Below are 44,452 nucleotides of genomic sequence, written 5' to 3' on the forward strand. Positions count from 1 at the left end.
CTCTACGAGAGCGGCGACATCAGGCAGAACCCGACCAATCTGGCGCCGGTCGGCACCGGCCCGTTCAAATTCGTCAAATACGAGCGCGGGCAATACATCATTGCCGACCGCAATCCGGATTACTGGCGGCCGAACGCGCCCTATCTCGACCGCATCGTCTGGAAGGTGATCACCGACCGCGCCGCCGCGGCCGCCCAGATGGAGGCCGGCGAGCTGCACTACAGCCCGTTCTCGGGACTGACGATCTCGGACATGGCACGGCTCGGCAAGGACAAGCGCTTCATCGTCCAGACCAAGGGCAATGAGGGCAACGCGCGCACCAACACCATCGAGTTCAACTTTCGCCGCAAGGAACTGTCCGACATCCGCGTCCGCCGCGCCATCGCGCATGCGATCAACGTGCCGTTCTTCATCGACAATTTTTTGGGCGATTTCGCCAAGCTCGGCACCGGCCCGATCCCCTCGACCTCGACCGACTTCTACCCCGGGCCGAACACGCCGCAATACGCTTACGACAAGGCCAAGGCGATCGCGCTGCTGGACGAGGCCGGCTTCAAGGCCTCCGGCGGCAACCGCTTTGCGCTGAAACTGCTGCCGGCGCCGTGGGGCGAGGACATCTCGCTGTGGTCGACCTTCATCCAGCAGTCGCTCGGCGAAGTCGGCATCCAGGTCGATATCGTGCGCAACGACGGCGGCGGCTTCCTCAAGCAGGTCTATGACGACCACGCCTTCGATCTCGCCACCGGCTGGCATCAGTATCGCAACGACCCCGCAGTCTCGACCACGGTGTGGTACCGCTCCGGCCAGCCCAAGGGCGCGCCGTGGACCAACCAGTGGGGCTGGGAGGACAAGACCGTCGACAAGACCATCGACGATGCCGCGACCGAGGTCGATCCCGCCAAGCGCAAGGCGCTCTATGCCGATTTCGTCAAGGAGGTGAACACCGAGCTGCCGGTCTGGATGCCGATCGAGCAGATCTTCGTCACCGTGATCACCGCCAAGGCCCGCAACCATTCCAACACGCCGCGCTGGGGCTCGGCGAGCTGGCACGATCTTTGGCTGAGCGCATGAGGCGGCGCGCCTTGCTTCTCCCTCGCCCCGCTCTTGCGGGGTCGAGACGAGCGAAGCTCGCTCTTAGAGGGCTGGGGTGAGGGCTCTCTCCACCAATATTGCTCTATCGATGGACCTGTACCCCCTCACCCGGACTGCTACGCAGTCCGACCTCTCCCCGCAAGCGGGGCGAGGTAAGAAGAGGCCGGTGTCCACTTCGTCTGAACACGCTATAGATAACCGATGCGTATCCTGAGCCTTGCGGGGCGGCGGCTGGCCGCCTCGATCCCGACCCTGTTCCTGATCCTGATCGGCGTGTTCCTGCTGTTGCAGCTCGCGCCCGGCGACACCGTCGATGCGCTGATGGCGCAGATGGGCGGTGGCGATGCCGCGACCGCACAACAGCTGCGCAAGTTCTACGGGCTCGACCTCTCGGTTCCGGCGCAGCTCGGCAACTATCTGTGGCACCTGGTGCGGCTCGACCTCGGCTTCTCCTCGATCTACGGCAAGCCGGTGGCGACCGTGATCCTGGAGCGGCTGCCACCGACCATCCTGCTGATGACCGCATCGCTGTCGTTCGCATTCTTCTTTGGGCTCGTGTTCGGCGTGATCGCCGCGCGCGGCGTCAACCGCTGGCCGGACACCTTGATCTCGACGCTTGGCCTGGTCTTCTACGCCACCCCTTCGTTCTGGTTCGGGCTGATGGCGATCGTGGTGTTCTCGGTCTATCTGCAATGGCTGCCGTCCGGCGGTTTCCAGGACATCGGAACGGTGCAGACCGGCATCCGGGGCGTGCTCGATATCGCCGCGCACCTGGTGCTGCCGACGCTGACGCTCGGGCTGATCTTCCTTGCGATCTATCTGCGCATCATGCGGGCCTCGATGCTCGAGGTCCTGAACCTCGATTTCGTCCGCACCGCCCGCGCCAAGGGCCTGGACGAGACCCATGTCATCACCCGCCACGTGCTGCGCAACGCGCTGCTGCCGATGGTGACGCTGATCGGCTTGCAGGCCGGCACCATGCTCGGCGGCTCGGTCGTGGTCGAGAGCGTGTTCTCGCTGCCCGGCCTCGGCCGCCTCGCCTATGAATCGGTGGTGCAGCGCGACCTCAACACCCTGCTTGGCATCGTGTTCGTGTCCGCCCTGCTCGTCATCGTCGTCAACTTTGTCGTCGACCTGCTCTACGCGCGGCTCGACCCGCGCATCGCGGCGGAGGGCTGACGATGGACACGGTGAAACGCTACTTCCGCAGCCCGGCCGCAGTGATCGGCCTGATCCTGCTGCTGCTGGTGATCGCGATGGCTGTTAGCGCCGGCTTCTTCTATCCGCGCGATCCACTCGCGCTGGCGGGCCGGCCACTGGTCTGGCCGTTCTCCAATCCGCGCTTCCTGCTCGGCACCGACAATTCCGGCCGCGACATTGCCGCCCAGATCTTCTACGGCGCACGGATCTCGCTCCTGATCGGCGGCGTCGCCACCGTGATCGCGATCCTGATCGGCATCCTGGTCGGCGCCTTCGCCGGCTATTATGGCGGCTGGGTCGACAATGTGCTGATGCGGATCACCGAAGCGTTCCAGACCCTGCCGAACTTCGTGCTGCTGTTGGTTCTGGTCGCAGTGTTCGGCTCGACCTTGACCACGGTGACCATCGCGGTCGGCGTGGTGTCGTGGCCGGCACCGGCGCGGCTGACCCGCGCCGAGTTCCTGTCGCTGCGCAACCGCGAATTCGTCCAGGCGGGCAAGACGCTCGGCATGAAGGACCTCCAGCTCATCCTCGGCGAGATCCTGCCGAACGCGCTGCCGCCCGTGATCGTCTATGCCAGTGTGGTGATGGCGGTCGCGATCCTCTTGGAGAGTGCGCTCGCGTTCCTGAGGCTCTCCGACCCCAACGTCGCCTCCTGGGGCAATTTGATCGGGCTCGGCCGCGACGTGCTCCGGGTGCAGTGGTACGTCTCGGCGATCCCCGGCATTGCGATCCTCGTCACCGTGCTCGCGGTGTCGCTGGTCGGCCAGGGCCTGAACGATGCGCTCAATCCGAGGCTGAAGAGCCGATGAGCGAGACTGTCCTTTCGCTCGACGCTCTGACCGTGCGCCTGCCCAAAGGCGCCGACCGGCCGCATGCGCTGTCCGACGTTTCCCTGTCGGTCGCCTCCAACGAGATCCTCTGCGTGGTCGGCGAATCCGGCTCCGGCAAATCGATGATGGCGAACGCCATCATGCGGCTGCTGCCGAACGAGGTTGGGATCGAACGGGGCCGGATGATGTTCGACGGCCGCGACCTCTGCGCCGCCGATCCGGCCGAAATGCGCGAGGTGCGCGGCGCCGGGATTGCGATGATCTTCCAGGAGCCGATGACGGCGCTCAATCCGCTGCGCACCATCGGCGACCAGATCGGCGAGATGTTTGCGATCCACACCGGCCTGCCGAAGGCCGAGATCAATGCGCGCGTGCTGGCCCTGCTCGAGGACGTTCGCATCCCCGATCCCAAGGCCGCTGCAAAAGCCTATCCGCACGAGCTCTCCGGCGGCCAGCGCCAGCGCGCCATGATCGCAATGGCATTGGCGCTGGACCCGAAGCTCCTGATCGCCGATGAGCCGACCACCGCGCTCGACGTCACGACGCAGGCGCAGATCCTGAAGCTGATCCGCGATTTGCAGCAGCGCAAAAAGACGGCTGTGCTGTTCATCACCCATGATTTCGGCGTGGTCGCCGAGATCGCCGACCGCGTCGTGGTGATGCAGCACGGCGCGATCGTCGAGCAAGGCGCGGCCGACACGGTGCTGAACGACCCGCAGCACGCCTACACCAGGCAACTGATCGCGGCGGTCCCGCCGCTGACTGCGCCGCCGCCGCGCATCCTTTCCGGCAAGGATATTCTGACCATCGACGGCGTCTCAAAAACCTATCGCACCGGCGGCTTCCTCGGCCGCGGCGCGCGAGTGACGGAGGCGGTCAAGAACGTCTCGCTGCGCCTGCCGCGTGGCGCGACGCTCGGCATCGTCGGCGAATCCGGTTCGGGCAAATCGACGCTCGCGCGCTGCATCGTGCGGCTGATCGACCCCGACAGCGGATCGATCGTGCTCAGCGGTAAGGACTGGGCGAAGCTCGGCCGCGAGGAGATCAGGCGCGAGACCCGCCACATCCAGATGGTGTTTCAGGATCCGTTCGCCTCGCTCAACCCGCGCCGCAAGGCGGCCGAACTCGTGGCGCAGGGACCGATCGTGCACGGCACCGAGCGCACCACCGCGATCGCGGAAGCGCGACAACTGTTCGAACTGGTCGGCCTCGACCCGTCAGCCGGCGATCGCTTTCCGCACGAATTCTCCGGTGGCCAGCGCCAGCGCATTGGCCTGGCGCGTGCGCTGGCGCTGAAACCCGATGTGCTGGTCGCGGACGAGCCGGTCTCGGCGCTCGACGTCTCGGTGCAGGCGCAAGTCCTCAAGTTGCTCGCCGGGCTGCGCCAGCAGCTCGGCCTCTCCATCATCTTCATCACACACGATCTGCGCGTCGCCGCGCAGATCTGCGATCTCGTGGCCGTGATGAAGGATGGCGCCGTGGTCGAGCAAGGGCTGACCGCCGAGGTGTTCGGCAGGCCGCAGCATCCCTATACGCAGGCGCTATTGTCGGCGATCCCCGGCGGCGACTTCACGCGCAAGCGCGATGCCTTGATCGCCTGATCAAGCCATAGTGCGTGGTGCGTCGTTGGTCCGCGTTCACCGTGGGCGGCGCGAGGCGAGCAAATGCTCCGCCCAGCGCAGCAACTCGAAGCGATCGCCCCTGACCAGTTCCTGGGCATCGCGGCGCCGATAGAGCACCAGCATCCAGGGCGCGAGCTTGCGCAGCAATCCGTGCGCCATGTACTGCACCGGCTCGGTGAACGGCAGCGCCAGCTCGCTTTCCGGCACGCCCTGCACTGCCTTTGCCAGTTCGCGGCCGAGCGGGATCGTCAGCGCGACGGCGCGGCCGTTGCAGCCGGTCCAGCCATAGGCGTTCGGGCCCAGCCGATGCATGCGCGGCAGGAAGTCCGCCGTCACTCCGACATAGCCGTTCCAGACATAGTCGAAGGAGACGTCGCCGATCTGCGGCCACAGGCGCTGCAACCGCTCGGTGACCCGCGCCTTCAACCGTCCGGTCTTGTCGCCCGGGCCGAGCACGGCGCCGCCGGTGACGAGGCGATTGCGGGCGTCGTAACGCGCGAAATACAGCTCGCCATGGGTGTCCGACATCGCCGGCCGGCCGGGAATGATGGTCTTGCGGACATTGTCCGACAGCGGCTGCGTCGCCATCTGCCACGACAGCACCGGCATCACCTCCGTCGCGATCTCAGGCACCAGCGTTTTCGCGAACTCGCCGCTATAGGCATTGGTCGCCACCACCAGCGCGCGGCCGGAGATCTCCCCCTTTTCGGTCTTCACCACCCAACGATCGCCGCGGCGCTCGAAACTGAGCGCAGGCGAACGGGCGTAGATCCTCGCGCCGAGGCCGAGCACGGTGCGCGCCAGGCCCCGCGCCAGCGCCAGCGGATTGACGTGACCACCGGTCCTGTTCCAGAAGCCGCCGTACCATGCATCCGAGCCGAGCATGTCCCTGGTCTGGTCGCGCGACAGCAATTCGACCGGCGCGCCGAATTTCGACCATTGCTGCACCCGCCGCTCTGCAATCTTGATCCGGCCCGCCGAATGCACTGGCTGCACCCAGCCGGCCTGCTCCTGCTCGGCCTCGATGTTGTAACGCTTGACGACGTCAAACAGCATTGCCGCGCTGTCGCGCAGCATCACCACGAAGCGCTCGCCGGCCGCGCCGTGCCTCTTGATGATGTCGTCGGGATCGGGACGCGACAGCGTCGGGATCACCTGGCCGTTGTTACGGCCCGAGGCGCCCCAGCCCGGCTCGGCGGCCTCGACGATTGCGACGTCGACATTGGCCTCGCGCAGATGCAGTGCGGTCGACAGACCGGTGAAGCCGCCGCCGATGATGACGACATCGGCCTGCTGCGCGCCGGTCAATTCGGGACAGTCAGGGCCGGGAGGCGTCACTGCTGCCCAGAGCGAATTGGGCCAGCGCACGGCATTGCTGCTCATCATGATCCTTTCTTGCGGGGGCCTGCGCGTTCTGGTTAGCTTTACTCTACTCTCTCATTCCAGCCGGGAAGACAAGAAGTGGCACTCAAGAACGTCATCGGAATCGATCACGCCGTGGTCATGGTGAAAGACCTCGACAAGGCCGCCGAGAATTACAAGCGGCTCGGCTTCACCGTGTCGCCGCGCGGCACCCACAGCGCGCATATGGGATCGGGCAATTACACCATCATGTTCGACCCCGACTACATGGAATTGCTCGGCGTGCTGACGCCGACCGAACACAATGCTCCGGCGCGCGCCTTCCTCGAGAAGCGCGGCGAAGGCATCGAACGCATCGCGTTCACCGCCGTCGATTCCACCGCCGGCGCCGAGGAGATCCGCGCCCGCGGCTATCCGCCGATCGGGCCGACCGATTTCGAGCGCCCGGTGACCTTGCCGAACGGCACCGTCTCCGCCGCGAAATTCCGCACCTTCCAGTGGCCGACCGCCGAGGCGCCCGGCGGCGTCCGGATCTTCGCCTGCCAGCACAAGACCCGCGAGACGGTGTGGATCCCCGAATTGATGACGCACGCCAATGGGGCAAAACGCCTCAAGCAGGCGCTGATCATCTCGCCCGATCCGGCAGCCGACGCCGCGCATCTCTCCAGGATGATCGATATCGCCGTCAGAAGCGATCCCGACGGTGCGGTTGCGGTGCCGTCCGGCGGCGATCGCGCCGATTTCGTGTTCCTGACCAGGGATCAGCTCGGCAAGCGCTATCCCGGCGTGTCGCTGGATGGCCTGTCCGAGCGCGGCGGCGCCGGCCTCGTGATCGCGGCCGACCTTGGCGCAACCGAGAAGGCGCTCGGCACGACCGGCGTCAAGAGCGGCAGCGGCATCACCGTGCCGCCGGCCGCTGCGAACGGCACCCTGCTCGCCTTCGTCAAGGCATAGCCGCCATACCATGCGCGGCGCAACGATATGCAGCGGCGCCGCGCATGTGGGGGCTAGGCACGCAAAGTTGAGACGCTAGTATCTCTCCCAAACAAGAACCGTCCAGGGAGAGAAACATGTCGCATCACCTGATCTCGCGCCGGCAGATGCTGGCCGGCACCGCCGCCGCCGGAGCGGTTGGATTGACCGGATTTCCGGCCCGCGCAGAGGTCAACTGGAAGAAATATTCCGGCACCACGCTCGAAGTCAGCCTCGCCAAGGGTCCGCGCGGCGACAATCTGCAAAAATACATCAAGGAATTCACCGAGCTCACCGGCATCAAGGTCGAGTCCGAGCAGGTCCCCGAGCAGCAGCAGCGCCAGAAATGCGTGATCGAGCTGTCGTCGGGCAAGCCGAGCTTCGACGTCGTGCACCTGAGCTATCACGTGCAGAAGCGGCAATTCGAGAAAGCTGGCTGGCTCGCCGATCTGTCGGGCTATCTCAAGGATCCGAGCATGACGCTGCCGGACCTCGTCGAGAGCGATTTCTCGGCCGCCGGCCTGCAATATGCGCGCAACGACAAGGGCCAGATGCTGTCGCTGCCGTGGTCGGTCGACTATTTCATCCTCTACTACAACAAGGAGTTGTTCCAGAAGAAGGGCGTTGAGGTCCCGAAAACGCTGGAGGAGATGGCGGTCGCCGCAGAGAAGCTGACCGATCCGAAGGAAGGCATCTACGGCTTCGTCGGCCGCGGCCTGCGCAACGCCAACATGGCGATGTGGACCAACTTCTATCTGAACTATGGCGGCGAATTCCTCGATGCCAAGGGCAACATCCTGACCGACGGCCCCGAGGCGATCGAGGCCACCAAGCTCTATCAGCGGCTGCTGACGAAATGCGCACCTCCCGGCGTCGCCGGCTTCAACTGGATGGAATCGATGGCCTCGTTCACGCAAGGCCGCGCGGCGATGTGGATCGATGCCGACGGCTGGGCGCCGCCGCTGGAGGACCCCGCCGCCTCGCGCGTCGTCGGCAAGGTCGGCTACACACTGGTGCCCGCGGGCCCCAAGGGCAAATTCTCGTCGACCTATGGCGACGGCATCGGCATTCCCGCGGCGAGCAAGAACAAAGAGGCCGCCTATTTGCTCTGCCAATGGGTGGTCTCGCGGGGACAAGGCGCCCGCCTGCTGCAGGCCGGCGGCGGCGTGCCGTTCCGCAACTCCGTCGTCGACGACCCCGAGGTCGCCAAGGGCGTGAAGACCAAGGAATGGCTGCAGTCGGTGGTCGATTCCGCCAAGATCTCGAAGCTCGGCCTGCCCGTCATCATCCCGGTCGCCGAATTCCGCGACATCGTCGGTGCGGCGCTGACCGCGACGTTGTCGGGCGCCGATCCCGCCACCGAGCTGAAGAAGGCGCACGAGCAATTCCGCCCCATCCTGGAGCGTAGTGAAAAAGCGTGAGCGTGGTGACACAAGCTTCGCCGGCGGCGGCCGAGAACAACGCCGCGCCGGCGCGTGAATGGCGTCCGCCGTCCTACTGGCCATTCGTGATCCCGGCGCTCGTCGTGGTGCTGGCCGTGATCATCTTTCCGTGGGTGTTCACGATCTGGATGAGCCTGCAGGAATGGAAGGTCGGCTCGCCCACGGTCTTCGTCGGGCTCGCCAACTATTTGCGGCTGCCGACCGACCCGCGCTTCGTCGAGGCGGTCGGACACACGCTGTCCTACACCGCGCTGTCGGTGGTGCTGCCGCTGGTGTTCGGCACGCTGGCGGCGGTGGTGTTTCACCAGAAATTCGCCGCGCGCGGCTTCCTGCGCGGCATCTTCATCATGCCGATGATGGCAACCCCGGTGGCGATCGCGCTGGTGTGGACCATGATGTTCCACCCGCAACTTGGCGTGCTGAACTATCTGCTGTCGCTGGTCGGCCTGCCGCCGCAGCTCTGGGTGTTCAACCCGACGACGGTGATCCCATCGCTGGTGCTGGTCGAGACCTGGCAATGGACGCCGCTGGTGATGCTGATCGTGCTCGGCGGCCTCGCCGCGATCCCGACCGAGCCTTACGAGAGCGCGCAGATCGACGGCGCCAATTTCTGGCAGGTGTTCCGCTTCATCACGCTGCCTTTGATCATGCCGTTCCTGTTCATCGCCGGGATGATCCGCATGATCGACGCGGTGAAAAGCTTCGACATCATCTTCGCGATCACGCAAGGCGGGCCGGGCTCGGCGTCGGAGACCATCAACGTCTATCTCTACAGCGTCGCCTTCGTCTATTACGACCTCGGCTACGGTTCGGCGATCGCGGTGGTGTTCTTCCTCCTGATCGTGGCGCTGGCGGGGCTGTTGCTCTACCTGCGCAAGCGCCTGCTGTGGACGTCGGCACTCGGAGACGGCGCATGAACCCGCGCTATATTCTGGGCCGGATCGGGCTGTGGCTGTCGGTATTCGTCATCGTCTCGCCGGCGATCCTGTTCTTCCTCTGGATGGGCTCGCTGTCGCTGAAATTCGAGATCGACAACGCCTCCTATCCGCCGGTGTTCATCCCCGAGCATTTCGCCTGGAAGAACTATGCCGACGTGTTCGCCTCCAACCGCTTCCTGACCTATTTCAGCAACAGCCTGATCGTCACCGGCTGCGCCACGGGGCTTGCGATGCTGGTCGGCGTGCCCGCCGGCTACGGCATTGCGCGGATGGCCGCGCATAAATCGGCGATCGTGATCCTGATCGCGCGCATCACCCCGGGCCTGTCGTATCTGATCCCGCTGTTCCTGCTGTTCCAGTGGCTCGGCCTGCTCGGCACGCTGGTACCGCAGATCATCATCCATCTCGTGGTCACGGTGCCGATCGTGATCTGGATCATGATCGGCTATTTCGAGACCACGCCGCTGGAGCTGGAAGAGGCCGCGCTGATCGACGGCGCGACGCGCTGGCAGGTGTTCCGCCATGTCGCGCTGCCGATCGCGAGGCCCGGGCTCGCGGTCGCCTTCATCCTCGCGGTGATCTTCTCCTGGAACAACTTTGTGTTCGGCATCGTGCTGGCCGGGCGCGAGACGCGCACGCTGCCGGTCGCGGTCTACAACATGATCTCGTTCGACCAGCTGAGCTGGGGCCCGCTCGCCGCCGCCGCGCTGATCGTGACCGCACCGGTGCTGCTGCTCACCGTGCTGGCACAGCGGCAGATCGTCGCCGGGCTGACGGCAGGCGCGGTGAAAGGCGGCTAGGGCAAGTTGTTGGGCCGTCGCAGGGGACCGCGGTCAAAATATCGAAAACAACCCCATGCAAAGTAGCCGGCAGCCGGCGTTCGACCAAGCAACTTGACACGTCGGGCAACTCAGGCATACATTTCTAATATTCAGAAATCATGCAGCAGACCGGGATTACCCCTCCCAAGGGAGCGGTGAACTTCTGCCGAGCCTTGTAGCCCGGATGAAGCGCAGCGTAATCCCGACATCAGCTGTGTCGTATATCTCAGACCTCAAAATCACTGTCGCGCAAAGAAATCCGCGTCTCCTGTGCCAAATCAATCAATGACGAGCAAAACAGGGCAAGCGCGCCTATGAACAGCAACGCAACTCCATATTCGTGCGGTATCCTGTAATACGCACTCCCAAATGCGACGATGATGATAAGTCCGGTGAAAATTGCGGAGATGACCGCACAAATTAAGGCCCGGTTCAGTAAGGCCGCTCGACGTTTGAGACGCGATAGATCGGCTTTCAAATAGGCCTTGGAGGCATTGTCATCCGGGATGGCGTGCAGAAACTGCGCCCTGTCGACCACGCGGTTTATCCTCCCACTCAGCACCGAAATGAAGTTCGCAACGGCGCCAAGTAGGAAAGCCGGAGCTGCAACAGTCGCAATGATACTGCTGAGCTGGTCAATGGAAGGTGTCACCGGCAGCATTTTTGAACTGCTCTAGCTGCTTGTGACCTTCCGTACAGGTGGCGGTTTCCATGTTCCGTTGATGATCGATGGCGACTTTTCGTTCGGCCAATACATGCGCAGCATTAGGACAAACTTGCCTGCAGGCGCAGGAAGCCAGTTGCTCTCCTTGTCGGAACCCGGACTATCCTTTTGGATGTAGAGATCCACCGAACCGTCCGGATTGGGTTCGAGGTTCTGGCGAGCACTGATGGACTGGCGGTTGATCGAATTTGGGACGAAGAAGTAATTCTCGTCATACATCGTGAGCGACCAAAAGCCTCCGACCGGGGGAAGCCGCCCTTTCGGGAAGTGCATGATGTACTTGTTGCTGCCAACATAATCCTTGCCGTCGGCGTCCTTCTGCGATGTTGGATAGCACGCATCCTGAATGCGGTTGGCACCAAGCCCGATTGCCGCGATAAGAGCGCGGTTGAGATAATTAGTGCCATAGATGCCTGCTTCGCCATCGAACGCCCAGCCATTGTCGTTTCTGATCGCCTTGTTGACCTTGAACTGGAGCATGATCCGATCAAAGGCGACCTGTGGGACGCGCTTGGCAAACGCAGCATCGAACTTGCTCGCGTCAAAATCCTTGCCGGGGATAAGGCCGATCTTCGCGAACTTGGCGATCTCGGCAGCGTCAGCGGGCGCTGGCGGATTGCGCTTCATGAGTTGCGCAAGAAGGGTAAAATAGCCAGCGGCGTCCAGACGATTGACCTGATCGCGAACTGCCGTCTTCATATCGATTGAAGTATCGACCTTGCCTGCCGGCGGCGCATACGCTTTGCCATAAGCGCTGAGCGGGACGAGCTTGAACTCATCCTGTGCTGCATGCACGGCCGCGTAATCCTCTGGCGTGCCAGTGCAATAGATGCGACCCAAAATCCAGACGATACTCGTCGGTGACTTGTATTCCTTGACACCAGCGGGCAGCGTTCCCTTCCAGCCCGGTCCGGTGATCGCGTAGTTCTGTGCTTTCGTGCCGGTCGTGCGCTTGCCCGGCACCTGAAAGACATTGGTCCAGCCATCCAGCATCGGAAACAGGAAGTAGCGGTCCTTCATGTCTGGCATGCTCAAGACCCAAGGTTCGTCGCCCACGTCGATCCAGGCGGTTGTGTAGAGCGTATCGGCATTGGGCGCTGTGACGTCCTTGAAGCTGGCATCCGGGTACTTACGGAGCTTGATGAGTTGCCCCATCGGCCCGCGTGTGCCCTCTACTGACGCAACATTTGTCATGACCCGGCGGGTCATCTCCATTGTCACGAGAGCATAGCCATAAATGTATGCATCTTGGGCAAGCCAGAAGTCTTCGCCGCCCTCCAACGCCCTGACCACTGGGCCATCAAACTCGGCGCGAGCTGCGCGCGAAAGTGCAATAGTCGAGATTGCGGTGCCGATCCCCGCAAGCGCTTGGCGACGGTCTATAGACATGCTGGACCTTCCCTGCCTCCTTCAGAGAGGAACAGGGCGGGGTCCATTCACCTTGATCTATATCAAGAAGGCAGAAGGTCTGCTCTGGGTCAAAAGCCGCCGGCAGCGGCCGAGCCTAGGGACTACCGGTTCTCTTCGGAGTGCCAAAGCTCCCAGGGGTCATCCAGACCGTCATCTATGGGATCAGCGGACATCTGGGCCAACGTCATTCGGCAACTTCTGCTTCCTGAACGTCCCCTTGCCTTCCTCCGCCGTCAGATCGTCGAGCTGCTCGGTACCGGCCTGGCGATACGCCGTGATGCCGATTGAACAGCTTCGAAAACGCCGCCGCGGTCTCGTAACCGACCCGGCTTGCAATTCGTGCGATCGGCTCGTCGCTGGTTTCGAGCAGGAACGCCGCCTCTGCCATCCGGCGTTCGACGACATAACGATGCATGGACTGGCCGACGAGCTTGGTGAAACGGGCCGAAAAAGCCGAGCGGCCGAGCCCAACGCGCTGGCCGAGGTCGCTCAGAGCCCAGGGCCGCTCCGGGCTTTCGTGGATCAGCTTGAGTGCGGGCCCGATGTGCGGGTCCGATATCGCCCCGAGCCACCCGCCTTCTCCGGGACCGAGAGACTTGATCCAGTTTCGCAATACCTCGACGAAGAGCACTTCCGTAAGTCGTGAGAGCGCGACGCGTTGGCCGGGACGCTCCTGCGCGGACTCGCTGACCATGCGACGCAGGATCGCTTCAAGCCACTCACCGTCCGCCGTTGGCTTCAGCAGGAGCACGGGCGGAAGTAGCTCCAGCACGCTGCCGAACAGCGGCCGTGAGACCGTGAAATTGCCGCAGATCATGGTCGAGAGCGGCTTTGCACGACTGCCGTGACGAACGACGCCAAGACGCGGAGACGATCGATCGATATCAACAATCTGCAAAGGCTTGGCCCGGCGATCCGAATAAAACACATGGGGCTCGCCGCGAGTAATCACGACAAAATCGCCCTCCGTCATCTGGATTTCCTGTCCCTGTCCGAGCGCAAGGGTCGCCGAGCCGCGGCTGAGATAGTGAAACAGGGCGTAGGGGCGCGCCGGCAACTCCAGATTCCAGGGATGGCCGAGCTCGAAGTGAAAGAGCAGCGTCCCGCCGAGACGAACGCGATCGAGCACCTGGGCCAGTATGTCCATGCGGGCGAGATTAGACCGGCGGACGATCCGACACAACATACGGACGATCGATCTCTATCGTCCGAAAGGCCGGCGGAATAGGTCACGTCGCGGCGGGCCGACGTCACGTACGGCAACCATTTCGCCGATGGCAGATGGAAGAACCGCGACCTTGCTGGAAACGCCTGTCCATTCCTCCGGACCGTGTTCGTCCGTTACGCCAACAGGAACAATCAATGCGCAATATCTTCCTCTCAGCCGCCACCGTACTTCTGGCCGGAACGACGTTGGTCGGCTCCGTCCATTCCGCCGAGCTGCCCAAGGGAGCAGCCCACAACATCGTGCTCGTGCACGGCGCTTTCGTGGACCAGACGAGCTGGCAGCCCGTTGCCGATATTCTCACGAAGAAAGGCTACAACGTCACGCTCGTCGAAAATCCGCTCACTTCCCTTACCGCTGACGTCGATGCCACCAAGCAGGCGCTCGCGAAACAGGACGGCAAGACCGTCCTCGTCGGCCATTCGTGGGGTGGCATGGTCATCACGCAGGCCGGTAACGATCCCAAGGTGTCGGCGCTCGTTTACGTCTCCGCTTTCGCGCCGGAGGTCGGTGAATCCCTCGCGTCGCTGGCAAAGGCCGGCCCGCCGACCGAAGGCGGCAACGCGATCCATCCCGATGCGAAGGGCAATTTGTACATCGATCCCAAGGTGTTTCCGTCAGCCGTCGCGGCCGACCTTCCTCCGGAAATTGCTGCGCACCTGGCCAACACGCAGCTTCCGTTGAACCACGTTGCGTTCGAAGCCCCGGTCGACGTTGCAGCCTGGCACGACAAGCCGACGTTCTATGTCATCAGCACCAAGGACAAAGTCCTTGCGCTCGCGGCCCAGAAGTCGTTCGCAGCCAGGATGAAGGCTCAGACGACGGAAGTCGCCGGCAGCCATGCCTCGCTCGTCGTGCATGCGAAGCAAGTTGCCGAGGTCATCGAAAAGGCAGCGCTCATGAAGTGACGGTACCGCTCCCGGCGCGTTCGCGCCGGGAGCGCGCACGCTCGCTCAAAGAATGCAGAACGTATCGAACGGAAATTCCTGCATGTACAAGACGATTCTTGTCACTCTCATTGCCTCGGCTCTTGCCACCGGAACTGTCGCGGCTGCTCCCGCCGTCAGGAAAGAGCCGCTGGATGCTGCGACCCTCGGCGCGATAAAATCGAAGTTTGGCAGGCTGATGGAATTGGCCAACAACCACGATTTCAAGGCGCTGCATGCGATGTTCTGGCAATCGCCCTCAACCCTGCTGGTGGCCAAGAGCGCGATCCCGTCCGAGGGGAACTGGGCCGGGTTTTGGGGCAACGAGGCGGTTGATCAGAAGCTGCATGATATCGGCAGCTCCGGTCCGGTCGTACTCGAGCCAGATTATTCGAAGCTCAGGGTTGTCGGCCTGACGCACGACGTCGCCGAGTCCTACGTGCCGATGAACATCACGGTCTCTTATGCGGGCCAAGATGGAGCAGCCAAGCCGTTTCTCATGATCATCAATTGGCTTCGCGTCGGAAAGGACTGGAAGATCGCTTCCGAAATCATTCTGCCGGTGCCGCCCGCACCCGCCGCGAAGGGTTAGGCACTTCGATCCGGCCAGGGCTACGCGTTGATGAGTCCGCGCCCCAATCTCATCTTGCCCTAGCCAGCGAGCGCTTCCAACACCGCGGCTGAATCCGTGACCCAACCGAAGATGCCGCCCTGGGCCTTGATCATCTTCAGGCCCATCTCGTGGAATTCCGGGAAGTAGGACGCGCAGCCGTCTGATATCACGATGCAGCGATAGCCGCGGTCGTTGGCCTCGCGCACCGTGGTGTTGACGCAGACTTCGGTGGTGACGCCGCACACCAGCAGGTTCTCGACGCCGTATTTCTGCAAGACGTCGCCGAATTCGGTGGCGTAGAACGCGCCCTTGCCGGGCTTGTCGATCACGATCTCGCTCTCGAGCGGATAGAGCTCGGGGATGATGTCATGCCCCGCCTCGCCGCGGATCAGGATCCGTCCCATCGGCCCGGGATCGCCGATCCGCAATGACGGCGCACCGCGCTCGACTTTCGCCGGCGGCGCGTCGGAGAGGTCGGGCAGATGGCCCTCGCGGGTATGGACCACGAGCAAGCCCGCGTCGCGGACCGCAGCGAGGACGGCGGCGATCGGCTTTACGGCGCGGGCAAGCCGGCTGACGTCATTGCCGAGCGTCTCGCCGAAACCGCCGGGCTCCATGAAATCGCGCTGCATGTCGATGATGACGAGCGCGGTCTTGCTCCAGTCGAGCTTGATCGGCGCCGGCTCGGCCGCGATTGTCCCGCTTGAATTCGCCATGACGCACGCCTCGAATGCGAGAAGACCCGCACCTGATTAAGCAAACCGCGTGCCATTGCGCAATGACGCGGCTCGCACCGCCTCACCACACACGGCATTTGTGCAGCCACCGATCTTGCTGGCATGATCGTTGCTAGCTGGGAGCCCGAGCGAAACCACGACGATGGTTCACGAAATGACGCAACGCGTCTGAAAGAACGGGAGGACAGGCATGAATGGACTTGGCGGTCTCAACAAGTCACCCAACGGCGTCGTGATCGGACTGGTGCAGCTGCAGCTGCCCGTGGTGGCGACCAAGGCCGATCTGGCACGGCAGACCGAGCGCATCGTCTGGATGGTCGGCAAGGCGCGGCGCAATCTCGCCACCATGGACCTGGTCGTATTCCCCGAATATTCGCTGCATGGCTTGTCGATGGATACCAATCCGGAGATCATGTGCCGGCTCGACGGGCCCGAAGTCGTGGCCTTCAAGAAGGCCTGCGTCGACAACAAGATCTGGGGCTGCTTCTCCATCATGGAGTTCAACCCGCACGGCAATCCCTACAATTCAGGGCTGATCATCGACGATCACGGCGAGATCAAGCTCTATTACCGCAAATTCCATCCGTGGATTCCGGTCGAGCCGTGGGAGCCCGGCGATGTCGGCATTCCCGTGATCGACGGACCGAAAGGCGCGAAGATCGCGCTGATCATCTGTCACGACGGCATGTTCCCGGAAATGGCGCGCGAATGCGCCTACAAGGGCGCGGAGATCATGATCCGCACCGCAGGCTACACCGCGCCGATCCGCGACAGCTGGCGCTTCACCAACCAGGCCAACGCGTTCCAGAACCTGATGGTGACCGCCAACGTCTGCATGTGCGGCTCGGACGGGTCGTTCGACTCGATGGGCGAAGGCATGATCGTCAATTTCGACGGCAGCATCATCGCGCACGGCACCACGGGACGGGCCGACGAGATCATCACCGCCGAAGTGCGACCCGATCTCGTGCGCGAGGCGCGGATCAACTGGGGTGTCGAGAACAACATTTATCAGCTCTGGCACCGCGGCTATGTCGCGGTGAAGGGCGGCGCGATGGATTGCCCCTACACCTTCATGCAGGACATGGTGTCCGGCCGCTTCCGCCTGCCGTGGGAGGATCAGGTCAAGATCACCGACGGCACGTCCTGCGGCTTTCCCGCGCCGACACGGATGTTCGGCAAGACCGCGAAGGCCGCCGAGTAGCCACGCCACCCCTCGCGGCTACTTGAAGAAGTGCACGAGGCCGATGCTCAGGCCCAGCAGCAGCATCAGCGACAGCGTGACCGCGGCCGTCACCCGGCCGCCGACGGTCGAGAGCACGCGCACATCGACGCCGAGCCCAAGTGCGGCCATCGAGACGACGGTGAGGATCGCCGCCGTCCTGGTCACCGGCGCGATCGCGATATCGGGCACGAGCTGGAACGAGCGCAGCGCGGCCAGCACCAGGAAGCCGATGATGAACCACGGCACCAGCTTGAACGGGCTGATCGAGGCAGCCTTTGCAGTCCCTTGCTCGGCCGTTCCCGTCTTGGTGCTTGCCTTGCGCCGCCGCGCCACGAACAGCGAGAGGCCGACCACGATCGGGCCCAGCATCAGGACGCGCACCAGCTTCACCAGCGTACCGATCTGGGTCGAGACGATGCCGGCGGGCACGGTCGCTGCCAGCACCTGCGGCACGGCATAGACCGTCAGCCCGGCGAGGATGCCGTATTGCGTCGCCGTCAGCTTCAAGAGCGGGATCAGCAGCGGCAGGCCGAGCACCATCAGCACGCCGAGAATCGCGGTGAACGAGATCGACGAGGCGATGTCGTCGCCATCGGCCTCGATCACGGGTGCCACCGCTGCAATCGCAGAATTGCCGCAGATCGAATTGCCGCAGGCGATCAGGATCGCGAGCTTGGCCTTGAGCCCGAGCAGGCGGGCGAGGCCATAGCTCACCGCCAGCATGATCACGACGGTCGCGGCAATGGCGCCGATCAGGAGCCAGCCCGAGGCCAGGATCGCGGCGAAGCTGATGGACGCGCCGAGCAGCATCACGGCAACTTCGAGCAGCTGCTTGGCGCTGAAGGCAATGCCCGAGCGCCAGCGTTCCGCGGGCTCCCAGGCGGTGCGGACCGCCATCCCGAGCAGGATCGCGACGACCAGGGCCTCGATATAGGGGTGGTCGAAAACCCGCTCTTCGGCGGCCTGGATGCCGAGCGAGATGATCGTGACCACCCCGCAGAGCAGAATGCCCGGAATGAGCAGGAAAATGCGCTTCAGCGCGCCCTGCTTCTGCCCTTGGTCTTGTTGTTGTTGTGGCACGAAATCCTCTTTTCGGAGAAGATTTTATGCGCCCGGGCGCGCCTCTTGGCTAATATCTTTTCGAACTGCCCCGATAGAGAGAAGTTATGTCCCTCAACCTGCATCTGCTCCGCCTGTTCGCGGCCGTGGCGAAGACCGGAAGCTTCTCCCGCGCCGCCGATCTCCTGCACATCAGCCAGCCGGCGATCTCCAAGGGCGTGCGGGATTTCGAGCTGCAGGTCGGCTGCCGGTTGCTCGACCGCACGCCGAAGGGGGTGCGGCCGACCCGGGAGGGCGCGGCGCTGGCCCGCCATGCCGAGACGCTGTTCGCGGCCGAGCGTGCCGCCGAGGACGAATTGCAGGCGCTGCGCAACCTCGACAGCGGCTCGCTGCGCATCGGCGCCAGCACGACGATCGCGACCTACATGATCCCGGAATATCTCGGCGTGTTCCACCGCGCGTTTCCCGGCATCGACCTGCATGTCGTGAGCGCCAATACCTCTGACATCGCCGCGCTGATGCTGGGGCATGAGATCGAGATCGCCCTGGTCGAGGGGCCGGTCGAGGACGAGAACCTGACCAGCGCAGCCTGGCGCACCGACGTGATGGTGCTGATCGCGGGTCCGGATCACCGCTTCGCGGCCGCTGCCGGAGCGATCGACGTCCGCCTGCTGAACGACGAGATCCTGATCGTGCGCGAGCCCGGGTCCGGCACGCGCGAAGTGGTCGCGCAGGCGCTGGCCGCCCGCCGGGTCGAGCCGCAGCGGACGCTCGAGATCGGCAGCACCGAGGCGATCAAGCAAGCGGTGGCGGCCGGGGTCGGCGTCGCCATCGTGTCGATCGCGACGATCGACGATCAGGTCAAGCTCGGAAAACTCAAGGTGATCCCGATCAAGGGGGTCCATATCGAGCGCACGCTCTGGCAATTGAAATCGCCCGGCCGGCTGGACGTGCCGGCTGCAGTCGCGTTCGAGGGGATCATTCGGGAGACCCGGGGCGTGAAGGCGGCGCAGCGCACACCGGCAGCTAAAGCGCGGCGAACAGACCCTGCACCCACGCAACGGCATGCTCGAAGCTGAACACGCCGGGCTCGAAATAGACCGCGCGCGCCAGCACGATGCCGACCACCAGCACCCAGAACACGCTGGTGCCCGCGGTCTTCAGCCATTTCGACACGCCTTCGCTCGCGGCCGAAGAATCGACCGCGGGAACCGGCTCGCCGAAGGGATCGAATGCGGATTGGCTCATCGTCTTGACCATCTGGAATGTCAGCACAATGTCGCAACGGCGGGGGCGGAAGCAAGGGTAGTTGAATGCCTTTTGCGCCGGTTCCTTGGAAGGACGTTTTCCAGCCCGAATGCCGGGGAGTATTTCCTTCTGAGCGCCTAAAGCGCGAGGCGCTTTAGGTCTTTGTTTGGGCATGATCTTTTCGGAAAACCGCTTCGCACTTTTCCGGATCATGCTGATCAGGCATCAACCATCGGTCCCGCGCTGCGGCGCCAGACGCGGCAGTTCGATCCGCACGCTCGTCCCCATGCCCGGAGCACTATCCAGATGGAGCTCGCCGCCCAACCGGTTCGTGACGATGTTGTGAACGATGTGGAGGCCGAGCCCGATACGGCCGATGTCGCGGCGCGTGGTGAAGAATGGATCGAAGGCCTGCCGCAGCACATCGCGGCTCATCCCGCAGCCATCGTCGGCGAACAGGATTTCCACCTGGTCCTGACCTGACGCGCGCAGCCGGATCGTGATAGTGCCGCCCTTGCCGTCCGGAAAGGCATGCGCGACCGAATTGACGAACAAATTGGTCAGCGCCTGACCGTAGGGACCGGGATAGCTGTTCATCGCAAGACCGGACGGGCAATCGACCTCAAGCGCCAGATTGTTCTTCGGCAACGCCGGACGCAGGTTCGAGAGCACCTGCTCGGTCACCTCGCCGAGATCGAACTGGCTGCGGTCGAAATAGCTGCGATCGACGGCGACCTGCTTGAACGATTGCACTAGATCCGCGGCGCGCTTGAGGTTGCCGACCAGCAGCGACGAGGCGCTCTCGACAACCTCGATGAAATCGCTGAGGCTGGAACGCTTCAGCTTGCCGCGCGCGGCCTCGGCAGCGAAGTCGGCGCATTTCTGCTCCAGCACCGAGGCGACCGTGAGGCTGGTGCCGACCGGACTGTTGATCTCATGTGCGACGCCGGCCACCAGCCGGCCCAGCGCTGCGAGCTTTTCTGCCTCGATCAGCGAGGCCTGGGTCTCCTGCAGATGATGCAGGGCCTTCTCGGCCGCATCCCGCGCGGCGCGGATCTCGCGTTCGCTGCGCTTGCGGTCGGTGATCTCTTCGGCCGCGACGTTGACCCCGACGATACTGCCGTTCGGCTCGCGCTGCGGGTGCCAATGCGTGATCCAGCATCGCTCGTCATTGTGGCCCGGGCGCTGGCCGTACACCTCCACATCGGTGACGGGTTCTCCGGTCTCCATGATCGAACGGACGATGCCCTCGACCGCGGTGGCGAGTGCGGGCACGCAATCATGCACCGTGCGTCCGAGATGACCTTCGACCGAGATGCCGCAGATTTCGGTGAGCCGCTGGTTGATCTGGAGGTAACGGCAGTCGGGAGAAAGGTAGGCAAGACCGATCGGTGCAGTGTCATAGATCAGCTGCAGCGCCGGTTGTTTTGGGAACTGAACGTCCTGGACGACGGACGAGCGCATGTCCTTCCCCCCGTTCGGACAAGTCTAGCGCTTCATGGCCGGGCCGCAAGTAGCCCCAACCTATGCAGAAAAGGCCAATCGAATCTGTCCGGATTCGGCACGGACGGACGACGGCGGAGCCAGGACTGGTGCCATGTGGACCGTCAGGCGCGGCAGCTTCAGCTATTCACTGCACCGTGCGGACGAAAACTCTCGATGAAGCGCAGCAGCACCCGCGCGCCGGTGTCGGCGTCGGCGAGCTCGACATGCTCGGCCGGATTGTGGCTGATCCCGCCGCGGCAGCGCACGAAGATCATGCCGATATCGGCGACGTCGACCATCGCCATGCCGTCATGCCCGGCCCCGCTCGGCAGTTCGAACACGGCGTGGCCCTCGGCCGCAACCGCCTCAGCGATTTGCGTCTTCAGCCACGGCGCGCAGGGCACGCTGCGGTTCTCGTGGGTAACGTCGATCTGCAAGGCGAGTTCGCGGCGCTTTGCGATCGCCTCGATCTGCCGCACGATGTCGGCGACGGCGCGCTTGCGATTCATGTCGCTCTGCGAACGGATGTCCATCGTGAAGGACACCTTGCCGGGGATGACGTTGGTGGCGCCGGGCATGGCGCTGATATAGCCGACGGTGCCGACCAGGCCGGCTTCATCGCTCCTGCAGAATTGCTCGATCGCGACGATGCATTCGGCGGCGCCGGTCAGGGCGTCGCGCCGCAACTTCATCGGCACGGTGCCGGCATGGCCGGCGACGCCGGTGAGATTGGCGGCAAGCCGCGTTGCACCGGAAATCGCGCTGACGACGCCGACCGGCAGCGCCTTCTGTTCCAGCACCGGGCCCTGCTCGATATGCAGCTCGACATAGCCGAGCAGCTCGCGGCGGGCGCGCGCCGCCTTGCCGATATGATCGGGGTCGAGCCCGAAGGCGACCAGCGCATCGCGCATCGAGGCGCCGGCGCGATCACGCGTGTTGAGCACGCTCTCGTCGAATGTGCCGGCCACCGCGCGGCTGCCGAGCAGGGTCGACGCAAAGCGCACGCCCTCCTCGTCGGCAAAGCCCACGATCTCGATCGCGAATGGCAGCCGCTTGCCGCGCCGGTTCAGATCGGCGACGCAGGCGATCGCGGTGATGACGCCGAGCGGGCCGTCCCATCTGCCGGCGTCGCGGACGGTGTCGTAATGCGAGCCGAGCATCAGCGCCGGCAGGCCCGGCCGCTCGCCCTCGTAGCGGCCGCAGACATTGCCGATGGCATCGAGATGCGCGCTCATGCCGGCCTCGCGCATCCAGGACAGGATGAGATCGGCCGCCTTGCGATGCTCATCGGTGAGGAAGACGCGCGCCAGATGCTCCGGCGTCTCCGAGATCGCCGCGAGCTGATCGATCCGCGCCACAATCTCGTCGCCAAGGGAGGACGATTTCGCGGACGGTTTCTTCTCGCTCATGCTGTTTCCCATCAGTCCCCCGGCGCCCGAGCCCGCTTCACTCGTAGCAGGCCGGGTCCAATTGACCAGCCGGCAAATCACGCCTTGGTCGCCGCCCCCCGACCGGGCTCGCGCCGGCCGTCCGGCGGTTAGCGACTGCTTAACCGCATTGCATACAACTCAGATTGATCGCTCATAAAATAGGCAATAAGGCCATGGTCGGCCTCCGCTCCCTGCCATTCCGACAATCATTCACATTCATATTCAGATACTTACGGAATGGTGATCGCCAAACGTGCTCTGGCACGAAGCTTGCGACACTCCGTCAAGCGCCGCCGTTACGGCGGCTGCGACAAGGACAGGCGGGCCGGACCCGCCGGAGGGAGCAGGCGATGGATTTTGGCAGGATTTCAAGAAGGCATTTATTGCAGGGAAGCGCGGCATTGGCGCTCGGCAGCACGCTCGGCGCTCGCGGCGCGGCGGCAGCGGAAACCACGGTCGGGTTCATCTATGTCGGGTCCCGCGACGACTACGGCTACAACCAGGCCCACGCCCAGGGCGCGGCGGCGGTGAAGAAGCTTCCCGGCATCAAGGTGGTCGAGGAAGAGAAGGTGCCGGAGACCGACGCGGTCGAAAAGACCATCGAGTCCATGATCAATCTCGACGGCGCCACGCTGCTGTTTCCGACCTCGTTCGGCTACTACAACCCGCACGTCGTCAAGATGGCGGCGAAGTTTCCCAAGCTGCACTTCGAGCATTGCGGCGGCCTGTGGAGCGACAAGGACCCGAAGAACGCCGGCAGCTATTTCGGCTACATCGACGAGGCGCAATTTATCTCCGGCATCGTCGCCGGCTATTCGACCAAGAGCGGCAAGCTCGGCTTCGTCGCGGCCAAGCCGATCCCGCAGGTGCTGCGCAACATCAACGCGTTCACGCTCGGCGCCCGGCTCGCCAATCCCAAGGCGACCACGCAGGTGATCTTCACCGGCGACTGGTCGATGCCGGTCAAGGAGGCCGAGGCCACCAACAGCCTGATCGACCAGGGCGTCGATGTCCTGACCTGCCATGTCGACGGACCGAAGACGATGGTCGAGAACGCCGCGCGCCGCGGCGCGATGGTGTGCGGCTATCACGTCAACCAGTCGCCGCTGGCGCCGAAGGCCTATCTCACCGGCGCCGAATGGAACTGGGAAGCGCTCTATCCGAAATTCGTCAAGATGATCGTCGCGGGTGAAGCGATCCCGAACTTCTATCGCGGCGGCCTGAAGGAAGAGATCGTCAAGGTCTCGCCTTATGGCGAGATGGTCTCGGCGGAAGCGCGCAAGCACGCCGACGACGTCAAGGCCAAGTTCATGTCCGGCGAGTTCGCGATCTTCAAGGGCCCGATCGTCGACAACAAGGGCAAGACCGTGATCGCCGGCGGCACCGACCGCGGACAGCAGGATCCCGAGCTCGAGAAGATGGACTATCTGGTCGAGGGCGTGATCGGAGCCACCGCGTGACGACCGAGGCGGCGGAATCGGTGGAGGCGGCCGGCGTTGCTCCGGCCGCCGATCCCGGCTTCCTCCAGCGCTACGGCGCGAGCATCGAATACATCCTGATCCCGGGCGCGGCGCTGGTCGGCGCGCTCGCGGTGTTCGGCGGCTTCATCGCGCTTTACGGCAAGAACCCGCTCGACCTCTATTTCTACATGTATTACGGCGCGTTCGGCACGTGGTTCTCCTGGCAGAACACGCTGACCCGCGCCGCGCCCTTGATCCTGACCGCGCTGTGCACGGCGCTGCCGGCGCAGCTCGGCATGGTGATCATCGGCGGCGAAGGCGCGCTGTTGATCGGCGCGCTGTCTGCAACGTCAGCGGCGCTGGCGTTGCAGGGCGCGGCCCCGATCGTCGTGCAGATCGCGATGGTGATCGCGGGCATGATCGGCGGCGGCCTCTGGATCACGCTGTCCGGCGGCCTGCGGCAGTATCGCGGGGTCAACGAGACGATCTCGAGCCTGCTGCTGGTCTATATCGCGCTTGCGATTCTGAACCACCTGGTCGAGGGGCCGATGCGCGATCCGGCGAGCCTCAACAAGCCGTCGACGCGCGAGATCGGCGCCGCCAACATGATCGGCAGCATTCCCGGCACCGACGTGCATTGGGGCCTGGTGTTCGGCCTCGTCGCGGCCGTTGCCGCCTACATCCTGATCTATCACACGACCTTCGGCTTCGCCGCGCGCGTTGCCGGCGGCAACATCCGCGCCGCCAAGATTGTGGGGCTTTCCGTCGGCAAGCTGATCCTGACGGTTTGCTTCCTTGCCGGCAGCAGCGCCGGGCTTGCCGGCATGATCGAGGTCGCGGCCGTGCAGGGCCGCACCAATGCCAACCTCGCCGCGGGCTACGGCTTCACCGGCATCCTCGTCGCATTCCTGGCGCGGCAGAATCCGCTTGCGATCATTCCGGTGGCGATCCTGCTCGGCGGCATCTCGGCCTCCGGCGGCCTGTTGCAGCGGCGGCTCGGCCTGCCCGATGCCTCGGTGCTGGTCTTGCAAGGCATCATCTTCGTGTTCGTGCTGGCAAGCGACGCGCTTTACGGGCGCATCGGCTTCCTGAAGGGAAAGACCTGACATGGCGGACGCTTCACTCGGGCTCTGGACCGTTCCGCTCGCCGTATTCGGCGGCGCCATCCGCGTCTCGACGCCGTTCCTGTTCGTCAGCCTCGGCGAATGCATCACCGAGCGGTCCGGCCGCATCAATCTCGGCCTCGAAGGCACGCTGGTGATGGGCGCGATGAGCGCCTACGGTATCTCCTATCTCTCCGGCTCGCCATGGCTCGGGGTGCTCGCGGCCGGGATCACCGGCGCGTTGTTCGGCGCGCTGCATGCCGGGATCTGCTCGCTGCCGCGGGTCAACGACATTGCGGTCGGTATCGCGCTGATGCTGCTCGGAACTGGTTTGGCCTTCTTCCTCGGCAAGCCGCTGATCGAGCCGACGGCGGCACGGCTGCCGGCGATCGATTTCGGCTGGTGGAGCGACGTACCGCAGCTGCGCGCGGCGCTGCGCATCAATGTGCTGTTCCTGATCGGCGTTGCGATCGCGCCGCTGCTCTATTGGGCGTTCAGGACTACGCGCTGGGGCCTGTTGATCCGCACCGCCGGCGAAAGCGCGGATGCGGCGCGCGCGATGGGCCATTCCGTGCTGCTGATCCGGCTGCGCGCCACCATGGTCGGCGGCTTCCTCGCCGGCATCGGCGGCTCGTTCCTGTCGCTGTTCTATCCCGGCAGCTGGAACGAAGGGCTCTCCTCGGGACAGGGCATCACCGCGGTGGCACTGGTGATCTTCGCGCGCTGGGACCCGATGCTGTGCCTGTGGGCCTCGCTCGCCTTCGGCGGCGCCGCCGCGCTCGGGCCGGCGCTGCAATCGGTCGGCGTCACCTCCGGCTACCATTTGTTCAACGCCGCGCCCTACATCCTGACCTTGGCGATCATGATCATCACCTGCTCGCCGAAGCGCACACTGACCGGCGCGCCTGCCGAATTGTCCATCACCCGATAGAGCTGCGAGATCATTCCATGCCCGAGCGCTTCATCAAATCCGAGCCCTACGCCTGGCCCTACAATGGCGATTTGCGGCCAGAGAATACCGCGCTCATCATCATCGATATGCAGACCGACTTTTGCGGCGTCGGCGGCTATGTCGACAAGATGGGCTACGATCTGTCGCTGACGCGGGCGCCGATCGAGCCGATCAAGAAGCTGCTCGCAGTGATGCGCGCGCAGGGTTTTCACATCATCCACACCCGCGAAGGCCACCGGCCTGATTTGGCCGACCTGCCCGCCAATAAGCGCTGGCGCTCGCGCCAGATCGGGGCCGGCATCGGCGATCCCGGCCCGTGCGGCCGCATCCTGGTGCGCGGCGAACCCGGCTGGGAGATCATCCCCGATCTCGCGCCGTTGCCGGGCGAGCCCATCATCGACAAGCCCGGCAAAGGCTCGTTCTGCGCTACCGATCTGGAGCTGATGCTGCGGCTGCGCGGCATCGAGAACATCGTATTGACCGGGATCACCACCGACGTCTGCGTCCACACCACGATGCGCGAGGCCAATGACCGCGGCTTCGAATGCGTGCTGGTCGAGGACTGCTGCGGCGCGACCGACAGGAGCAATCACGACCATGCGCTAAAGATGATCAAGATGCAGGGCGGCGTGTTCGGCGCGGTGACCAAATCCACCGACCTGATCGGAGCGCTGTCGTGATCATCGGCGAACCGCCCGCCCCTATAGGCGCGTTCGGCGTCGACGCCATCGCCATGACGATGCGGTTCGGCGACTTCGCAGCGCTCGACAATGTCGAGCTCATGGTGCGTCCCGGCTCGTTCCATGCCTTGCTTGGTGAAAATGGCGCGGGCAAGAGCACGCTCGTGAAATGCATCATGGGCTACTACCACGCCACCGAAGGCGAGATCATCGTTGGCGATCGCCAGCAGACCATCGCCAACCCGAAGGACGCCCACGCGCTCGGGCTCGGCATGGTCTACCAGCATTTTACGCTGGTGCCGGCGATGACGGTCGCGGAGAACCTGGTGCTGGCGCGCGACGACGTGCCTGCGATGGTCGACTGGCGCAAGGAGAAGAAAGAGCTCGAGGCGTTCCTGGCGCGGATGCCGTTCAAGGTGCCGCTCGATGCGAAAGTCTCCGACATCTCCGCCGGCGAACGGCAGAAATGCGAGATCCTCAAGCAGCTCTATCTGAAGCGCCGCTTCCTGATCCTGGACGAGCCGACCTCGGTTCTGACGCCGGGCGAAGCCGACGAGGTGCTCGGCATGCTGCGCGCCATGGTGGTCGCAGGCGAACTCACCATCCTGATGATCACGCACAAGTTCCGCGAGGTGATGGCGTTTGCCGATGACGTGACGATCTTGCGCCGCGGCAAGCTCGCCGGCACCGGCCGGGTCGCCGATCTCACGCCCGACGAGATGGCCCGCACCATGATCGGCGCCGAACAGCTGACGGTGCAGCCGCCGCGCACCGGCGAGACCGGCGCGCCGCGGCTCGAGCTCGACAAGCTCACCGCGCTCGACGATGCCGGCGCGATTGCCGTGCACGGCGTGTCGCTGACGGTGAGGAGCGGCGAGATCGTCGGCATCGCCGGCGTCTCCGGCAACGGCCAGCGTCAGCTGGTCGAAGTGCTGGCCGGCCAGCGCGAAGCCGAGAACGGCGTCATCCGCGTCCAGGGTGAGGCCTATGCGGCGAGCCGCGAGGAGATGCGCCGCCACAGGATGTCGCTGCTGCCGGAGGAGCCGCTGAAGAACGCCTGCGTCGGCGGCATGAGCGTCGCCGACAACATCGCGTTCCGCGAGTTCGACCGCGCCCCGTTCGCGCGCGGCGGCTGGTGGTTGAACCGCTCGGCCTTTCGCGCCGACGCCGAGCGCAAGATCAACCGCTACAAGATCAAGACCCGCACGCCGGAGACCCCGATCGCGGCGCTGTCGGGCGGCAATGTGCAGCGCGCGGTGCTGGCGCGCGAGCTCTCGGGCGATGTCGAGGTGCTGATCGCCGCCAATCCATGCTTCGGGCTCGACTTCGCGGCGGTGGCGCAGATCCACGCCGAGATCATGGCCGCCCGCAACCGCGGCGCGGCGGTGCTGCTGGTCAGCGAAGACCTCGACGAACTGCTGGAGCTGTCGGACCGGCTGGTCGTGATGTTCCACGGCGCATTCGTCCACGAGGCCCGTGCCAGCGAAGCCGACCTCACTGAGATCGGCCGGCACATGGCCGGGCACTGACCATCCGCGTCATTGCGAGCGAAGCGAAGCAATCCATTGTTCCGCGTATGCGGGATCATGGATTGCTTCGTCGCTATCGCTCCTCGCAATGACGATGCTGGATAGCTCGGCGGCACTCTGCGTCACATTACAACGCCGACCTACCCGATCTCGAACGCCTGCGCTGCGAGATGCTTCAGATTGGCGTGCCAATGTTCGGCGATCGCGAGCCGGGTCGGCACCCAGACGTGCTCGTGCTTCTGGATGTAGTCGAGGAAGCGCATCAGCGCGGCGGCGCGGCCGGGACGGCCGACGACGCGACAATGCAGGCCGACCGACATCATCTTGGGTGACGTCGCGCCCTCGGCATAGAGCACGTCAAAACTGTCCTTCAGATAGGTGTAGAACTCATCGCCGCCGCCAAAGCCCTGCGCGTTGATGAAGCGCATGTCGTTGGCATCGAGCGTGTAGGGAATGACAAGGTGCGCTTCGGTGCCGGCTGCCTTGATCCAGTACGGCAGATCGTCGGCATAGGAATCGCAGAGATAGCGCAGGCCGCCCGTCTCCATCAAAAGCCGCAGCGTGTTGATCGAGGAACGGCCGGTGTACCAGCCGAGCGGCCGCGCGCCGGTCGCCTCGGTGTGCACGGCGATGGCACGGGCGATCTCCGCGCGCTCCTCGTCCTCCGACATGTCCTTGTGCTCGACCCAGCGCAGGCTGTGGCTCGCAATGTCCCAGCCCGCCTCCTGCATCGCCGCGACGACATCCGGATTGCGCTTCAGCGCCATTGCGACGCCGAACACCGTGGCCGGCAGCTGGCGCTCGGTGAACATCCGCCACAGCCGCCAGAAGCCGGCGCGCGAGCCATATTCGAACATGGTCTCGATATTGGCGTGACGCCGGCCGACCCAGGGCTGCGCGCCCAAGACATCCGACAGGAACGCTTCCGAGGCACGATCGCCGTGCAGGATGTTGTTCTCGCCGCCCTCCTCGAAATTGACCACGAACTGCACGGCGACGCGCGCCGCGTCCGGCCATTTCGGATCCGGCGGGTTACGGCCGTAGCCGCGGAGATCGCGCGGATAGCGGGCCTCGGTCACATCAGATTTCCTCGAAGCGGATGTTCTGCGCGCCCTTCCACAACACCGTCTTGCCGAAGGCGGTGAGGTTCTCGAGCCCCGAGGTCAGCGTGATGAAATGATTGCCGGCGAGCTGGCCCATCTTGCTGGCAAAATGCACGCCGCCATAGGCGAGCAGGATCTCGGTCTCGCTGATGCCGCCCGGGTAGAGAATGATCTGGCCCGGCGCCGGATAGCTGGTGTGGTTCTCGTAGGACACGCCGAAGTCGAGATCGCCGAGCGGCATCCACACGCCCTCGCCGCTCCAGCGCACATGGATCGCCTGGCTCTCGAACGGCATTGCCTTGCGGAAGGCGGCAACCGTCTTCGGCGCGAGCTGTTCCTCGAAACGGGCGTCAAAGGTGAAATCGCCGGCGCGGACTATCAGTTTGCTCATCGAACTCTCGTGGGTGGGCTGGACAGAATGATGCCCCAACCTTTGACGCTGGCCCGCGCCGGACGCAAGGCCGATTCCGGCTCCAGATGCCGGTTTTTTGCCGCAATGGCGTTCGCGGCAACGCAGATTTGAGCAGGGTTGCGTTGCACCTCGCCTCCCGCTTTGCGAACCTCTCCGCATTCGCAAAGGAGGACGGCCGATGACGACAAACAGTCTGCACGGACATGTGGCGCTGGTGACCGGCGGATCGCGCGGCATTGGTGCTGCCATCGCCAAGATGCTGGCGGACGCCGGCGCTGCCGTCGCCATCAATTACCGCGAGCGGTCGGCTGAAGCGGAAGCGCTGGCGAAGAGCATCACAGCCGCCGGTGGCCGGGCCGTCGCTGTCGGCGCCGACGTCTCGGAAGCTGCCGCCGTCACCGGCCTCGTCGAACGCGCCAAATCCGAGCTCGGCTCGGTCGACATCCTCGTCAACAATGCCGGGATCGCGATCGTCAGGGGTGTCGACGACCTCACCGAAGAGGATTTCGACCGCACCATCGCGGTCAACCTCAAATCGGCATTTCTCTGCACGCAAGCCGTGCTGCCGATGATGCGCACCCGGAAATGGGGCCGCATCGTCAACATCTCCTCCGGCGCTGCCCGCGGCGCCGGCGCGATCGGGCCGCACTACAACGCGTCGAAGGCGGCGATGGAGGGCCTGACCCGCGGCTATGCTGCGCGCCTCGTCAAGGAAGGCATCACCGTCAATGCCGTCGCGCCGTCGCTGATCGAGACCGACATGATGAAGGGACAGAGCGACCTCGTCAGCCGGATCCCGATCGGCCGCTTCGGCACCACCGAGGAAGTGGCGCAGGCCGTGATGCTGCTGGTCAACAATCCCTACATGACCGGGCAGACCATCGCGATGAGCGGCGGCATGGCGTTCAACTAGAGCGTTTTCGAGCGAAGTGGGTACCGGTTCGCGTAAAGAAAACGCGTCAAGACAAGAATCTAGAGCCCCGTTCCGATTTCAATCGGAACGGGGCTCTAGGTTAGTCGCTGGCTTGACCGCATCGCAGGTTTGCCCTACCGCTTACGGCATGAACCGATCGAACCTCATCGCCAATTTCTGGTGGCTCGCCGACTGACAGGCGGGCCGGACGCGTTCATGCATTTTCGGGGCCGCCGCATTGGGCGGCCTTTTTGTTTGGCTTCATCCAGCCCGCATGCGGTGTCCCCATTCAACCGAATGGAGATACCAGTGACCAAACCGATCATCCTCACCGGCGACCGCACCACCGGGCCGCTGCATCTCGGCCACTACGCCGGCTCACTCCGAAGCCGCCTGAAATTTCAGGACAGCCACGAGCAGTTCCTGCTGCTCGCCGACATGCAGGCGCTGACCGACAATGCGCACGACATCGGCAAGGTCCGCAGCAATGTCATCGAGGTCGCGCTGGACTATCTTGCCGTCGGGATCGACCCCGAGCGAACGTCGATCTGCCTGCAATCGCAGTTGCCGGCGTTGGCGGAACTGTCGATGCTCTATCTCAACCTCGTCACCGTCGCGCGGCTGGAACGCAACCCCACCATCAAGGACGAGATCCGCGCGCGCGGTTTCGGGCGCGACATCCCAGCGGGCTTCCTGTGCTACCCGGTGGCACAGGCCGCCGATATCACCGCGTTTCGCGCCACAATCGTGCCGGTCGGCGAGGATCAGGCGCCCTTGATCGAGCAGACCAACGAGATTATCCGGCGGGTCAACGCGCTCGCGGGCCGTGCGCTGCTGCAGGAAGCCGAAGCCATCATCCCGCGCGCGGGTCGGCTGCCCGGCGTCGATGGACGCGCGAAGATGAGCAAGTCCGCCGGCAACGCGATTCCGCTCTCGGCGTCACCTGATGACATCTCGGCCGCCGTGCGCGCGATGTTCACCGATCCGGATCATCTGCGTGTCGCCGACCCCGGCAAGGTCGAGGGCAACGTCGTCTTCACCTATCTCGACGCGTTCGACGACGACCGCGACGCCGTCGCGGAACTGAAGGCGCGCTATCGGCGCGGCGGTCTCGGCGATACGGCCGTCAAGCGGCGGTTGGAGGATGTCCTGCAAGCCCTGATCGCACCGATCCGCACACGGCGCGCCGAGCTCGCCAACAATCGCGACCACATCGCCGACGTGATCCGGCGCGGAACCCTGAAAGCGCGGGAGATTACCGAGCGCACCAGGCGCGACGTCATGGCGGGGCTTGGCTTGTTCCAGCTCTGAACGCGCTGTCATCAAGGCGTGGCAGGAACTGTGCTTGACTATGGCCGTTGTCCGCTCGGCGAAACCGGATTTGGAGCCTGTCGTGATCGATCCGAAAACGCTTCTCGAACGCGCCGCACAGCTGTCTGATCAAGCCAAGGGCGAGGAAGATACCGGCATCCGCGAGCGGTTGCTGCGCATGGCCGAGCATTACCGCGATCTGGCCGCGCACGAGGCCTGGGCGCATGAAAACCCGCCATCGGTGGGCGCGCTCACGGGTGCGCTCGGCAGCCGCGCAGCGCATTGAGCTGATCGCGAAAGAAGCCCTTCAGTTCACGCGAATGCGATAGCCCAGCGACTGACGTGCGCCCGGCGCGATGTGCATCAGGCCCGGCTTGTCGGCGAACTCGCCATCGAACTCCGCGGGGCTGGCAAATCCGTGCCACGGCTCGATGCAAAGGAACGGCGCGCCGCCAGGCTTCGACCAGATGCCGAGCTCTCGAAAGCCGCGCCAGGACATTTCGATCGCCCGGCCTTGCGTGGCTGCTGCCGGGCCCAGTGTCGCCGTGAAGCGGACCGATGTACTTGCGACCTGATCGAAGACCATCGCGTCGTCATCGAACAGCTCCTCCGAGAGCGCAAGCGTTCTGCCCTTGACCGGATTGGGTTCAGGCTGCGGCCGCATCAATCCATCCTTCAGCCGCCGGATCGGCGCAGGTTCAGTCTTGCCGAAGGTCAGCGTGTAAGCCTCCTTCGGCAGCCCCTGCACCAGCGGCCAGTTGAAGGCGGGATGACCGCCGAGCGAGGCCGGCAGCATCTCGTCGCCGGTGTTGATGACGTCGAAGGCGACGTCGAGATCGGTGCCATCGACCGCATAGGTGACCTCGAGCCTGAACGCGAAGGGGTAGCGCGCCCGGGTTTCCGCATCGTCTGCGAGCGCGAGCTTGCAGGATCGCGGCCCCTGCTCGACCCACTCAAAATGCCGGTCCCGCGCAAAGCCGTGCTGCGTCATCGGATAGGTCTTGCCGCTATGGCGCAGCGTGTCGTTCTTCAGCCGGCCGACGATCGGGAACAGGATCGGCGCGTGGCGCGGCCATTGCGGGCCGGCCTGCCACAGCAGTTCCGTTCCTTCGGCATTCCTGAGTGACGACAGTTCGGCGCCCTGGGCCGAGATGGTCGCGGAGATCTTCTCGCCGCGCAGCGTGTAACTGTCGCTCATGCCTCGCCTCGCCGGTTGGGTCATGCCCCCCACACGAGATGTTCGATGCCGGCGATGCCGTCAACCCCAAAGCGATGGGCCGCCCGCGCGTGGCGGCCCCTGGCCTCAAGCCTACCCGGTGATCTTGGAGAAATCGGGCTGACGGCGCTCGGCAAAGGCCGCAAAGGCCTCGCGCGCTTCCGCGCTCATCAGCCGCTGCTGGAAGATTTCGCCCTCGCGCGCCATTTGCGCGCTGAGCCCGGCCGGATCGCGCATCAAGGCCTTGGTGTGCTGGAGCGAACCAAACGGCCGCTTCGCCAGCGCGTCCGCCGCCGCGCGTGCCTTGGCGCGGAGATCCGCAAGCGGCACCACGGCATTGGCAAGGCCGATGGAGACCGCTGTCTCCGCCTCGACCGGCTCGCCGAGCGCGAACATCGCATAGGCCCGCGCATAGCCGATGCGCTGCGGCAGCAGATAGGTCGACGCCGCCTCCGGCACCAGCGCCAGATTGACGAACGGCGTGATCAGCCGCGCGGTCGGCGCGAGGTAGACGAGGTCGCAATGCAGCAGCATGGTGGTGCCGATGCCGACGGCATTGCCCTGCACGGCGGCGACCAGCGGCCGCGTCGCCTTGGCGAGGCCGGCGAGGAAGCGCGACACATGACGCTCGCCCTGCACGCCGCGCGACACCGCCGCGAAATCGGCGAGATCGTTGCCTGCGGTAAAGCTGTCGCCGTCACCCTGCAGCAGCACGGCGCGGATCGCAGAATCGCCTTCCGCACGTTCGAGCGCGTCGGCCATCGCGCCATACATCGCATTGGTGATCGCGTTCTTCTTGTCCGGACGCGCCATCGTCACGGTGAGAACGCCACCGTCCAGCGTTACGACCACTTCACTCATTTCTCACTCCTGTTGCTTGCTTCCTGTTTGACGCGTTGTCTTGACGCGAACCGGTATCCGTTTCGCTCGAAGGCGCGCTAGCCGTCTTTGTCCTTCGGAAACTTCTCTTGCAGGCTGGTCAGCCAGCGCGACACCACGTCGATCTCGGCTTCCGAAAACCCGTCCATCAGACGGTTGTTGATCACCCTGGTCCGCGTTGCGGCGCGCTTGCCGAGCTCCTGCCCCGCGGCGGTCAGATGGAGCCGCTGGCTGCGCCCGTCCTCACCGTCGCGCCGGCGCTTCACGAGGCCCGCGCGCTCCATCCGATCGGCTAGCCCCGACATCGCCGACGGCACGATGTCGACCGCCTGCGAGACATCGCCGATCAGCGCGCCGTCATTGCGCCCGAGGAAGAACAGCACGCCGGCCTGCGCCGACGTCAGATCGTGCGCGGCCGTCTCCTGCTCGATGGCGCGCTGCAGCCGCCGATAGGCCACGGTCAGGAGAAAGATCAGCCGGTGTTCCGCTCTCATGCCGCTGTTATATATTTCGCATGCGAAATATCAAGGTATTTCGTGCGCGAAATATCTTGATATTCGGCACGCGCTGACCGAGCGAGCCACGCAAACTGACCGGAATGCGCCCCGCGACCGGGGTGGTTGCGACATTTTGAACGCGTCGCCGGATCGCAGCGCTGCGTTCCAGCAGAAAACCCTTGATCGCCAACGATCAAACGGGAAATCTTGCGCCCGGGAGCCCAAGTGTCGCGCTTGCGGCTCGGGCGGGGTCACGAGAGTGTCATGACGTCAGCGGCAAGTTCGGACAGGGAGCGCGTTGTCCGCCCGAAGCGGCCGCGCCATCTCAGCGAAGCCATGCGTTGCGAGACCGCGTTTCGCCTGATCCTGTCCGAATGCCTCGAGGAAGTCGCGACCAACCACGAGGCGCTGAGCTCCGGCGATCCGGCCGCGCTCCACCAGACCCGCATAGCACTGACGCGGCTGAAGGCGGCGGTCGCGTTCTACGGCCCGATGGTCGCGGACGCCGAATGGACGCGGCTGAAGTCCGAGCTGAAATGGCTGAGCGCCCATCTCGGCGCAACACGCGACCTCGACGTCGCGATCGAGAACAGCAAGGAGATGCCGGAGGAACAGATGCTCAGGACGGCACGCGCCGATGCGTTCGAAGCCCTGAAGGAGGCCTTGCAGAGCGACCGTTACTGGCAATGGTTCGACGGCATGTGGGACTGGGTCGGCAGCGGCCCCTGGACCGCGCGGCAGAACCGCCGTGCCGCGCAACGACGGGCCGTGCCGGTGTCGGTGTTTCACGCGCGCCGGCTGGCGCGGTGGCATGGCAAACTGTGCCAGAAGAGCCGCGGGCTGCAAGGGATGGGCAAGAACAAGCGCCACCGCGTCCGGCTCGCCGGCAAGCGGCTGCGCTACGCCATCGAGTTCTCGGAAGGCGGATTGCCGCCCGACGAATACGCGTCATGGCGGATCGTCCTCAAGCATCTGCGCAAGGGACAACAACTGCTCGGCGAATTGAACGATGACGAGGTCCGCCGCGCGCTGCTCGAAAGCGCCGATGCCCTCGCGCGACGCGACGACGAGCGCAAGGCCAAGCACCAGCGCGTGCATGAGCGCAAGCGCAAGAGCCGCCTGCTGCGCCGCGCCGCGGACATCTACCGGAAGATCGCCGAATGAACGCAGCCCGTCGTCCGCGGCCCGCGCAGCTGTCGCCCGCAACAATTCCCCGCAGGCTTGTCGCATCCGCCGACGCTGGCCGTTTCCTTCATTCCTTTCCCCACGGTTGTCCCCATGCCTGACGGTTCCTCTACAGCACACCTCTATCGTCCCAAGCTCGTCACCACCCTGACCGAAGGCTACGGCCTCGATGCGTTCCGCCACGACGTGATGTCGGGGCTGACGGTCGCGGTGGTGGCGCTGCCGCTGTCGATGGCGATCGCAGTGGCCTCGGGCGTGACGCCGGAGCGCGGGCTGTTCACGGCCATCGTCGGCGGCTTCCTGGTCTCCGCATTGGGCGGCAGCCGGTTTCAGATCGGTGGGCCGGCCGGCGCCTTCATCGTGCTCGTCGCGGCGACGGCCGCAAAGTTCGGCGTCGAGGGGCTGCTGCTCACCGTGATGGTTTCCGGCCTGATGTTGACGCTGATCGGCGCGTCCGGCCTTGGCTCGTTGATCCGCTACATCCCGCATCCCGTCACCGTCGGCTTCACCTGCGGAATTGCGGTCACCATTCTGGCCAGCCAGTTGCGGGATCTTGGCGGGCTGACGCTAGCAGGTCACGAGCCCGGGCCGTTCCTGCCGAAGCTCGCCGCCCTCAGCCACGCGCTGCCGACCCTGAATGGGTCCGCGCTCGCAATCGGCGTCGGCTCGGCTGCCGTGATCTTCGGCTTGCGCGCCTTCAGGCCGGCCTGGCCGGCGATGCTGATCGCGATTGCGATCGCATCGGTCGCGGCGCTGCTGCTGCATCTGCCGATCGAGACCATCGGCAGCCGGTTCGGCGAAATTCCGCACGGCCTGCCGGTGCCGCATCTGCCGGAATTCTCCTGGGCACTTTTGCTGCAGATCCTGCCGGCATCGCTCTCCTTCACGCTGCTCGGCGGCGTCGAGAGCCTGCTCTCGGCCAAGGTCGCCGACGGCATGACCGGTCGCAAGCACCGCTCCAACATGGAGCTGGTGGCGCAGGGCATCGCCAACATCGCCTCTGCATTCTTCGGCGGAATCAGCGTCACCGGCACGATCGCGCGCACCGCGACCAATATCCGGGCGGGCGCGCGCAGCCCGCTGTCCGGCATGCTGCACGCGGCGTTCCTGCTGTCATTCATGATCGTGGCGGCGCCGCTTGCGAGCTATATCCCGCTATCGGCACTCGCCGGCGTCCTCGTCGTCGTGTGCTGGTACATGGCGGAGAAGGAGGCGTTCCTGCAGCTGATCACGCATTGGCGCGGCGCCGCGGTGCTGATCCCGACCTTCGGCCTGACGGTGTTCGAGGACCTGACGTTCGGCATCATCACGGGATGCGTGATCGCCGCGTTGTTGGCTGTCTTCGACCGGTGGCAGCGGCGAGGCAAGACCTAACCGCTGTCGCGCAGCACCAGCTCGAAGCCGAGATCGATGCGGCGCTCGCCGCCGCGCTCCTGCGTGAGCGTCGCCGCGGTGCGGCCGATCGCATCGCCATGCACGCTGATCGTGCTCAGGGTCGGCGAGATCAGCTGGCCCATTTCGAGATCGCCTAGCCCAATCACGGCGACCGGCTGCGCCGATGCGGGCCCGTCGCGCAGCAGCCCGGCCTTGCGCAGCCCCGACATGAAGCCGATCGCATGCGCATCGTTGGCGGCGAACACCGCGTCGACATCGGGCAGCCGCGCATGCGCCGCCACGCTGCCGGAGTCCTTGCGGTCGAGGATCAACCGCCGCGGCTCGGATAGACCACTTGCCAGCGCCTCGTCCCTGAAGCCGAACCAGCGGCGCGTGCCGCGCGGATCATCGCCGCCGATGAAGGCGAGCTGCTTGCGTCCTTGCGCAACCAGATGCTTCGCGACAGCGACCCCGGCCTTGTAATTGTCGAAGCCCGCGACCGCATCGATCGGGTTCGCCGGCAGATCCCAGGTCTCAACGATCGGGATCCGCGCATTGCGCAGCAGGCGACTGCCCTCCTCGGTCGCCGGTGAGCCGACCATGATGATCGCCTCGGGCCGCCGCGACAGCAGCGCCGCCAGCACGCGGTCCTCGCGCACTGCGTCGTAGCGCGACTGCGCCAGGATCACCGAGAAGCCGAGCGGCTCGAGCTTGTCGGACAGGCCCTGCACCGTGTCGGCAAAGATCGAGTTGGCGATGGTCGGCACCAGCACGCCGACCGAATTGGTCCGTGCGCTCGCCAGCGCGCCCGCGACCAGGTTCGGGACATAGCCGAGGTCGCGCATCGCCCGCTCGACCCGCGCCCGGGTCTCCGGGGCAACCAGATCGGGCATCCGCACCACCCGGCTCACCGTGATCGAGGAGACACCGGCGCGCTTGGCCACCTCTGAAAGGGTGGGCGCGGCACCAGACGGGCCGGTCCCGGGTTCGGTCAGGTCGGAGCTCATGGCCTGACCCTGCACGATTCCGGGTTGCCAAGCCACGATGTTAGCGCTAGCATCGCCTTATGTTAGCGCTAACATGGAACAAAAAAGGAGAAACGGCATGATTTCGGACGAGCAGGCCCAGGCCTACAAGCGCGACGGGGTAATCGTGGTCCCCGAGGTGCTGAACCAGGAGACCCTCGGCAAGGTTCGCACGGTGCTCGCCGAGCTGGTGGCGGGCGCCGCCGCCGTGACCGAGCACACCGACGTCTACGACCTCGAGCCGGGCCATACGCCGGAGACCCCGCGCGTCCGCCGCATCAAGGCGCCGCACAAGGTGCACCCGATCTTCGACGAGATCATCCGCAGCCCCGCCGTGATCTCGATCCTGACCAGGCTGATCGGTCCCGGGCTTCGCCTGCACGGCTCAAAACTCAATATGAAGTCGGCGCAATACGGCTCGCCGGTCGAGTGGCATCAGGACTGGGCATTCTATCCGCACACCAATGACGACATCCTCGCGATCGGCGTGCTGCTCGACGATTGCGATATCGAGAACGGCCCGATGCTGGTGACGCCGGGATCGCACACCGGCAGCACGATGTGGGATCATCACGGCGAAGACGGCTGCTTCGCAGGTCTGATCGATCCCGACCAGATCCAGGACGACATCAAGCGCGCGGTGCCCTGCATGGGCAAGGCCGGCAGCATGTCGTTCCACCACGTGCGCGCGCTGCACGGCTCGGCGACCAACACATCGGACCGGCCGCGCAACCTGCTGCTCTATGAAGTAGCCGCCAGCGACGCCTGGCCGCTGATGGGCGTGAAGGATTTTGACGAATTCAACAGCCGCCTGCTGGCGGGTCCGCCGGTGGTTACCCCGCGGCTGACAGACGTGCCGGTACGGATGCCGCTGCCGCCGGCCAAGCGACAGGGATCGATCTACGAGACCCAGTCGGCGTCGAAGAAATCCTACTTCACGCGCGCCGCCTGACACTGACGACAATGCCCGCGGCGAGCCGCGGGCATTGCTGCTTTCAAGACATAAAAATCAAAATAACGGGGAAACGAATGACCGAGATGGCAACAGATGGCGCTCGCACATCGCGCCTGCGTGTGATCCTGGCCGCAAGCATCGGCTCCGCGCTCGAATGGTACGACTTCTTCCTGTACGGCACCGCGGCCGCGCTGGTGTTCGGCGAGCTGTTCTTTCCGAAGAGCGATCCGGTGGTCGGCACGCTGCTGTCGTTCCTGACCTTCGGCGTCGGCTTCGTGGTGCGGCCGTTCGGCGGCCTCATATTCGGCATCCTCGGCGACCGCTACGGCCGCAAGCCGGTGCTGGTCGCAACGCTGTTGATGATCGGCATCGGCACCACCGCGATCGGCTTCCTGCCGACTTATGCGCAGATCGGCGTCTGGGCGCCGATCCTTCTGGTCGCGATGCGCGTGATCCAGGGCCTCGGCGCCGGTGCCGAATATGGCGGCGCGGTGATCTATCTGGTCGAGAACGCGCCGCCGAAGCATCGCGGCTTCTGGGGCGGCTTCGCGCCGCTCGGCGTCTCCGTCGGCAATCTGCTCGCCGCCGCCGCTTTCGCGCTGGTGACGATGTTGCCGCGCGAGGACCTGATGAGCTGGGGTTGGCGCCTGCCCTTCCTCGCAAGCTTCCTCCTGATCGTCGTCGGCATCTTCGTCCGCATGCGCATCACCGAGACGCCGGTCTACACCCAGGCGGTGGTCGCGCGCGGCAAGGTCGAGCGCAATCCGGCGATGGAGGCGTTGCGCCGGCACCCGCGCAATTTCTTCGTCGTGCTCGGCGCCCGGATGGCCGAGAACGGGCTTGGCTATTTCTTCCCGGTGTTTGGCCTGAGCTACGTCATCACCACGCTGGGCGTGCCGAAGGCGGAGGCGCTCAGTGCGCTGATGCTTGCGTTCACGATCGAGCTGTTTGCGATCCTCGGCTTTGCGGCGTTGTCGGACCGGATCGGACGGCGGCCAGTCTACATGTTCGGCGCGCTGGCCGGCGTGGCGCTTTCCTTCCCGTTCTTCTGGATGGTCGGCACCAAGGAATGGGTCATGATCGCGCTCGCCTTTATCCTGGCGCGCGCCGTGGTGACGGCGGCGATGTTCGGGCCGCAGGCGGCGTATTTCGCCGAACTGTTCCCGCCGCAACGCCGCTTCGCCGGCTTTGCCTTCGCGCGCGAGCTCGGCTCGCTGCTGTCAGGCGGCCCCGCGCCATTCGTCGCCACCGCGCTGGTGGCAGCCTACGGCACCTGGTGGCCGGTCGCCTGCTACGCGATGTTCCTGTCGGCCTGCACGGTGGTTGCAATCTGGATCGGGCCGGAGACCTATCAGGAGAACATCGCCGCCGACACGAGCGAACAGGCCGAGCTGCCCGCGGCGATCCCGGCGCGGGCATGATCGGTGGCGCAGCAACTGCGCGTCCTGCAGTCGCTCTGGGCAATGGAGCGGCGGCTGGCCGACGAGGACGAGTGGCCGCTGCAAACCCAGCTCGCGATGATCCGCGATGCCGGGTTTGACGGCGCCGGCGTGCGCTTCATCGATCCCGCCTTCGCGCGCGAGGTGACGAGCTTCCTTCGCGCGCATCGCATGATCTGGCAGGCGCAATGCTATCCGAAGAACGTCGACGACCTGAAACCGGTGCTCGAGCTGGTGGCACAGCTCGGTGCAGATCACGTCAACCTGCAACCGGACATCCGTCCGCGGCGGCTCGCCGACTGCATTCCCCTGCTCGAAGGCTGGCGGCGGCTTGGCGCGCAGGCCGGCGTCGCCGTGCATGTCGAGACCCATCGCGATCGCATGACGACTGACCTGTTCTTCATGCTCGATCTGCTCGACCGCTTTCCCGATCTGCGGCTGACCGCCGATCTCTCGCATTACCTGGTCGGGCGCGAATTCGCCTGGCCGGTCGACGACGCGAACCATGCGATGATCCATCGCATCCTCGACCATGCCTGGGGCATCCACGGCCGCATCGCGAGCCGCGAGCAGGAGCAGATCTCGCTCGGCTTTCCGCAGCATCAGGGCTGGGTGTCGCTATTCATGGACTGGTGGGACTACGGCATCCGTTCCTGGCGCAAGCGCGCCGGGCCCGATGCGACCCTGACTTTCCTGTGCGAGCTCGGTCCCCCACCCTATGCCATCACCGGGCCCGACGGCAGGGAATTGTCCGACCGCTGGCAGGACGCGCTGGTCATGAAGGACATGATCCGCGCGCTGTGGGATCGCATCGCGAACGAGCCGCACGGCGCTGCATCGGGTTGATCCAGAGAAGCTGCAACGGCATGCTGCGGCGAAGCGCCATTCGGAACGCGGCGAAGCCCTCATGCGTGACCATCAGGTCCCTGCTTCTCGACGCCTCGCCTGCGTCATTGTGCTGGCCATTGCGGCCTTTGCCCACGCGAAGGCCGCCCCGGCAGAACTGACGCTTGACGTCGCCACCATGCCGCGTGTCGCGACCATCGACCCGCGCTTCCAGTCCTACAACATCGAGATGGTCGAGGTGACCGGCGGGCGGTTCTGGAAGCCTTATGCCGCCGCCGCACGGCCGGGTGCGAAGCCGGAACGGTTCGCAGCGCGCACGCCGATCGATCTGCACGATGGCAGGCTACGCAAGCTCGCAGCAGCGCTCGCTCCCGCCTACCTTCGTGTGAGCGGAACCTGGGCCAACAGCACGTTCTTTGCGGATTCCGACGCGCCACCATCGGCGCCACCGGCCGGCTTCAAGGGTGTGCTGACACGACAGCAATGGCGGGATGTGATCGACTTCTCGCACGCCGTCGACGCTCCCATTGTCACGTCCCTTGCGATCAGCGCCGGCACGCGTGGTGCTGACGGCCGATGGACCTCCGAACAGGCCCGGCAGCTCCTCGCTTTCACGAAATCGACGAGCGGCGAGATCGCCGCAGCGGAGTTCATGAACGAGCCCGATCTGCCGGCCATCGGCGGCGCGCCCGAGCACTACGATGCCGCCGCTTACGGCCGCGATTTCGCAACGTTCCGCGCATTCATGAAGGACACCGCACCCGGCGTGACGATCCTCGGCCCAGGCACGATCGGCACCGGCGCGGATGCAAAAGCCCTCTTTGCAGTCTCGGCAGCGGGCATCGACGCGACCTCCTACCATCATTATGGCGCGCTCTCGGCGCGATGTTCCGGCGATCGCACGGCAAGGCAGGCGCTGTCAGACCAATGGCTGGCACGAACCGGCAAGACGCTCGCCTTCTACCAGGCGCTGCGCGACCGGCTCGCACCGGGCAAGCCGATCTGGCTGACCGAGACCGCCGAGACCGCGTGCGGCGGCAACCGCTGGGCCGCGACTTTTGCCGATACGTTCCGCTATCTCGATCAGCTCGGGCGGCTCGCCAAGACCGGCGTTCAGGTGGTGATGCACAACACGCTGATCGCGAGCGACTACGGGCTGCTCGACGAGCGAACCCATCTGCCGCGGCCGAACTACTGGGCCGCGCTGCTGTGGCGACGGTTGATGGGGACCACCGTGTTCGATGCCGGCGTCGCCGAGCAACCCGGTCTCCACGTCTATGCCCATTGCGCGCGCGACGTGCCTGATGGAATAGCCCTGCTCGTCATCAACAATGATCGGCGGATGCGGCGCAAGCTGACGCTGCCGGCGGCATCGCAACGCTACACATTCGCGAGCGAAAGGCCCGCCGACGGCAATGTTCGGCTCAATGGCAGCGCGCTTGCGCTCGGGCCTTCCGACCAGCTTCCCGCCTTGCATGGCGAGCCGGCCCCGGCGGGCGCGCTCGTGTTCGCTCCCGCAACGATCACGTTCCTGACCGTTGCCAATGCGGGCAACACCAACTGCCGGTAGTGGCTTGGCCTCGCCTACGCCGCGTCGAGGTTGGCGTCGGCGGACTCCGTCGTGCGCGACACCAGGTGACCCAGCATGATGGCGGTCATCAGCCGCTCCATCTCGAGCCATGCGGTGACATGCGACATGGTCGGCCGGCCACCGAGCGCGAGCTGATTGACGTCGTCGACCGCCGTCAATCCGCGCGGATAGAACTCGCGGAAGATCACGCGCTCGGCCAGACCGTCGACCAGGCGGAAATTCAGCGTCTTCGATAGTTCGTTGAGGGCTTCGCCGACCAGGCGCTTGTTGCGTGAACCGATCGTCGAGAGGCGATTGCGCAGCACCACCCACTCGAATGCCGGCAGATCCTGCGCGCTGCGCTCGCGCCGCGCTTCCTCCACCATCTTCGAATAGTGGCTGATGCCGGTGACCTTGAAGTCGTTCGGATCGACGGTGCCGAGCACGTCGAAGTCGAGGAAGCTGTCGTTCAGCGGTGTAATCAGCGTGTTCGCCAGCGAATGCGTGAACGTCGTCAGATAGGTGTCGTAGCCGGGGCAATCGATGACGACGAAATCGTGCGACCGGCCGAGCCGCTCGACGATCTCGGCAAGCGCGCTGCGGCCGAGCGTCTCGACTTCGCTGCTTCTGCCGCTCACCGTCTCGAAGCACATATGCGCCGGGATATCGAGATTCAGCGAGGTTTGCCGCGCCCAATCCCGCCGGTTATCGACGTAGTGCGTCAGCGACTTCTGCTTGTTGTCGAGATCGATGGTGGCGACACGCTGACCCGCCTTGATCAGCGCGATGGCGACATGCATGGCAATTGTCGACTTGCCCGAGCCGCCCTTGTTATTTCCGACAACAATTACTCGTGCGTTTGTCATGGGAATCCATACCTGACGCTTGAGTGAAAGCAGGACGAAATTGAATTTAATGAATGGATTCGAATCTCCCTGATTCGACGAATCTCGACAAGAGTCGTCGCACGGTCATCGTTATCGAAATTGACGCGGCTGCGACAACATTGTCACAACCGCAATTCGAGCACGTATCGTGAACGCAGCATGCTGCGCCGCGGGCTGGCGCGCCGCCGGGACTAGCGCTTCGGGGACTAGCGTCCCTGGAACACCGCGGCGCGGCGCTCGACGAACGACTTGATGCCCTCGGCCGCATCTGATGTGTTGAGCACGCGTTCGCGGATCTGCGGGATGATCGCAATTGCCGCCTGCTCGCCGGCTTCGATGAACCTGCGGCCCGCCTCTTTCGTGACCTGGATTCCGAGTGGCGCGTTGCGCGCGATGATCTCCGCAAGCGCCATCGCACGCTCGATCTGCTGACCGGCCGGCACGACCTCCTGCACGAGGCCTATCCGGTGCGCTTCTGCGGCAGTGAACTCATCGCAGAGCAAGAGGTGATACATCGCATCGCCCCACCCTGCGCGGCTGATGTAGCGGAAATGCGCGCCGGCCAGCGGCGCGATGCCGCGCTTGGCTTCCATCTGGCAGAACCGGCTGTCGTCTGCGGCAATGACGATATCACCGGCCAGCATCATCTCGATCCCGACAGTGAACACGATGCCCTGCACGGCCGTGATGATCGGCTTCCGGCACCGCTTCGACAATCCAAAGGGATCGACGTTGCCCTCCGGCAGCGGCTT

The 44,452-nt window shown here is 64.8% G+C and carries 42 protein-coding genes and 1 pseudogene (1 of these 43 cut by a window edge); 26 read left to right on the forward strand and 17 right to left on the reverse strand.

Annotation, left to right across the window (positions count from 1 at the left end):
* The 4 genes from BraRD5C2_RS10535 to BraRD5C2_RS10550 all read left to right on the forward strand — a co-directional run.
* On the forward strand, positions 1-1,071 hold the 3' portion of the coding sequence (locus BraRD5C2_RS10535; RefSeq protein WP_223968205.1) for an ABC transporter substrate-binding protein. The gene continues 543 nt to the left of window position 1, outside the view; only the last 1,071 of its 1,614 coding nucleotides appear in the window; the start codon falls outside the window, past its left edge; it ends in the stop codon at positions 1,069-1,071.
* Between the two features lie 222 nt (positions 1,072-1,293).
* Complete coding sequence (locus BraRD5C2_RS10540; protein WP_223968206.1) at positions 1,294-2,271, forward strand: ABC transporter permease; 978 nt, start codon at positions 1,294-1,296, stop codon at positions 2,269-2,271.
* A 2-nt stretch (positions 2,272-2,273) separates the two neighbouring features.
* On the forward strand, positions 2,274-3,104 hold the full coding sequence (locus tag BraRD5C2_RS10545; protein ID WP_223968207.1) for an ABC transporter permease: 831 nt from the start codon (positions 2,274-2,276) through the stop codon (positions 3,102-3,104).
* Entirely contained in the window at positions 3,101-4,726 is a 1,626-nt protein-coding gene (locus BraRD5C2_RS10550; RefSeq protein WP_223968208.1) for an ABC transporter ATP-binding protein, read from the forward strand. The genes BraRD5C2_RS10545 and BraRD5C2_RS10550 overlap by 4 nt, the downstream gene beginning before the upstream one ends.
* A gap of 36 nt (positions 4,727-4,762) precedes the next feature.
* Here BraRD5C2_RS10550 and BraRD5C2_RS10555 read toward each other — a convergent pair whose 3' ends face one another.
* Positions 4,763-6,130: an NAD(P)/FAD-dependent oxidoreductase gene (locus BraRD5C2_RS10555; protein ID WP_223968255.1), complete on the reverse strand. Its 1,368-nt coding sequence runs from the start codon at positions 6,128-6,130 to the stop codon at positions 4,763-4,765.
* 78 nt (positions 6,131-6,208) lie between these two features.
* Between BraRD5C2_RS10555 and BraRD5C2_RS10560 the strand changes: the two genes are divergently transcribed.
* From BraRD5C2_RS10560 to BraRD5C2_RS10575, 4 genes are all read left to right on the forward strand, one after another.
* A complete protein-coding gene (locus BraRD5C2_RS10560; protein ID WP_223968209.1) occupies positions 6,209-7,063 on the forward strand; it encodes a VOC family protein in 855 nt (284 codons plus the stop codon).
* Positions 7,064-7,179: 116 nt separating this feature from the next.
* Positions 7,180-8,502, forward strand: coding sequence for an ABC transporter substrate-binding protein (locus tag BraRD5C2_RS10565; protein WP_223968210.1), 1,323 nt, complete (start codon positions 7,180-7,182; stop codon positions 8,500-8,502).
* Positions 8,499-9,440, forward strand: a complete 942-nt coding sequence (locus BraRD5C2_RS10570) for a carbohydrate ABC transporter permease (protein ID WP_223968211.1) — start codon at positions 8,499-8,501, stop codon at positions 9,438-9,440. The genes BraRD5C2_RS10565 and BraRD5C2_RS10570 overlap by 4 nt, the downstream gene beginning before the upstream one ends.
* The gene (locus BraRD5C2_RS10575) at positions 9,437-10,261 is read left to right on the forward strand and encodes a carbohydrate ABC transporter permease (RefSeq protein ID WP_223968212.1); all 825 of its coding nucleotides are present in this window, start codon (positions 9,437-9,439) and stop codon (positions 10,259-10,261) included. The genes BraRD5C2_RS10570 and BraRD5C2_RS10575 overlap by 4 nt, the downstream gene beginning before the upstream one ends.
* A 247-nt stretch (positions 10,262-10,508) precedes the next feature.
* Here BraRD5C2_RS10575 and BraRD5C2_RS10580 read toward each other — a convergent pair whose 3' ends face one another.
* From BraRD5C2_RS10580 to BraRD5C2_RS10590, 3 genes are all read right to left on the reverse strand, one after another.
* Positions 10,509-10,943 (reverse strand): DUF2721 domain-containing protein, encoded by a 435-nt coding sequence (locus BraRD5C2_RS10580; RefSeq protein WP_223968213.1) that lies wholly within the window; start codon positions 10,941-10,943, stop codon positions 10,509-10,511.
* Between the two features lie 12 nt (positions 10,944-10,955).
* On the reverse strand, positions 10,956-12,395 hold the full coding sequence (locus tag BraRD5C2_RS10585) for a DUF1254 domain-containing protein (protein ID WP_223968214.1): 1,440 nt from the start codon (positions 12,393-12,395) through the stop codon (positions 10,956-10,958).
* 205 nt (positions 12,396-12,600) lie between these two features.
* Positions 12,601-13,563 carry an AraC family transcriptional regulator gene (locus BraRD5C2_RS10590; protein WP_223968215.1) on the reverse strand — a complete coding sequence of 321 codons (963 nt, stop codon included), beginning with the start codon at positions 13,561-13,563 and terminating at the stop codon, positions 12,601-12,603.
* Positions 13,564-13,778: 215 nt separating this feature from the next.
* Between BraRD5C2_RS10590 and BraRD5C2_RS10595 the strand changes: the two genes are divergently transcribed.
* Positions 13,779-14,549: an alpha/beta hydrolase gene (locus tag BraRD5C2_RS10595; RefSeq protein ID WP_223968216.1), complete on the forward strand. Its 771-nt coding sequence runs from the start codon at positions 13,779-13,781 to the stop codon at positions 14,547-14,549.
* Positions 14,550-14,631: 82 nt separating this feature from the next.
* Positions 14,632-15,159, forward strand: coding sequence for a hypothetical protein (locus BraRD5C2_RS10600; protein ID WP_223968217.1), 528 nt, complete (start codon positions 14,632-14,634; stop codon positions 15,157-15,159).
* A 59-nt stretch (positions 15,160-15,218) separates the two neighbouring features.
* On the opposite strand, the gene BraRD5C2_RS10605 is transcribed toward BraRD5C2_RS10600, so the two are convergent.
* Positions 15,219-15,896 (reverse strand): cysteine hydrolase family protein, encoded by a 678-nt coding sequence (locus BraRD5C2_RS10605; protein WP_223968218.1) that lies wholly within the window; start codon positions 15,894-15,896, stop codon positions 15,219-15,221.
* A 211-nt stretch (positions 15,897-16,107) separates the two neighbouring features.
* Between BraRD5C2_RS10605 and BraRD5C2_RS10610 the strand changes: the two genes are divergently transcribed.
* The gene (locus BraRD5C2_RS10610; RefSeq protein ID WP_223968219.1) at positions 16,108-17,121 is read left to right on the forward strand and encodes a formamidase; all 1,014 of its coding nucleotides are present in this window, start codon (positions 16,108-16,110) and stop codon (positions 17,119-17,121) included.
* Positions 17,122-17,139: 18 nt separating this feature from the next.
* Here BraRD5C2_RS10610 and BraRD5C2_RS10615 read toward each other — a convergent pair whose 3' ends face one another.
* Positions 17,140-18,222 (reverse strand): YeiH family protein, encoded by a 1,083-nt coding sequence (locus tag BraRD5C2_RS10615; protein ID WP_223968220.1) that lies wholly within the window; start codon positions 18,220-18,222, stop codon positions 17,140-17,142.
* A gap of 86 nt (positions 18,223-18,308) precedes the next feature.
* On the opposite strand from BraRD5C2_RS10615, the gene BraRD5C2_RS10620 reads away from it, so the two are divergent.
* The gene (locus tag BraRD5C2_RS10620) at positions 18,309-19,280 is read left to right on the forward strand and encodes a LysR family transcriptional regulator (protein WP_223968221.1); all 972 of its coding nucleotides are present in this window, start codon (positions 18,309-18,311) and stop codon (positions 19,278-19,280) included.
* Here the strand turns inward: BraRD5C2_RS10620 and BraRD5C2_RS10625 are convergent.
* The 3 genes from BraRD5C2_RS10625 to BraRD5C2_RS10635 form a co-directional block, all read right to left on the reverse strand.
* Positions 19,228-19,449 carry a hypothetical protein gene (locus tag BraRD5C2_RS10625; RefSeq protein WP_097670291.1) on the reverse strand — a complete coding sequence of 74 codons (222 nt, stop codon included), beginning with the start codon at positions 19,447-19,449 and terminating at the stop codon, positions 19,228-19,230. The two genes, BraRD5C2_RS10620 and BraRD5C2_RS10625, sit on opposite strands and share 53 nt — an antisense overlap.
* 225 nt (positions 19,450-19,674) lie before the next feature.
* Positions 19,675-20,913 carry an ATP-binding protein gene (locus BraRD5C2_RS10630; RefSeq protein ID WP_223968222.1) on the reverse strand — a complete coding sequence of 413 codons (1,239 nt, stop codon included), beginning with the start codon at positions 20,911-20,913 and terminating at the stop codon, positions 19,675-19,677.
* A 158-nt stretch (positions 20,914-21,071) separates the two neighbouring features.
* The gene (locus BraRD5C2_RS10635; protein ID WP_223968223.1) at positions 21,072-22,343 is read right to left on the reverse strand and encodes an allantoate amidohydrolase; all 1,272 of its coding nucleotides are present in this window, start codon (positions 22,341-22,343) and stop codon (positions 21,072-21,074) included.
* 371 nt (positions 22,344-22,714) lie between these two features.
* Between BraRD5C2_RS10635 and BraRD5C2_RS10640 the strand changes: the two genes are divergently transcribed.
* The 5 genes from BraRD5C2_RS10640 to BraRD5C2_RS10660 are packed head-to-tail and all read left to right on the forward strand — an operon-like array spanning position 22,715 to position 28,088.
* Positions 22,715-23,824, forward strand: coding sequence for a BMP family ABC transporter substrate-binding protein (locus BraRD5C2_RS10640; protein WP_223968224.1), 1,110 nt, complete (start codon positions 22,715-22,717; stop codon positions 23,822-23,824).
* Complete coding sequence (locus BraRD5C2_RS10645) at positions 23,821-24,930, forward strand: ABC transporter permease (protein ID WP_223968225.1); 1,110 nt, start codon at positions 23,821-23,823, stop codon at positions 24,928-24,930. The genes BraRD5C2_RS10640 and BraRD5C2_RS10645 overlap by 4 nt, the downstream gene beginning before the upstream one ends.
* Position 24,931: 1 nt before the next feature.
* Entirely contained in the window at positions 24,932-25,858 is a 927-nt protein-coding gene (locus BraRD5C2_RS10650; RefSeq protein ID WP_092124843.1) for an ABC transporter permease, read from the forward strand.
* A 17-nt stretch (positions 25,859-25,875) separates the two neighbouring features.
* A complete protein-coding gene (biuH, locus tag BraRD5C2_RS10655; protein ID WP_223968226.1) occupies positions 25,876-26,559 on the forward strand; it encodes a biuret amidohydrolase in 684 nt (227 codons plus the stop codon).
* Positions 26,556-28,088 (forward strand): ABC transporter ATP-binding protein, encoded by a 1,533-nt coding sequence (locus BraRD5C2_RS10660; protein ID WP_223968227.1) that lies wholly within the window; start codon positions 26,556-26,558, stop codon positions 28,086-28,088. The genes biuH and BraRD5C2_RS10660 overlap by 4 nt, the downstream gene beginning before the upstream one ends.
* A 140-nt stretch (positions 28,089-28,228) precedes the next feature.
* On the opposite strand, the gene puuE is transcribed toward BraRD5C2_RS10660, so the two are convergent.
* Positions 28,229-29,167, reverse strand: a complete 939-nt coding sequence (gene puuE, locus BraRD5C2_RS10665; protein ID WP_223968228.1) for an allantoinase PuuE — start codon at positions 29,165-29,167, stop codon at positions 28,229-28,231.
* Position 29,168: 1 nt separating this feature from the next.
* Positions 29,169-29,582, reverse strand: coding sequence for a DUF3830 family protein (locus tag BraRD5C2_RS10670; RefSeq protein ID WP_021077459.1), 414 nt, complete (start codon positions 29,580-29,582; stop codon positions 29,169-29,171).
* A 199-nt stretch (positions 29,583-29,781) separates the two neighbouring features.
* Between BraRD5C2_RS10670 and BraRD5C2_RS10675 the strand changes: the two genes are divergently transcribed.
* The 3 genes from BraRD5C2_RS10675 (at position 29,782) to BraRD5C2_RS10685 (ending at position 32,113) form a co-directional block, all read left to right on the forward strand.
* Positions 29,782-30,516 carry an SDR family NAD(P)-dependent oxidoreductase gene (locus BraRD5C2_RS10675; protein WP_223968229.1) on the forward strand — a complete coding sequence of 245 codons (735 nt, stop codon included), beginning with the start codon at positions 29,782-29,784 and terminating at the stop codon, positions 30,514-30,516.
* Positions 30,517-30,825: 309 nt separating this feature from the next.
* Positions 30,826-31,827, forward strand: a complete 1,002-nt coding sequence (trpS, locus tag BraRD5C2_RS10680) for a tryptophan--tRNA ligase (protein WP_223968230.1) — start codon at positions 30,826-30,828, stop codon at positions 31,825-31,827.
* An 82-nt stretch (positions 31,828-31,909) separates the two neighbouring features.
* Positions 31,910-32,113 (forward strand): hypothetical protein, encoded by a 204-nt coding sequence (locus BraRD5C2_RS10685; protein WP_223968231.1) that lies wholly within the window; start codon positions 31,910-31,912, stop codon positions 32,111-32,113.
* A 21-nt stretch (positions 32,114-32,134) separates the two neighbouring features.
* Here the strand turns inward: BraRD5C2_RS10685 and BraRD5C2_RS10690 are convergent, their stop codons facing one another.
* The 3 genes from BraRD5C2_RS10690 to BraRD5C2_RS10700 form a co-directional block, all read right to left on the reverse strand.
* Positions 32,135-33,025, reverse strand: a complete 891-nt coding sequence (locus BraRD5C2_RS10690; protein ID WP_223968232.1) for an aldose 1-epimerase family protein — start codon at positions 33,023-33,025, stop codon at positions 32,135-32,137.
* Positions 33,026-33,136: 111 nt separating this feature from the next.
* Complete coding sequence (locus BraRD5C2_RS10695) at positions 33,137-33,904, reverse strand: enoyl-CoA hydratase-related protein (RefSeq protein WP_223968233.1); 768 nt, start codon at positions 33,902-33,904, stop codon at positions 33,137-33,139.
* Between the two features lie 77 nt (positions 33,905-33,981).
* Positions 33,982-34,416 (reverse strand): MarR family winged helix-turn-helix transcriptional regulator, encoded by a 435-nt coding sequence (locus BraRD5C2_RS10700; protein WP_223968234.1) that lies wholly within the window; start codon positions 34,414-34,416, stop codon positions 33,982-33,984.
* 267 nt (positions 34,417-34,683) lie between these two features.
* Between BraRD5C2_RS10700 and BraRD5C2_RS10705 the strand changes: the two genes are divergently transcribed.
* Positions 34,684-35,583, forward strand: a complete 900-nt coding sequence (locus BraRD5C2_RS10705; protein ID WP_223968235.1) for a CHAD domain-containing protein — start codon at positions 34,684-34,686, stop codon at positions 35,581-35,583.
* Positions 35,584-35,697: 114 nt separating this feature from the next.
* Positions 35,698-36,945 (forward strand): annotated as a pseudogene (locus BraRD5C2_RS10710) (SulP family inorganic anion transporter); the annotation flags it as partial.
* A 29-nt stretch (positions 36,946-36,974) separates the two neighbouring features.
* On the opposite strand, the gene BraRD5C2_RS10715 reads toward BraRD5C2_RS10710, so the two are convergent.
* On the reverse strand, positions 36,975-37,985 hold the full coding sequence (locus BraRD5C2_RS10715; RefSeq protein WP_223968236.1) for a LacI family DNA-binding transcriptional regulator: 1,011 nt from the start codon (positions 37,983-37,985) through the stop codon (positions 36,975-36,977).
* A gap of 97 nt (positions 37,986-38,082) precedes the next feature.
* Here BraRD5C2_RS10715 and BraRD5C2_RS10720 point away from each other — a divergent pair, with 97 nt between their 5' ends.
* From BraRD5C2_RS10720 to BraRD5C2_RS10735, 4 genes are all read left to right on the forward strand, one after another.
* Positions 38,083-38,955: a phytanoyl-CoA dioxygenase family protein gene (locus BraRD5C2_RS10720; protein WP_223968237.1), complete on the forward strand. Its 873-nt coding sequence runs from the start codon at positions 38,083-38,085 to the stop codon at positions 38,953-38,955.
* 77 nt (positions 38,956-39,032) lie between these two features.
* Positions 39,033-40,379 carry an MFS transporter gene (locus BraRD5C2_RS10725; protein WP_223968238.1) on the forward strand — a complete coding sequence of 449 codons (1,347 nt, stop codon included), beginning with the start codon at positions 39,033-39,035 and terminating at the stop codon, positions 40,377-40,379.
* A 3-nt stretch (positions 40,380-40,382) separates the two neighbouring features.
* A complete protein-coding gene (locus BraRD5C2_RS10730) occupies positions 40,383-41,243 on the forward strand; it encodes a sugar phosphate isomerase/epimerase family protein (protein WP_223968239.1) in 861 nt (286 codons plus the stop codon).
* A 61-nt stretch (positions 41,244-41,304) separates the two neighbouring features.
* On the forward strand, positions 41,305-42,813 hold the full coding sequence (locus tag BraRD5C2_RS10735) for a hypothetical protein (RefSeq protein WP_223968240.1): 1,509 nt from the start codon (positions 41,305-41,307) through the stop codon (positions 42,811-42,813).
* A gap of 14 nt (positions 42,814-42,827) precedes the next feature.
* On the opposite strand, the gene BraRD5C2_RS10740 is transcribed toward BraRD5C2_RS10735, so the two are convergent.
* Together BraRD5C2_RS10740 and BraRD5C2_RS10745 are read right to left on the reverse strand one after the other, a co-directional pair.
* Positions 42,828-43,679: a division plane positioning ATPase MipZ gene (locus BraRD5C2_RS10740; protein WP_223968241.1), complete on the reverse strand. Its 852-nt coding sequence runs from the start codon at positions 43,677-43,679 to the stop codon at positions 42,828-42,830.
* A 227-nt stretch (positions 43,680-43,906) separates the two neighbouring features.
* On the reverse strand, positions 43,907-44,452 hold a 546-nt coding region (locus BraRD5C2_RS10745; protein ID WP_223968242.1), incomplete at its 5' end, for an enoyl-CoA hydratase-related protein.

Source organism: Bradyrhizobium sp. RD5-C2 (assembly GCF_019972155.1).
Taxonomy (GTDB): domain Bacteria; phylum Pseudomonadota; class Alphaproteobacteria; order Rhizobiales; family Xanthobacteraceae; genus Bradyrhizobium.

Excerpts from the sequence above, each read along its gene's own strand:
- BraRD5C2_RS10540 (WP_223968206.1), top strand. The coding sequence starts at position 1,294 with ATGCGTATCCTGAGCCTTGCGGGGCGGCGGCTGGCCGCCTCGATCCCG.
- BraRD5C2_RS10545 (WP_223968207.1), top strand. The coding sequence starts at position 2,274 with ATGGACACGGTGAAACGCTACTTCCGCAGCCCGGCCGCAGTGATCGGC.
- BraRD5C2_RS10550 (WP_223968208.1), top strand. The coding sequence starts at position 3,101 with ATGAGCGAGACTGTCCTTTCGCTCGACGCTCTGACCGTGCGCCTGCCC.
- BraRD5C2_RS10555 (WP_223968255.1), bottom strand. The coding sequence starts at position 6,130 with ATGAGCAGCAATGCCGTGCGCTGGCCCAATTCGCTCTGGGCAGCAGTG.
- BraRD5C2_RS10565 (WP_223968210.1), top strand. The coding sequence starts at position 7,180 with ATGTCGCATCACCTGATCTCGCGCCGGCAGATGCTGGCCGGCACCGCC.
- BraRD5C2_RS10575 (WP_223968212.1), top strand. The coding sequence starts at position 9,437 with ATGAACCCGCGCTATATTCTGGGCCGGATCGGGCTGTGGCTGTCGGTA.
- BraRD5C2_RS10580 (WP_223968213.1), bottom strand. The coding sequence starts at position 10,943 with ATGCTGCCGGTGACACCTTCCATTGACCAGCTCAGCAGTATCATTGCG.
- BraRD5C2_RS10585 (WP_223968214.1), bottom strand. The coding sequence starts at position 12,395 with ATGTCTATAGACCGTCGCCAAGCGCTTGCGGGGATCGGCACCGCAATC.
- BraRD5C2_RS10590 (WP_223968215.1), bottom strand. The coding sequence starts at position 13,563 with ATGGACATACTGGCCCAGGTGCTCGATCGCGTTCGTCTCGGCGGGACG.
- BraRD5C2_RS10595 (WP_223968216.1), top strand. The coding sequence starts at position 13,779 with ATGCGCAATATCTTCCTCTCAGCCGCCACCGTACTTCTGGCCGGAACG.
- BraRD5C2_RS10600 (WP_223968217.1), top strand. The coding sequence starts at position 14,632 with ATGTACAAGACGATTCTTGTCACTCTCATTGCCTCGGCTCTTGCCACC.
- BraRD5C2_RS10605 (WP_223968218.1), bottom strand. The coding sequence starts at position 15,896 with ATGGCGAATTCAAGCGGGACAATCGCGGCCGAGCCGGCGCCGATCAAG.
- BraRD5C2_RS10610 (WP_223968219.1), top strand. The coding sequence starts at position 16,108 with ATGAATGGACTTGGCGGTCTCAACAAGTCACCCAACGGCGTCGTGATC.
- BraRD5C2_RS10620 (WP_223968221.1), top strand. The coding sequence starts at position 18,309 with ATGTCCCTCAACCTGCATCTGCTCCGCCTGTTCGCGGCCGTGGCGAAG.
- BraRD5C2_RS10625 (WP_097670291.1), bottom strand. The coding sequence starts at position 19,449 with ATGAGCCAATCCGCATTCGATCCCTTCGGCGAGCCGGTTCCCGCGGTC.
- BraRD5C2_RS10630 (WP_223968222.1), bottom strand. The coding sequence starts at position 20,913 with ATGCGCTCGTCCGTCGTCCAGGACGTTCAGTTCCCAAAACAACCGGCG.
- BraRD5C2_RS10635 (WP_223968223.1), bottom strand. The coding sequence starts at position 22,343 with ATGAGCGAGAAGAAACCGTCCGCGAAATCGTCCTCCCTTGGCGACGAG.
- BraRD5C2_RS10640 (WP_223968224.1), top strand. The coding sequence starts at position 22,715 with ATGGATTTTGGCAGGATTTCAAGAAGGCATTTATTGCAGGGAAGCGCG.
- BraRD5C2_RS10650 (WP_092124843.1), top strand. The coding sequence starts at position 24,932 with ATGGCGGACGCTTCACTCGGGCTCTGGACCGTTCCGCTCGCCGTATTC.
- biuH (WP_223968226.1), top strand. The coding sequence starts at position 25,876 with ATGCCCGAGCGCTTCATCAAATCCGAGCCCTACGCCTGGCCCTACAAT.
- BraRD5C2_RS10670 (WP_021077459.1), bottom strand. The coding sequence starts at position 29,582 with ATGAGCAAACTGATAGTCCGCGCCGGCGATTTCACCTTTGACGCCCGT.
- BraRD5C2_RS10675 (WP_223968229.1), top strand. The coding sequence starts at position 29,782 with ATGACGACAAACAGTCTGCACGGACATGTGGCGCTGGTGACCGGCGGA.
- BraRD5C2_RS10690 (WP_223968232.1), bottom strand. The coding sequence starts at position 33,025 with ATGAGCGACAGTTACACGCTGCGCGGCGAGAAGATCTCCGCGACCATC.
- BraRD5C2_RS10695 (WP_223968233.1), bottom strand. The coding sequence starts at position 33,904 with ATGAGTGAAGTGGTCGTAACGCTGGACGGTGGCGTTCTCACCGTGACG.
- BraRD5C2_RS10700 (WP_223968234.1), bottom strand. The coding sequence starts at position 34,416 with ATGAGAGCGGAACACCGGCTGATCTTTCTCCTGACCGTGGCCTATCGG.
- BraRD5C2_RS10705 (WP_223968235.1), top strand. The coding sequence starts at position 34,684 with ATGACGTCAGCGGCAAGTTCGGACAGGGAGCGCGTTGTCCGCCCGAAG.
- BraRD5C2_RS10715 (WP_223968236.1), bottom strand. The coding sequence starts at position 37,985 with ATGAGCTCCGACCTGACCGAACCCGGGACCGGCCCGTCTGGTGCCGCG.
- BraRD5C2_RS10720 (WP_223968237.1), top strand. The coding sequence starts at position 38,083 with ATGATTTCGGACGAGCAGGCCCAGGCCTACAAGCGCGACGGGGTAATC.
- BraRD5C2_RS10725 (WP_223968238.1), top strand. The coding sequence starts at position 39,033 with ATGACCGAGATGGCAACAGATGGCGCTCGCACATCGCGCCTGCGTGTG.
- BraRD5C2_RS10735 (WP_223968240.1), top strand. The coding sequence starts at position 41,305 with ATGCGTGACCATCAGGTCCCTGCTTCTCGACGCCTCGCCTGCGTCATT.
- BraRD5C2_RS10740 (WP_223968241.1), bottom strand. The coding sequence starts at position 43,679 with ATGACAAACGCACGAGTAATTGTTGTCGGAAATAACAAGGGCGGCTCG.